This window comes from Rhizobium sp. LjRoot98, from assembly GCF_964252935.1.
GTDB lineage: Bacteria > Pseudomonadota > Alphaproteobacteria > Rhizobiales > Rhizobiaceae > Pararhizobium.
In genome coordinates this window covers 1-55235 of record NZ_CAXUPW020000016.1, presented here as the reverse complement: position 1 = coordinate 55235, position 55235 = coordinate 1, and the positions used below count along the sequence as shown (strand labels likewise).

57 protein-coding genes and 7 pseudogenes (1 of these 64 running past the window's edge) are annotated in these 55235 nt (G+C 57.6%); 22 read left to right on the top strand and 42 right to left on the bottom strand.

What is annotated here, in order from left to right; translation table 11 throughout:
- The 11 genes and pseudogenes from ACSQ3J_RS28540 to ACSQ3J_RS28490 all read right to left on the bottom strand — a co-directional run.
- Nucleotides 1-152, bottom strand: partial view of a DUF1254 domain-containing protein gene (locus ACSQ3J_RS28540; protein WP_436040818.1) — the 5' portion only. Its footprint begins 1477 nt before the window's first position; 152 of the gene's 1629 nt are visible here — the first part of the coding sequence; its start codon is at nt 150-152; its stop codon lies beyond the left edge, outside the window.
- A gap of 28 nt (nt 153-180) precedes the next feature.
- The gene (locus ACSQ3J_RS28535) at nt 181-945 is read right to left on the bottom strand and encodes a DUF1214 domain-containing protein (RefSeq protein WP_436040817.1); all 765 of its coding nucleotides are present in this window, start codon (nt 943-945) and stop codon (nt 181-183) included.
- A 50-nt stretch (nt 946-995) separates the two neighbouring features.
- Nucleotides 996-2537, bottom strand: a complete 1542-nt coding sequence (locus ACSQ3J_RS28530) for an IS3 family transposase (protein ID WP_436040816.1) — start codon at nt 2535-2537, stop codon at nt 996-998.
- Between the two features lie 151 nt (nt 2538-2688).
- Nucleotides 2689-3423 (bottom strand): IS21-like element helper ATPase IstB, encoded by a 735-nt coding sequence (gene istB / locus ACSQ3J_RS28525; protein WP_436040815.1) that lies wholly within the window; start codon nt 3421-3423, stop codon nt 2689-2691.
- 5 nt (nt 3424-3428) lie between these two features.
- Nucleotides 3429-4923 (bottom strand): annotated as a pseudogene (gene istA, locus ACSQ3J_RS28520) (IS21 family transposase); the annotation flags it as partial.
- Nucleotides 4924-5018: 95 nt separating this feature from the next.
- Nucleotides 5019-5843 carry a patatin-like phospholipase family protein gene (locus ACSQ3J_RS28515; protein ID WP_436040814.1) on the bottom strand — a complete coding sequence of 275 codons (825 nt, stop codon included), beginning with the start codon at nt 5841-5843 and terminating at the stop codon, nt 5019-5021.
- Entirely contained in the window at nt 5840-6703 is an 864-nt protein-coding gene (locus tag ACSQ3J_RS28510) for an SDR family oxidoreductase (RefSeq protein ID WP_082512193.1), read from the bottom strand. The genes ACSQ3J_RS28515 and ACSQ3J_RS28510 overlap by 4 nt, the downstream gene beginning before the upstream one ends.
- Before the next feature lie 824 nt (nt 6704-7527).
- A complete protein-coding gene (gene treY, locus ACSQ3J_RS28505; RefSeq protein WP_060504951.1) occupies nt 7528-10056 on the bottom strand; it encodes a malto-oligosyltrehalose synthase in 2529 nt (842 codons plus the stop codon).
- 335 nt (nt 10057-10391) lie between these two features.
- Entirely contained in the window at nt 10392-10601 is a 210-nt protein-coding gene (locus ACSQ3J_RS28500) for a hypothetical protein (RefSeq protein ID WP_060504950.1), read from the bottom strand.
- 37 nt (nt 10602-10638) lie between these two features.
- Nucleotides 10639-10851 (bottom strand): DUF982 domain-containing protein, encoded by a 213-nt coding sequence (locus tag ACSQ3J_RS28495; protein ID WP_082512192.1) that lies wholly within the window; start codon nt 10849-10851, stop codon nt 10639-10641.
- 66 nt (nt 10852-10917) lie between these two features.
- Nucleotides 10918-11070, bottom strand: coding sequence for a DUF982 domain-containing protein (locus ACSQ3J_RS28490; protein ID WP_436040813.1), 153 nt, complete (start codon nt 11068-11070; stop codon nt 10918-10920).
- Nucleotides 11071-12609: 1539 nt separating this feature from the next.
- Between ACSQ3J_RS28490 and ACSQ3J_RS28485 the strand changes: the two genes are divergently transcribed.
- From ACSQ3J_RS28485 to ACSQ3J_RS28465, 5 genes are all read left to right on the top strand, one after another.
- Entirely contained in the window at nt 12610-13368 is a 759-nt protein-coding gene (locus ACSQ3J_RS28485; RefSeq protein ID WP_436040812.1) for an ImuA family protein, read from the top strand.
- Nucleotides 13286-14800: a DinB/UmuC family translesion DNA polymerase gene (locus ACSQ3J_RS28480; RefSeq protein WP_200956643.1), complete on the top strand. Its 1515-nt coding sequence runs from the start codon at nt 13286-13288 to the stop codon at nt 14798-14800. Before ACSQ3J_RS28485 ends, ACSQ3J_RS28480 begins: the two co-directional genes overlap by 83 nt.
- Nucleotides 14797-18054, top strand: a complete 3258-nt coding sequence (locus tag ACSQ3J_RS28475) for an error-prone DNA polymerase (protein WP_060504943.1) — start codon at nt 14797-14799, stop codon at nt 18052-18054. The genes ACSQ3J_RS28480 and ACSQ3J_RS28475 overlap by 4 nt, the downstream gene beginning before the upstream one ends.
- Before the next feature lie 706 nt (nt 18055-18760).
- Entirely contained in the window at nt 18761-19096 is a 336-nt protein-coding gene (locus ACSQ3J_RS28470) for an SOS response-associated peptidase family protein (protein WP_348270817.1), read from the top strand.
- Nucleotides 19093-19308, top strand: a complete 216-nt coding sequence (locus ACSQ3J_RS28465) for an SOS response-associated peptidase family protein (RefSeq protein ID WP_244482210.1) — start codon at nt 19093-19095, stop codon at nt 19306-19308. The genes ACSQ3J_RS28470 and ACSQ3J_RS28465 overlap by 4 nt, the downstream gene beginning before the upstream one ends.
- Nucleotides 19309-19411: 103 nt before the next feature.
- Here the strand turns inward: ACSQ3J_RS28465 and ACSQ3J_RS28460 are convergent.
- The 6 genes and pseudogenes from ACSQ3J_RS28460 to ACSQ3J_RS28435 form a co-directional block, all read right to left on the bottom strand.
- Nucleotides 19412-19767: pseudogene (locus ACSQ3J_RS28460) on the bottom strand (hypothetical protein).
- Nucleotides 19768-20030: 263 nt separating this feature from the next.
- Nucleotides 20031-20288: a DUF982 domain-containing protein gene (locus ACSQ3J_RS28455; protein WP_162246376.1), complete on the bottom strand. Its 258-nt coding sequence runs from the start codon at nt 20286-20288 to the stop codon at nt 20031-20033.
- Between the two features lie 198 nt (nt 20289-20486).
- Nucleotides 20487-21923 carry a glycogen synthase GlgA gene (gene glgA / locus ACSQ3J_RS28450; protein ID WP_060504941.1) on the bottom strand — a complete coding sequence of 479 codons (1437 nt, stop codon included), beginning with the start codon at nt 21921-21923 and terminating at the stop codon, nt 20487-20489.
- A gap of 69 nt (nt 21924-21992) precedes the next feature.
- A complete protein-coding gene (locus tag ACSQ3J_RS28445) occupies nt 21993-22856 on the bottom strand; it encodes an SDR family oxidoreductase (protein ID WP_082512189.1) in 864 nt (287 codons plus the stop codon).
- 262 nt (nt 22857-23118) lie between these two features.
- Nucleotides 23119-23301: a hypothetical protein gene (locus ACSQ3J_RS28440; protein ID WP_244482225.1), complete on the bottom strand. Its 183-nt coding sequence runs from the start codon at nt 23299-23301 to the stop codon at nt 23119-23121.
- A pseudogene (locus ACSQ3J_RS28435) lies at nt 23273-23476 on the bottom strand (hypothetical protein). Before ACSQ3J_RS28435 ends, ACSQ3J_RS28440 begins: the two are co-directional and overlap by 29 nt.
- Nucleotides 23477-23951: 475 nt before the next feature.
- Here ACSQ3J_RS28435 and ACSQ3J_RS28430 point away from each other — a divergent pair.
- The 5 genes and pseudogenes from ACSQ3J_RS28430 to ACSQ3J_RS28410 all read left to right on the top strand — a co-directional run.
- Nucleotides 23952-24581 (top strand): annotated as a pseudogene (locus tag ACSQ3J_RS28430) (IS21 family transposase); the annotation flags it as partial.
- A gap of 234 nt (nt 24582-24815) precedes the next feature.
- A pseudogene (locus ACSQ3J_RS28425) lies at nt 24816-25494 on the top strand (response regulator); the annotation flags it as partial.
- Between the two features lie 369 nt (nt 25495-25863).
- On the top strand, nt 25864-29139 hold the full coding sequence (locus ACSQ3J_RS28420; RefSeq protein ID WP_244482243.1) for a DEAD/DEAH box helicase: 3276 nt from the start codon (nt 25864-25866) through the stop codon (nt 29137-29139).
- A 70-nt stretch (nt 29140-29209) separates the two neighbouring features.
- Nucleotides 29210-29302, top strand: a pseudogene (locus tag ACSQ3J_RS28415) (DUF6766 family protein); the annotation flags it as partial.
- A gap of 441 nt (nt 29303-29743) precedes the next feature.
- The gene (locus ACSQ3J_RS28410; protein ID WP_156397697.1) at nt 29744-30007 is read left to right on the top strand and encodes a hypothetical protein; all 264 of its coding nucleotides are present in this window, start codon (nt 29744-29746) and stop codon (nt 30005-30007) included.
- A 116-nt stretch (nt 30008-30123) separates the two neighbouring features.
- On the opposite strand, the gene ACSQ3J_RS28405 is transcribed toward ACSQ3J_RS28410, so the two are convergent.
- The 5 genes from ACSQ3J_RS28405 to ACSQ3J_RS28385 all read right to left on the bottom strand — a co-directional run bounded on the left by ACSQ3J_RS28405 (nt 30124) and on the right by ACSQ3J_RS28385 (nt 33389).
- Nucleotides 30124-31002, bottom strand: coding sequence for a DUF72 domain-containing protein (locus ACSQ3J_RS28405; protein ID WP_060505051.1), 879 nt, complete (start codon nt 31000-31002; stop codon nt 30124-30126).
- A 1-nt stretch (nt 31003) separates the two neighbouring features.
- Nucleotides 31004-31888, bottom strand: coding sequence for an NAD(P)H-hydrate dehydratase (locus ACSQ3J_RS28400; protein WP_436040808.1), 885 nt, complete (start codon nt 31886-31888; stop codon nt 31004-31006).
- A gap of 5 nt (nt 31889-31893) precedes the next feature.
- Nucleotides 31894-32649, bottom strand: a complete 756-nt coding sequence (locus ACSQ3J_RS28395) for a histidine phosphatase family protein (protein WP_060505049.1) — start codon at nt 32647-32649, stop codon at nt 31894-31896.
- A 178-nt stretch (nt 32650-32827) separates the two neighbouring features.
- Complete coding sequence (locus ACSQ3J_RS28390; RefSeq protein ID WP_348270819.1) at nt 32828-33007, bottom strand: FAD-dependent oxidoreductase; 180 nt, start codon at nt 33005-33007, stop codon at nt 32828-32830.
- Complete coding sequence (locus ACSQ3J_RS28385; protein ID WP_348270818.1) at nt 33000-33389, bottom strand: hypothetical protein; 390 nt, start codon at nt 33387-33389, stop codon at nt 33000-33002. The genes ACSQ3J_RS28390 and ACSQ3J_RS28385 overlap by 8 nt, the downstream gene beginning before the upstream one ends.
- 370 nt (nt 33390-33759) lie before the next feature.
- Between ACSQ3J_RS28385 and ACSQ3J_RS28380 the strand changes: the two genes are divergently transcribed.
- A complete protein-coding gene (locus ACSQ3J_RS28380; RefSeq protein WP_082512212.1) occupies nt 33760-34062 on the top strand; it encodes a PAS domain-containing protein in 303 nt (100 codons plus the stop codon).
- A 265-nt stretch (nt 34063-34327) separates the two neighbouring features.
- On the opposite strand, the gene ACSQ3J_RS28375 is transcribed toward ACSQ3J_RS28380, so the two are convergent.
- The 4 genes from ACSQ3J_RS28375 to ACSQ3J_RS28360 all read right to left on the bottom strand — a co-directional run bounded on the left by ACSQ3J_RS28375 (nt 34328) and on the right by ACSQ3J_RS28360 (nt 36547).
- Nucleotides 34328-34582, bottom strand: a complete 255-nt coding sequence (locus tag ACSQ3J_RS28375; protein ID WP_436040806.1) for a DUF6894 family protein — start codon at nt 34580-34582, stop codon at nt 34328-34330.
- Nucleotides 34583-34644: 62 nt separating this feature from the next.
- Nucleotides 34645-35565 (bottom strand): YsnF/AvaK domain-containing protein, encoded by a 921-nt coding sequence (locus tag ACSQ3J_RS28370; protein ID WP_436040805.1) that lies wholly within the window; start codon nt 35563-35565, stop codon nt 34645-34647.
- 1 nt (nt 35566) lies between these two features.
- Nucleotides 35567-35902 carry a DUF2382 domain-containing protein gene (locus tag ACSQ3J_RS28365; protein ID WP_280140020.1) on the bottom strand — a complete coding sequence of 112 codons (336 nt, stop codon included), beginning with the start codon at nt 35900-35902 and terminating at the stop codon, nt 35567-35569.
- Between the two features lie 405 nt (nt 35903-36307).
- Nucleotides 36308-36547, bottom strand: coding sequence for a DUF6894 family protein (locus tag ACSQ3J_RS28360; protein ID WP_436040804.1), 240 nt, complete (start codon nt 36545-36547; stop codon nt 36308-36310).
- 134 nt (nt 36548-36681) lie between these two features.
- Between ACSQ3J_RS28360 and ACSQ3J_RS28355 the strand changes: the two genes are divergently transcribed.
- Nucleotides 36682-36864: a hypothetical protein gene (locus tag ACSQ3J_RS28355; RefSeq protein ID WP_436040823.1), complete on the top strand. Its 183-nt coding sequence runs from the start codon at nt 36682-36684 to the stop codon at nt 36862-36864.
- Between the two features lie 10 nt (nt 36865-36874).
- Nucleotides 36875-37255 carry a hypothetical protein gene (locus ACSQ3J_RS28350; protein ID WP_060504455.1) on the top strand — a complete coding sequence of 127 codons (381 nt, stop codon included), beginning with the start codon at nt 36875-36877 and terminating at the stop codon, nt 37253-37255.
- A 227-nt stretch (nt 37256-37482) separates the two neighbouring features.
- On the opposite strand, the gene ACSQ3J_RS28345 is transcribed toward ACSQ3J_RS28350, so the two are convergent.
- The 6 genes from ACSQ3J_RS28345 to ACSQ3J_RS28320 all read right to left on the bottom strand — a co-directional run bounded on the left by ACSQ3J_RS28345 (nt 37483) and on the right by ACSQ3J_RS28320 (nt 41100).
- A complete protein-coding gene (locus ACSQ3J_RS28345; protein ID WP_060504456.1) occupies nt 37483-37833 on the bottom strand; it encodes a response regulator in 351 nt (116 codons plus the stop codon).
- A 154-nt stretch (nt 37834-37987) separates the two neighbouring features.
- Nucleotides 37988-38191 carry a GFA family protein gene (locus ACSQ3J_RS28340; RefSeq protein ID WP_244482151.1) on the bottom strand — a complete coding sequence of 68 codons (204 nt, stop codon included), beginning with the start codon at nt 38189-38191 and terminating at the stop codon, nt 37988-37990.
- A 174-nt stretch (nt 38192-38365) separates the two neighbouring features.
- Nucleotides 38366-38821 carry a hypothetical protein gene (locus tag ACSQ3J_RS28335; protein ID WP_060504457.1) on the bottom strand — a complete coding sequence of 152 codons (456 nt, stop codon included), beginning with the start codon at nt 38819-38821 and terminating at the stop codon, nt 38366-38368.
- A 55-nt stretch (nt 38822-38876) separates the two neighbouring features.
- Nucleotides 38877-39371, bottom strand: coding sequence for a YciE/YciF ferroxidase family protein (locus tag ACSQ3J_RS28330; RefSeq protein ID WP_060504458.1), 495 nt, complete (start codon nt 39369-39371; stop codon nt 38877-38879).
- Between the two features lie 54 nt (nt 39372-39425).
- Nucleotides 39426-40334 (bottom strand): hypothetical protein, encoded by a 909-nt coding sequence (locus ACSQ3J_RS28325; protein ID WP_060504459.1) that lies wholly within the window; start codon nt 40332-40334, stop codon nt 39426-39428.
- A 403-nt stretch (nt 40335-40737) separates the two neighbouring features.
- A complete protein-coding gene (locus tag ACSQ3J_RS28320; RefSeq protein WP_060504460.1) occupies nt 40738-41100 on the bottom strand; it encodes a hypothetical protein in 363 nt (120 codons plus the stop codon).
- A 156-nt stretch (nt 41101-41256) separates the two neighbouring features.
- On the opposite strand from ACSQ3J_RS28320, the gene ACSQ3J_RS28315 reads away from it, so the two are divergent.
- Both ACSQ3J_RS28315 and ACSQ3J_RS28310 read left to right on the top strand, forming a co-directional pair.
- On the top strand, nt 41257-41382 hold the full coding sequence (locus tag ACSQ3J_RS28315; protein WP_280140016.1) for a DUF6766 family protein: 126 nt from the start codon (nt 41257-41259) through the stop codon (nt 41380-41382).
- A gap of 30 nt (nt 41383-41412) precedes the next feature.
- Nucleotides 41413-41625, top strand: coding sequence for a hypothetical protein (locus tag ACSQ3J_RS28310; RefSeq protein WP_060504461.1), 213 nt, complete (start codon nt 41413-41415; stop codon nt 41623-41625).
- A 347-nt stretch (nt 41626-41972) separates the two neighbouring features.
- Here ACSQ3J_RS28310 and ACSQ3J_RS28305 read toward each other — a convergent pair whose 3' ends face one another.
- Nucleotides 41973-42266 (bottom strand): hypothetical protein, encoded by a 294-nt coding sequence (locus ACSQ3J_RS28305; protein WP_436040803.1) that lies wholly within the window; start codon nt 42264-42266, stop codon nt 41973-41975.
- Nucleotides 42267-42666: 400 nt separating this feature from the next.
- Here ACSQ3J_RS28305 and ACSQ3J_RS28300 point away from each other — a divergent pair, with 400 nt between their 5' ends.
- Nucleotides 42667-43098 (top strand): hypothetical protein, encoded by a 432-nt coding sequence (locus ACSQ3J_RS28300; protein WP_436040802.1) that lies wholly within the window; start codon nt 42667-42669, stop codon nt 43096-43098.
- Nucleotides 43099-43108: 10 nt separating this feature from the next.
- Here the strand turns inward: ACSQ3J_RS28300 and ACSQ3J_RS28295 are convergent, their stop codons facing one another.
- The 5 genes from ACSQ3J_RS28295 to ACSQ3J_RS28275 form a co-directional block, all read right to left on the bottom strand.
- Nucleotides 43109-43300, bottom strand: a complete 192-nt coding sequence (locus ACSQ3J_RS28295; protein WP_436040801.1) for a hypothetical protein — start codon at nt 43298-43300, stop codon at nt 43109-43111.
- 344 nt (nt 43301-43644) lie between these two features.
- Nucleotides 43645-44046, bottom strand: a complete 402-nt coding sequence (locus ACSQ3J_RS28290) for a DUF1236 domain-containing protein (protein WP_060504513.1) — start codon at nt 44044-44046, stop codon at nt 43645-43647.
- Nucleotides 44047-44153: 107 nt separating this feature from the next.
- On the bottom strand, nt 44154-44804 hold the full coding sequence (locus tag ACSQ3J_RS28285; RefSeq protein WP_060504465.1) for a LuxR C-terminal-related transcriptional regulator: 651 nt from the start codon (nt 44802-44804) through the stop codon (nt 44154-44156).
- A complete protein-coding gene (locus ACSQ3J_RS28280; RefSeq protein ID WP_436040800.1) occupies nt 44801-46210 on the bottom strand; it encodes a sensor histidine kinase in 1410 nt (469 codons plus the stop codon). The genes ACSQ3J_RS28285 and ACSQ3J_RS28280 overlap by 4 nt, the downstream gene beginning before the upstream one ends.
- Nucleotides 46211-46332: 122 nt before the next feature.
- The gene (locus ACSQ3J_RS28275) at nt 46333-46971 is read right to left on the bottom strand and encodes a BA14K family protein (protein WP_436040799.1); all 639 of its coding nucleotides are present in this window, start codon (nt 46969-46971) and stop codon (nt 46333-46335) included.
- A gap of 320 nt (nt 46972-47291) precedes the next feature.
- Between ACSQ3J_RS28275 and ACSQ3J_RS28270 the strand changes: the two genes are divergently transcribed.
- The 5 genes and pseudogenes from ACSQ3J_RS28270 to ACSQ3J_RS28250 all read left to right on the top strand — a co-directional run bounded on the left by ACSQ3J_RS28270 (nt 47292) and on the right by ACSQ3J_RS28250 (nt 50545).
- Nucleotides 47292-47735: a BA14K family protein gene (locus ACSQ3J_RS28270; RefSeq protein WP_436040822.1), complete on the top strand. Its 444-nt coding sequence runs from the start codon at nt 47292-47294 to the stop codon at nt 47733-47735.
- 253 nt (nt 47736-47988) lie between these two features.
- Complete coding sequence (locus ACSQ3J_RS28265; protein WP_060504468.1) at nt 47989-48309, top strand: PepSY domain-containing protein; 321 nt, start codon at nt 47989-47991, stop codon at nt 48307-48309.
- 34 nt (nt 48310-48343) lie between these two features.
- Nucleotides 48344-48958, top strand: a complete 615-nt coding sequence (locus ACSQ3J_RS28260; protein ID WP_060504469.1) for a general stress protein — start codon at nt 48344-48346, stop codon at nt 48956-48958.
- A 624-nt stretch (nt 48959-49582) separates the two neighbouring features.
- A pseudogene (locus ACSQ3J_RS28255) lies at nt 49583-50005 on the top strand (septum site-determining protein MinD); the annotation flags it as partial.
- Nucleotides 50006-50032: 27 nt separating this feature from the next.
- Nucleotides 50033-50545, top strand: a complete 513-nt coding sequence (locus tag ACSQ3J_RS28250) for a cell division topological specificity factor MinE (RefSeq protein ID WP_082512144.1) — start codon at nt 50033-50035, stop codon at nt 50543-50545.
- A 124-nt stretch (nt 50546-50669) separates the two neighbouring features.
- Here the strand turns inward: ACSQ3J_RS28250 and ACSQ3J_RS28245 are convergent, their stop codons facing one another.
- The 4 genes from ACSQ3J_RS28245 to ACSQ3J_RS28230 all read right to left on the bottom strand — a co-directional run bounded on the left by ACSQ3J_RS28245 (nt 50670) and on the right by ACSQ3J_RS28230 (nt 53430).
- Complete coding sequence (locus tag ACSQ3J_RS28245; protein WP_060504472.1) at nt 50670-51674, bottom strand: DUF3618 domain-containing protein; 1005 nt, start codon at nt 51672-51674, stop codon at nt 50670-50672.
- On the bottom strand, nt 51674-52090 hold the full coding sequence (locus ACSQ3J_RS28240; protein WP_436040798.1) for a phage holin family protein: 417 nt from the start codon (nt 52088-52090) through the stop codon (nt 51674-51676). The genes ACSQ3J_RS28245 and ACSQ3J_RS28240 overlap by 1 nt, the downstream gene beginning before the upstream one ends.
- Nucleotides 52083-52646, bottom strand: a complete 564-nt coding sequence (locus tag ACSQ3J_RS28235) for a hypothetical protein (RefSeq protein ID WP_060504474.1) — start codon at nt 52644-52646, stop codon at nt 52083-52085. Before ACSQ3J_RS28235 ends, ACSQ3J_RS28240 begins: the two co-directional genes overlap by 8 nt.
- Before the next feature lie 598 nt (nt 52647-53244).
- Complete coding sequence (locus ACSQ3J_RS28230; protein ID WP_436040821.1) at nt 53245-53430, bottom strand: DUF5985 family protein; 186 nt, start codon at nt 53428-53430, stop codon at nt 53245-53247.
- Between the two features lie 354 nt (nt 53431-53784).
- On the opposite strand from ACSQ3J_RS28230, the gene ACSQ3J_RS28225 reads away from it, so the two are divergent.
- Nucleotides 53785-55235: HAMP domain-containing protein (locus ACSQ3J_RS28225; RefSeq protein ID WP_436040820.1), on the top strand; the 1451-nt coding region annotated here is incomplete at its 3' end.

Genomic DNA, 55235 nt, shown 5'->3' with positions numbered 1-55235 from the left:
TCCGTAATCCTGACATTTCGGTCGGGCCCGGCAGGCATGGCAAGCTGCAGGGAGGGGGATAAGGAGAGTTGTTCTGTTGCTGCGCCAAGGCTCGGCACCATCGCCAAACCCAGGCAGGCGGCTCTCATCAGGGAAGGGGTCGTTCGGGTCATGTCGTCTCTCCTCAGAAGCAGTCTCAAGTCACTTGTCTGTCCTGATCAGCGCCGGCGGCCAATAGGTGCCGTTTGCAACTCCGTCGATCGGTCCATAGTAGCGGAATGTCAGACGATAGGTCTGCCCGCGTGGTGTGGGCAGCCAGTTGCCATCCGGGGCGTCCTTCGGCTTCTCCGCCGCGAAATAAAGCGTCAGTGAGCCATCTTCCCGGTATTCAGGGTTCGTCGCGTCGTTCAAAAGAAAGCGCTGCTTCGGGTTGGGAAGAACCCGGAAGCGGGTGCTGTCGACGGCGATGACTGACCAGAAGTATTTGGCGAAGCGAGGCGGAAGTGCATCCTTGGGAAATGTCAGCGTGTAAGCATGGTCGCCATTTAGTTCCGCGCCATCGGCGTCGCTTCCTCCGCGGTAATAGAGGACTTCCGGCTTGATGTTCGCCCACAAGCCGCGGTAGTTCACCAGCGTGCGGGTGAGATAGTCGATACCATATTCTCCGACCACACCTGGCCGCGCCCAGCCATTGCTGATCTTGCCATGACCAATGATGGCTCCCGCCTTGGCGATTTCCGGAACCGCTATTGTCTTAATGACGGTATCGACGTGCTCCCGCTCTTCAGCACCATCCTTGATTTGGGCGGCGATCTCTCGAACCTTCGCAGACATCGACTCAAGACCTGGATTGGTGTCAGGCTCACTGGAGAGAGCGATCTCAGCAGCATCGAAGGCTTCAACGCCGGGGAATGTCTCCAGACCAAAGATCGGCGTTTTTGGAATCTCTGGCAGTTTAGGTGTCAATCGGCTCGGAATGTTGACCCCTTGGAGGTGCGGACGAATTCTTGGACTGCTTATGCTGCAATTCCGAGATTTCGGCGGTATTCGACGGGGCTAATGCCGCCCAATGAGAGTTTTATGCGATGTTGATTGTACCATTGGATGTAGGAATCCAGCTGCTGCATGAAGTCGTTAGCGGTCGTATTCATCCAGGTGCGATTATAGTACATCTCGTTTTTCAGCCGTCCGAAGAAGCCCTCGCAGGCTGAGTTATCCGGTGAGCATCCCTTGCGTGACATGGAGCGGGCCAGCTGAGCACGCTGCATGCGCGACAACCAGCCGGGCCAACGATAATGTGCACCCCGATCCGAGTGCACAACAGGTCGGTCGGAACTGCCGGTGATTGTCTCTATTGCGGCATCAAGCATTGTGTTTACGAGCTCTGCGTCGGGACGCGTGCTTACAGACCAACTGACTACCAGGCCATCAAAACAATCGATCATGGGCGACAGATACACTTTACCTGCTGGCAGTTGGAATTCGGTGATATCGGTCAGCCATTTCTCGTTTGGCTTCGCTGCGTGGAAATCACGATTGACCAAATTCTCCGGCGCAGGATCTAACTCGCCTTGATAAGACGTGTATCGACGCCGCCTAGCCGTGGTCACGACCAGCTGCTCCTGCTTCATCAAGCGGCGTACCACCTTTTCTGAGACCTGTTCTCCGTCTCTGGCCAGTGCCGCATGAATGCGTCTGTATCCGTAGCAGTTACGGTTGGCCTCGAAGAGCACCACGATGGTCTGGCGAAGATCTGCGTATCGGTCCTCAAGAGAAAGCAGAGACCGATGATAAAAATAAGAACTGCGGGCGAATTCAAGCCGCGTCAGGAGTTCGGGCAAGGCATATGTGTTTCGCAGGGCATCAACCAGCTGTGTCTTTTCCCGGTTTCCCAGGAGCCGCAGATCGATGCCCAGATCTTTTTTTATGAGTTCGTTAGCCTTCGTAAGCAGGTCATGTTCGAGTTGAAGGCGCTTCACATCACTGCGCAGTGCCTCAAGTTCACGCTCGAGTTCGTCTCGGCTGGAAGTCGGTGGTAATTCGCGATGGCGTGTCATGGATGCAGGGACCTCACGACCAAGTTTCTGGTCCTTCCAGTCGTACAACGTTTGCCGGCTCACGCCTACCTTCTGAGCCAGCGAGCGGGCACTCTCACGCCTGGAGCAAAAATCTATCACGGCCGTTCGCTTCTGTTGCTCCGATCTGAGGGTACCGCTTGAGTTGCCGGTGTGAACTCGCCGCCTACCGTCTGGCTCATATTCATCGATCCAATCCGAAAGCTTTTGACGGGAAGGGTAGCCAAGCGCCTTCATGGTCCATGCCAGGCAACGGCCATGCTCCAGATAGTGCTCAACAGCAATCCTCCTTTGTTCATCCGAATAACGCTGTTTGGTGCGCACGTAGCCTACCGACAAATCGTTGCCGCGTGCGAATTCGCGATGCCAATGCTTCAGAGCATTCTTCGTCGGATAGCCCAACTGACGGATGGTGGCATTCCCCCGTTTGCCGAGCTTGATAAAGAGCTGCACAGCCCTCATGCGGTCTTCGTACGAATACATGAACTATCTCCTGTTAGTCCAAGAATTCGTCCGCACCTCCCTTATCGGCGTCCAATATTCACCCCCCTGTAGGCGATCAGCGCTTGGCCTTCCCGGCGCTGGCCGGGGTTGCAAAGGGTAGGCCAAGTGCGGGTGATGTGTATCTTCGGCTTTAGCTTTGAGAGCGGTTTTTGAAGCGCCATGACTCGTTTCCGGTTTCCACGATCTCGCAGTGATGGGTCAGGCGGTCGAGGAGTGCGGTCGTCATCTTCGCATCGCCGAACACCGACGGCCATTCACCGAAGGCCAGGTTCGTCGTGACGATGATCGATGTGCGCTCGTAGAGCCTGCTGATCAGGTGGAACAGGAGCTGACCTCCGGCCTGCGCGAACGGCAGATAGCCGAGTTCATCGAGGATGATGAAGTCGAGGCGTGTAAGGTAATCGGCCATCCGGCCTTGCTTGCCATTCCGCGCTTCCGTTTCGAGCCGATTGACCAGATCGACGACGTTGAAGAAGCGACCGCGCGTGCCGTTGCGGATGAGCGCACGGGCAATCGCGATGGCCAGATGGCTCTTGCCTGTTCCCGTGCCACCGACGAGAACGACGTTGCGCTGGTCGGCGACGAAGGTGCCGGTGGTCAGTTCCCGCACCAGGGGTTCATTGACGGGCGTGTCGGCGAAGTCAAAGTCGTCGATGTCTTTCGCCAACGGCAGCTTGGCGATACTGAGCTGGAAGCGAATGGACCGAGCCTGTTTCTCGGCGATCTCCGACTGCAGGAGTTCACCGACGATGCGCGGCGGTTCGTGCTGCCGTTTGATGCCATTGCCCATGACCTCGTCGTAAGCACCGCGCATTCCGTAAAGCTTTAGCGTGCTCATCAGTCCGAGAACCTCTGTGCGTTCCATCAACTTGCCCTCCTGAGCCTATCATAGCGGGCGCAGTCGGCGACCGGCTCATGGGCAAGCCGAAGCGCATCGGGGATTTGCAGGGTTGCCGCGGGAGCCGGATCGCGGCTTCGCGCCAGAATATTGATGATCACCGAGGCCGAGCAGACGCCGTGCTCAAGCGCCTCCTGGCAAGCTGCCTCGACCGCAGCAAGGCCGTCGGCGGGCACGCATCCGAGTATGGTGACCATCTGTCGATCACCGTCGTCGGCGCTCTTCAACCGCTTGCGGACCTTCTCCATAGCGGCTGGCAAAACCCATTCGCGGAAGGGAGCGCCGTTGCGTAGAGCACCGGGTTTGCGAGCGAGGACAGGTATATAGTGCCAGGGATCATAGACGGTATCACCACGGCCGAAGCTGCGCTGATGTTCCGCGACCGTCACGCCATCCTGCTTGATAATGATCCGGTCCGCATAGGCATGAACCTCGACAGGTCGGCCGGCGGCGGTCGACAGAACCGAGTATTTGTTGTTGTCAAAGCGGACTGTGCAGGTCTTCGACACCGAGGCCGGCACGCAGTGGAAACCGTCGAACGGGCCAACATAATGCACCAGGCAACCGCGTTCGGCCTCGAACATCTGCCAGATTGTCTGCGCCGTCTGTTCAGGGTGGTTATGGGCCTTGGCATAGGCAACGCATTTGTCGAGCAGCCAGACATTCAGCTCCTCCAGGCTTTTAACCCTGAGACGCGGCGTGAAGAAGCGCTCGCGCACGAGGCCTACCTGGTTCTCGACCTGTCCTTTCTCCCAGCCGGATGCGGGTGTGCAGGCTACGGGATGGACGAGATAATGGCTGCACATCTGCAGGAAGCGGCGATTGTAGAGCCGTTCCTTGCCGATAAAGACGGCCTCGACCGCCGTCTTCATGTTGTCGTAGATGCCGCGCGTGCAGGTGCCACGGAAGAAGTCGAAGGCCTTGTCGTGCGCGTCGAATACCATTTCCTGACTTTCGCGCATGTAGGCCCGCGCGAACATCATCCGGCTGCGGCAGAGGCGAACATGAGCAACCTTTACAGTCGTTGTCACGCCCTGGATCAAAACGATCTCATGGCTCCAGTCGAATTGATAAGCCTCGCCGGGGGCATAGTAGAGCGGCACGTAGGCTTCGGCCGTCGCTGCCCCTCGAACCTTCGACCATCCCTTCGCATAGCGCCGGATTGCATCGTAGCTACCGTCATAACCCAGCGCTCGGAGCTCTTCGTAAATCCGGATCAACGTCAGCCGTTCACGAGAGGGCTTGCCTTCGTTCGCGGCAAGGAAGCGCTCGATCTCGGCTTTCCAAGCCCCGGTCTTCGGTAGCGGCTGGCGTTCTCTCTCGTAGGAAAAGTCAGTCTCATTCGGTTCGCAAAATCTTGCGCACGGTGTTGCGGGACACATGAAGCTCCCGGACGATCCTCTTCACCGACCAGCCCTGCACATGGAAGGCTCGACGAACACGCGCAATCGTATCCACTCGCTTCAACTCCCCCTCCATCCGCCAGCAAAAGACGGATGGTCAGACGAAACAGGTGGGGGGTCAAAATTGGACGCCGGTCACCCCGCCAGAGGGGTCAATATTCAACGCCGAAACACAGGCCAGCCCGATGACCGGTGTTCCAGTAGCTCGACCGACCGTCTGCTTTGGTTGGACAACAATAGGTCCTGCATGCGGTGGGCCGCGTCATCGAGTGTTTTCGGCAAAGGTCCGTTCGCTTGAATAAGATCGAAGGCCAAACAATTTACGGGGCAGGCCGGCGGATCCCGAAACAGAGGAAGGATCGGGAGATTGGCGACCAGACCGCCGTCGACCATAAGCCGATCGCTCACGGGTTCGGGCTGGAAAAGAACGGGAAATGCGGAGGACGCCATCAAATGGTCGACGGTGACTTCCATCTCCCCCGTGTCGTAAACCTGCTCTTCTCCCGTCGTGACATCCGTTGCATTGACGATGAGGCGAATATCTCCGCCGTTGAGATAGTCGAAATCGACTAGCCGTCTGAGCGTGGCTCGCATACCCGAGCGCTCGAACAGGGATGGTGACGGTAGACCGCTGAGGCGCCGCCACCACAAGCCGAGCGACGGCTGAAACAGGCCAGGTCGGCCATGGAGCAGTGTGCCGAGCGATGAGGCTATCTTTGACCCGTCCCAGAAGCGGACAAAGTTGGCGATTGCAACATCGCTGGCTGCCAGTCGCCAAAATTCGTCCAGGCGTGCCACCCGGTCCTCAGGCCTGTTTCCGGCGATCAGAGCAGCAACGATCGCGCCTACCGATGTTCCGGCAATACGCTTGGGACGAATGCCCGCCGCGTGCAAGGCGGTGTACGCCCCGGCATGATAGGCGCCAAGGGCGTTGCCACCTGATAGGCAGAGCCAGACCTCCGGAGAGGCGCCGATGGACGTCAAATCATGATCTCGCCACCGGTGACGGGGATGACCGCGCCGGTCATGTAACTTCCGAGTTCAGATGCCAGCAGAACATAAGTACCGGCAAGCTCGGCTGGTTGGCCAGCGCGCTTCAAGAGTGTCTGCTCACCGAACTTGGCAGCTTTTTCTGCAGGCATTGTTGACGGAATCAACGGCGTCCAGATCGGCCCCGGCGCCACCGCGTTCACCCGAACGCCCTTCTCGGCGAGCATTTCCGCCAGCCCTGCAGTGAAGTTCGAAATGGCGCCCTTGGTCGATGCGTAGGCCAGGAGCTGCGGCGATGGCTGGCGCGACTGGATTGAAGTCGTGTTGATAATCGCACTTCCTGGCTTCAAATGCGGAGCGGCAGCTTTGGACAAGAAGAACGGCGCATAAATGTTCGTTCGGAACGTCTCGTCCCATTCCTCCGCGGAAATGTCGGCAATGTCGGCATAAGTCCGCTGAAAGGCGGCGTTGTTCACCAGGATATCAAGCCCGCCGAGCTCGTCGACTGCGCGCTGCACCAGCGTCTTGCAGTGATCTTCGGACTTAATGTCGCCGGGCACCAAAAGCGCCTTTCGTCCCACGTCCTCGACCCATTTGGCGGTGTCTTGAGCGTCGTCGTCTTCGTTGAGGTAGGAGATGACGATGTCGGCCCCTTCTCGAGCGAAGGCGATCGCCACCGCCTTACCGATGCCCGAGTCGGCGCCGGTAATCAAAGCGACCTTGCCCTCGAGCTTGCCATTCCCCTTGTAGGATTTTTCGCCGTGGTCTGGAATTGGGTTCATCAGTGCAGTCTTGCCCGGGGGCTCCTGCTGCTGTTCGCCGTAGGGAGGGGACGGGCGACGGATATCGGTCATGGAAATGCTCCTAGGATATTGAGGTCGATTGGCAAACCCCGAGGATTGCACAAGGTTCCGCAGCCAGCAGAGAACACAAAAAACTTTTCACGCTTTGGCGCTTCTCTTTTTTATCGTCGGTTACAATGCGGCATCCCTTCTGCTGATTCCTTTCAGTCACCTCTCCATTGCACGGTCGAATGCTCCACGCGATGACGCCAGAACGCTCCAGCGGTTTCCTTCCTATTGAACACTCTGCGGCACAGGGATACGGTCGACCCATAGCATCATTGGGCGCTGATGGGTCGATCGACTAGTGGCGCGCACCGGCGCTGCATGCACAGCCGCTGTTCAACCGACTGCACGATCCCGAAGCTCCCGCTTCGCGTCACCCCGGGACGCCCACTTTGCATCGAGCGTTGGTGCTGAGGAAACAGCAACGCATTGGAGACAATCTTCGAGACGGATACCGGACGTGTCCGGGTGATGGCGTCGCTGAACAGTAGCGTGTCGGGGCGGCGATGGTCCGAACTGGGACGCCGCACTGAACGTGTTTGGGAACAGTTGCGCTCCAAATCGTTCTGCAGCCGATTAATGCACAAGGCGACATGAAAAAGACCGATTATCCAATGCCGAGATCCATCACATCGGCGACCTGACGACCACATCCCGTCATAATGACGATGTGCCAATCGCCCGGGAGGAGACGAACATACATCAGCTTCCTACGTGACCCGGCGGGTAACGTCCTTACAGCTAACCTGATCAGCAGCGATGAGTAATTGTTCGGCTCAACCGCGAAAAGGCACGAACGCGCTAAGTGCCTCTCAATGCGCCTTCCAGCTTCACGTTTCGCTGATCGATCTCAGGACAACGAACGCTCGGTCGAAGTTTCCAAGATCAACTACGCCACTCGGTTCGACCTGTTGATGGGTGAACACATCAACGAAACGGCGGCCATGGAGCGCGTCAGGCATAGCGATGGTAAGCCCTTGCCAGGACGAGCCACCAAGCGTGCGAACTCCAAAACTAAGACGCTGCGATATGACGAGAATAGCGTCGTCGCCTTCTGCGCGTGCATAGGCTAGGACGCTGCGTGCCTTCTTTCCGCTTTTGGAGAGCGGGATATAGCTGCCTTTACGAAACAAGGTTCGCATTTCCTGGCGCAGGCGAAGAAGCGCGACAATGACATGCTGCTTCAATCGACCGCTTGTCCAAGCATCATCGTCGAAACTGAACTTCTCGGTTTCAAACAAGCTCTTCTGGAGCATACCGAAATCCGGCGTCCGGCGGTTGTCCGGATCGACAAGACTAAAGTCGAGCCCCTCGCTGCCTTGGTAGATATCGGGCACGCCAGGAGCGGTAAGCTTAATGATTGTCTGAGTAATGCTGTTGACGAGACCCGCCTGGGCAAACGGACGAAGCGTATCGGCAAATTCGGTAAGGAACGCCTGATTGTCAGGAGATAGCAAGCGGCGGGCGTATGCGATGACAGCCTGTTCATAACCTTCATTGCTATCGCCCCAGTTCGTGCGCAGCTTTGCTTCCCGCAGTGCCTTTTCAACATAGGCGATAAAACGTTCTTCGAGTGCTTTCAGGCCTTCCCGATCTTCCGAGTGAAGGCCAACGGGCCAGGCGCCCGCCAGTGCCTGATAGAGCATCCATTCGACCGCCGGCTCCGGTGCGGGACCGTCGTCCAGGGTGCTAATCGCGCCTCGGTTCACCACGCGCCACCGGCTGACCGCGTCGCTCCAAAGGTCAGGGGCTTCGGTTAGGGCGTAAAGGCGTGCGCGGGCATCCTCGCCGCGCTTGGTATCGTGGGTCGATGTGCTAGAAAGCGCATCGGGCTGGAGTTCCAGTCGGGTCTCCATTTCCTGATGGAAACGTTCGAGCGAGAAGGCGCGGGGCAGCGGTTCGGCACCGACTTCGTTCAGCGCCAGGGCCATATGGTGTCGGAAGAAAAGCGTGTCCTCGACCGATTTCGCCATCAAGGGACCCGTTAGCTGCTGAAAACGGGTGCGGAAGACGGCCGCCGTTGCGGCAAGTGAGGATTGCACATCACCGGTAAGGATGCGCTCAAGGAATGCGAGCGCCGTCCCGTCGGGTGAATTCTGCCCGTTGCGAATTTTTTCCAAAACGGCGGCGAGCATCTGACGGCCTTCCGGCGGCAAACCCTGACTTGCGCCGTATGTCCGATAGACCGGAAAGCCGACGAGCAGTTCGCGCAATGCCGCTTTCACCGTGTCTTCCGGCACAGCCGAATCTCGATCGTCCGTCTGGCCGATCTGCCGCGCGAGCTTCAGCAGTATCGCGACCTCACCGGCGAAGTTGTTGTCCGCCATCAGCAATTTTGCAGCGCGCAGTTCGGCTTCCATGTCGACCGGCTGGCCGACGGCCGTATTGTAGACGGCGCGCAGGTCATCCAGTTTTTCACCATCCACCAATGCGTCGCTAATGGCGGAGATGAACTCGTAACCGGTGGTGCCCGAGATCGCCCAATCGGGCGGAATGTGTTCTCCTTCGCCGAGGATCTTTTCGACGGTGATGTAACAGTCGGGCCCAGCTTCCTGCTGCAGACGTTCCAGGTAAGACTTAGGGTCGGCGAGACCATCGACATGGTCGACACGCAGGCCATCTACGGCGCCGGAACGCACGAGTTCGAGGGTGAGCCTATGCGTGTCGTTGAATACGGCGCCGTCCTCGACACGCATGCCAGCAAGTCCGGTGATCTCAAAGAAGCGGCGGTAGGACAGTTCACGCGGTGCATCGCGCCAGGACATCAGCTTATAGTGTTGCTGTTCGTGCAGCTTGGTGATTGCCGCCCTGTCCGAAAGCGTTAGGACTTCGCTTTCGCAGCCGGCATAGGTCTCTGGATTAAGCGGATAGAAGGTTTCGTAGTAGGCGAATACCGGTTTCCCCGTTTTCGGATCGGGCTGCAGCGAAACTTCGCCTGCCTTCAGCACGGCTTCGAACGTGTCGCCGAGGAAGGGAAGGGTCAGCTTTCGCGACCAGTCGATATCGAAATGGCGGGCATAGTGGCTCTTTTCGCCATATTCGACGACATCGTGCCACCAGGAGTTTTCAAGCGACGCCGCCATGTGGTTCGGCACGATATCGAGGATCAGACCAAGTCCGGCGGCCTTCAGCGTCCGGACCATCCGTTCAAAATCGGCGCGTCCGCCGATCGACGGTTCGATCTCGTTGGCGTCGATTACGTCGTAGCCGTGGGTGGATCCGCTTGTGGCAGCAAAGATGGGCGAGGCGTAGAGATGGCTAATTCCGAGACCTTTAAGATAGGGCACCAGCTCAGTGGCGCGCTTGAAGGTCATGCCATTGCGGAATTGGAGGCGATACGTGGCGGTCGGGACAATCATGACATTTCCGGCAAGTTGAATGAGAAAAGAAGGATCAGGCGCGGATTGAGCTCTACCCGACGAGACCAATAAGATGGCGCGCTGTGAACCCAATGGACCGCAAGTTGTTCCGCGCCCCTATTGAAACATGTGTGACGACGTGAGCATGCGCGAGCTTCGTCCAGCGTCCCTCGTGTTTTGGCACAAACGGCTCACGGGCGTGCTTTACTTTGGAAAACAACGTCTATGTCAGCAAAGAGACGCAGCGGAACTTCGCGTCGGTACAGTGTCGTGGCACCCGGTTTGGATTACGCGGTTAGCAGTATGTCGGAAATGTTCATGGCAATACAATAACGTTAGATTTCAAATGTCGTTCGCCTGTCTGATATGGCCGACGCGCTGCCGGCCACGATTTCAAGCAGGGCCTGTGCTGTTTCCTCTCTGGCCCAGCCAGCGCGGAAAGCTTCCTCAAAAAGCTGCTGAACTTTTCCATCCAGCGCGTTGACGCAGTCGGAGTGTCGCTGCTCGTACTGGTCATCATTTTCCGGGGATTTTACCGGATGCATATCCGTCCACCTTCTTCAGCTTCATTCAAATCGGCATTTACGCAAGAATACCAGCGTCTTTGGCGGCGTACTCAAAAAGACGGCGCGCCTCTTCAGTAGGGATGACGCCCTCCAAGGCTTCCATGCAGGCAGCCTTGCACTTAAGATAAAGCTCGCCGTCTTCAGTTGGCCAGATGACAAGCAAGTAATCCAATGCTTCCTGTGGACCGTGCACCTTCACCTTACCGCTATCGGCAAAAACGAGGTCAATCGGATCCTTCTAAATAACGGTCATATGCTTTCCTTGATCGTAAGATAGCCGCTGTATGGTCATTCGTCAGTGCAACAGATTTGCTTCCTTTGCAGCGATGACAAAAATTTCGCGTGCTTCCTCGGCATCTTTGCGTCCAGCGATTGCGGCGCGGCAGAAACTTCGCGCTCTGACATAACCGGCGCCCCGGAGGTCCGGCCATTCATCCATCAAAACCACAAGAGCGGCAAGCTACCAAACGGACCAGGTATGAACTGCTCGGAGTATTGATCGTCAATGCGCACGACTTACGAGCTATGCAGATTGAGGCCAATGGTGAAGTGCCGTGCTTGCATCAACTAACATGCGAGCGATAGCCTTGCCGAAACGGGACCCGAACGGGGAACCGACGCTTTGGTTCCCGTGCTGTCATTTCCGTCACGCTGAAGAATGAGAGGCCTATCGCAGTTCCAGCATATGCTCGTCCGCTGCCGGGAGGAACAAAGGACGGCACTGGGACCTGAGTTTTGAAGGCCACGGGCCGGCAACAACCAGCCTATTCAAGAGAAGGGCCACCCTTCTTGATATCCTGGCCGATTGGAATCAACGTACGGTCCGTGAGATCTTTGGAGAGTTGTTCGTTCGACTCCCGGATTGGTGGCTCGAGCTTAGGGTCGGCCTTCTGTGCCGGAAGTTTTGGGGCCATTTTGGGATCAACACTATTGTCACGTCTGTGATCGGGCATTGTTCACTCCTGGTGGTCGTTAGGATGCTGTGGGCGTGAAGCGCGAACTATTTGCCGCAGGTTGGGTTCCAACATCGTGCATGGATTTTTCTTTCAAGACCCGACGAGCCTGCAATGAGCGTGCGAGAATCGACGCCGCAAGTTTATTTGAGAGGGCTCAGACGACTGGTAAACGACATCGTCCTTCCGTTGTGATCATCGACATTGCCGATGATACGGGAATTGTCTCAGCGACTCACGAAGAATTCAACACGTCAAAATTGCATGTTGCCGGCTTCGGCAGAGCCTAGTCAGCCAAGGCACACAACGAACACGCAGATCTCAATGCTGCTTGTGTTCGCGGTACCAGTTGCTCAGCGCATTCTTGGTTGGGTAGCCCAGTTAGCGGATCTGCGCCTTAACGCGCTTGCCAAGCTTGATATAAAGCTGACGTCGCATAGCCAGAAGAGCTATGAAGCGTTTTCGCCGGGGGTAGTCGGTCCCGCCTACCGCGTTGCGGCGCTATGCTAAGGCTCCTGCGGCTACCCGTTTTCCGGCCAAAGCGCGTCGAGAATTCCCGCTTTCCCGGCCTTTCCGGCCGGCGCTATGCTGAAAGCTCCCATGCTCTTCTTTCTTTTTCAGGCTCGCTCCCAAGGTTTGGCGAGCCGGTGTAACCCGCCGTGGCACGATCTCGTGGAATTCTGTTCGCACGGGACCGACCAGCCGCCAATCGCCATCCGCACCAGATTTAGACACCGAGTTTGAGGCTATTATCTGCATTATTTGCACGTTGCAGCATGGATGGTTTCGCACCCCTCCGTTTCGGATCGCACGAATCTGGGGAAATTGTAAAAATGAGTCGGCGGAGTGACTTAGCTAAGACCTGTTTAGAGGCCTGATTCGTCTCAACATTCGGCCAACGGCGCTTTAGTGGAGCCTAAACAAGATCGCTTAGACCAGCTTGACTCTTTCTCTGGCTGGGAACAAAAGAGGAACGTCAACAATTTTCGGGGACATGAAGTCCATGCAACGCGAGCCGGGGAGGTCCGTGAACGATGTCGCGCGCCAGCAATCCTCGGGTCATCGAGGAGCTCAGAGATCGTATCGCACACCTTGAGGGCGGCGCGACGAAAAACGCCGTCGTGTTGCCGTTCGGCGTTCGGGAGATGGATGAACGTCTGCCGGGTGGCGGCCTTCCTTATGGCGCTCTTCACGAAGTCGCAGGTGGCGGCGCCGGTACGGTAGACGGAGCAGCAGCCGCCTTGTTCGCAGCCGGCATTGCCGCGCGCGCGAAGGGCAAGGTCCTTTGGTGCCTGACGAGACCTGACCTGTTTTTCCCGGCTATCGCCCAGGCAGGCTTACATCCCGACCGCGTGATCTTCTGCGAAGGCGACAAGGAGGAGGACGTGCTGGCGTCCATGGAAGAGGGGCTCTCCTTCGGTGGCTTGGCAGCTGTGGTGGGCGAACTGGTTCGATTGCCGATGGTGGCATCCCGGCGGCTGCAGCTGGCTGCCGAAAAGACGGGAACCATGGGGCTCGTTGTCCGCAGATGGCGGCGGCAGACGGAAGCGTCGGACTTCGGCAATCCGACGGCCTCGACGACGCGATGGAGGGTGAGCGTGATTCCGTCGGAGGAACTGCCAGTGGCAGGGGTCGGACGGGCCCGATGGCTGTTGGAATTGATGCGCGTGAAAGCAGGCGAGTGTGCTGAGTTTGAAATAGGAGCCTGTGATGCCAAGGGTCGTGTGTGTTTACTTCCCCAATCTGCCAACAGACCGGATACGGCGACATGGAGAGGGAGCCGTGCCAGCTGATCAGCCTATCGTCGTCATTTCCAAATCGGGGTCGAAACGCTGGATTTCGGCGGCAGACACCGCCGCGCGCAAACTCGGCCTCAAGCTCGGTATGCCGGCGAGCAAAGCCCAGGCCGTGGTCGCCAACCTCACGATGATCGATGCTGATCCCAGCGCCGACGCTGCTGCCCTTGAGCGGCTCGCGCTGTGGGCGCTCCGCCAGTACAGCCCGGTCGTCGCCGTCGATGGTGTGGATGGGATCGTCATGGACACGGAAGGCGCCGATCACCTGCAGGGCGGCGAACATCTGCTGATCTCCGGGCTGGTCAACGGCTTGAGGGGACGGGGCCTCACGGCACGTGCCGCCGTTGCCGACACGTGGGGAGCAGCGCATGCGATCACCCGCGTGACCTCGGCTGAAACGACCGTCGTTCCGGTGGGCGGTGTGGCGAAAGCGGTTACTGGCCTGCCGATCCACTGTCTGCGTCTTCCACCAGACACAATCCATGGACTGCGGGTGATGGGCGTCGAGACGGTCGGCGAACTCTCCGCAATGCCGCGCGCCCCCGTGACGCTGCGATACGGTCCCGAAGTCGGCCGGCGGCTGGATCAGCTCTTTGGGCGAATGTCAGAACCCATCGAACCCCTGCGCACTCCGGAGCTTGTCGAGGCAGCCAAGAACTTTCAGGAGCCGATCGGCACCGCCGAGACGATCGCCAAATATGTGCGCCGACTGGTTGGCGAGCTCACCACCAAGCTGGAGACACGCGGTCTCGGCGTCAGGCGTTCTGATCTCGTCATCCACCGCGTCGACAACACCCGCCAGTGCATCCGAGCCGGCTTGGCAAAACCGGTGCGTGACCCCGCCCGGCTGTCAAAGCTTCTCTGCGATCGGATCGAGAAAATCGACCCGGGCTTCGGTATCGAACGCCTGGTGCTCGTCGCCATCATGGTAGAACCGCTTGAGGAGCGACAGGCTGCATCCTCGCTGATCGAAGAACCAGTCGTCGACGTGACACCGCTTGTCGACATTCTCGGCAATCGCGGCCAGCGGCTTTACCGGGTCACCCCAGTCGCCTCCGACGTTCCCGAGCGATCGGTGATGCGCGTCGGCCCGACGGCTGACGAGACCGGAGCGACATGGGCCGCCAAATGGCCAAGGCCGTCGCGGCTGATGGCGAACCCTGAGCGCATCGACGTTACCGCTCTGCTCCCCGACCAGCCGCCGGCGGTGTTCACCTGGCGCGGAAAGCGCCGACGCGTGAAGCGGGCAGACGGCCCGGAGCGGATATTCGGCGAGTGGTGGCTTCGTCCGAGAGAACATGCTGCCGTCCGGGATTATTTCGTCGTCGAGGACGAGGCGGGTGAACGCTACTGGGTCTATCGCGCCGGTGATGGGGTGGATGCCGACACGGGCTCGCACCTCTGGTTCCTACATGGGGTGTTCGGATGAGATATGCCGAGCTTCAGGTCACCACGCATTTCTCGTTCCTGCGCGGAGCCAGTTCGGCCGAGGAACTGTTTGCCACCGCGGCAGCGCTTGGCGTCGACGCCCTTGGCGTGGTCGATCGCAATTCGCTTGCCGGGATCGTCCGGGCATGGGAGGCGGCAAAGACCACGGGCGTGAGACTGGTCGTCGGCTGTCGGCTCGATCTTTCCGACGGCATGTCGATCCTCGTCTACCCGACTGACCGTCCAGCCTATTCGAGACTGACCCGCCTGCTTTCGCTCGGCAAGAGCCGGGGTGGGAAAGGCAAGTGCATCCTCGATCTGTCTGATGTGGAAGCCTATAGCGCTGGCCTGATTGCCATCCTTGTCCCGGATGAGGCCGACGAGACCACTGCGGGCCAGCTCAGGAAGATCGCCGCGATCTTCGGTGACAGGGCTTTCGTTTCGCTATCCTTGCGCCGTCGCCCGAATGATCGCCTGCGGCTTCACAATCTTTCCAACGTGGCGGCGAGACATAAGGTCAAGACGGTCATCACCAACGATGTGCTGTTTCATGACCCCAGCTGTCGGCAGCTGCAGGACATCGTTACCTGCATCCGCAATCGGACGACCATCGACAGCGTCGGCTTCGATCGCGAGCGGCATGCCGATCGGTTCCTGAAGGCACCGGAGGAAATGCACCGGCTGTTTTCCGAGTATCCGGAAGCACTGGCACGAACGCGCGAAATCGTCGACCGCTGTCGTTTCGACATGAGCGAGCTGCAATATCAATATCCCGAGGAAGCCCTCGTGCCGGGGCTGGACGCCCAGCAGTCACTGACCAAGTTCGCCTGGGAGGGTGCGGCTTCACGATACCCGGAAGGGATTCCTGACAAGGTCCGCAAGGCAATCCTGCACGAACTTGAACTCATCCGGGTGATGAAATACGCCCCGTACTTCCTCACCGTCTACAGCATCGTCCGGTATGCCCGGTCACAAGGTATTCTCTGCCAGGGCCGAGGATCGGCGGCGAACTCGGCTGTCTGCTACTGTCTCGGCATCACCAGCATCAACCCGGAAACAGGCGACCTGCTGTTCGAGCGGTTCGTCTCGATGGAACGTGACGAGCCTCCGGATATCGACGTCGATTTCGAGCATGCCCGCCGCGAGGAGGTTATCCAGTGGATATACGAGACCTATGGCCGCTCACGCTCGGCGCTCTGTTCCACCGTCACGCGCTACCGCGCCAAGGGCGCGCTGCGCGATGTCGGTAAAGCCTTGGGGCTGCCGGAGGACCTGATCACCCAGCTTTCCTCCGGGGTGTGGGGCTGGTCGGAAGGGGTCGGAGAAAAGCAGCTCAAGGACAACAACATGAACACGGCGGATTACCGTCTGAAGCTGGCGCTGGACCTCTCCGCCCAGCTGATGGGCGCGCCGCGACATCTCGGCCAGCATCCGGGCGGTTTCGTGCTGACCCAGGATCGGCTCGACGATCTGGTGCCGATCGAACCGGCGACGATGAAGGACCGCCAGGTTGTCGAATGGGACAAGGACGACATCGAGGCGCTGAAGTTTATGAAGGTCGATGTCCTGGCACTCGGCATGCTGTCGTGCATGGCACGCTCCTTCGAACTTCTGGCCGAGCACAAGAACGAGCCAATGGGACTGGCTGACGTTCCGCAGGAGGACCAAAAAACCTACGCGATGATCAGGAAGGCCGACACGCTTGGCACCTTCCAGATCGAAAGCCGGGCCCAGATGGCCATGTTGCCAAGGCTCAAGCCCCGGACCTTCTACGACCTGGTCGTGCAAGTAGCCATCGTCCGGCCCGGGCCGATCCAGGGTGACATGGTGCATCCTTACCTGCGACGCCGGGAGGGTAAGGAAAAGGTGGAATATCCGACGCCGGAACTGGAGGCCGTGCTCGGCAAGACGCTCGGCGTACCGCTGTTTCAAGAATCTGCGATGCGGGTCGCGATGACCTGTGCGGGATTTACGGCTGGCGAGGCCGACCAGCTCAGGCGCGCGATGGCGACCTTCAAGTTCACGGGCGGCGTATCGAAGTTCAAGGACAAACTCGTGGAGGGCATGGTCAGGAACAATTACACCCGCGAATTTGCCGAGAAGACGTTCACGCAGCTCGAAGGCTTCGGCTCGTATGGGTTTCCGGAAAGCCACGCCGCGAGCTTCGCACTGATCGCCTATGCGAGCTCGTGGGTGAAGTGTCATCACCCCGATGTGTTTTGCGCCGCCTTGCTGAACAGCCAGCCGATGGGCTTCTACAGTGTCGCGCAAATCGTCCAGGATGCACGGAACCATGGCGTGGAGGTCCGTCCTGTCTGCGTCAACCGCTCACGCTGGGACTGCACCATGGAGCGGATTGGCAATTCCGATCGCTTTGCCGTCAGGCTTGGCATGCGTGTCGTCAGGGGTCTGTCAACCAATGACGCCGCACGAATTGTTCTGGCGCGTGCCGACCAGCCGTTCGTATCAGCCGATGACATGTGGCGACGCTCGGGCGTGTCTCCGTCGTCGTTGGTCAAGCTGGCCGAAGCTGATGCGTTCCTGCCATCGCTGCGACTGGAACGGCGGCAGGCGCTCTGGGATATCAAGGCGCTGCGGGATGAACCGCTGGAACTCTGGGCCGCGGCCGCCGAGCGTGAGGCCAAGACAATCGCTGAGATGCAGGAGCCTGAAGTGGCGCTGAAATCGATGACGGAGGGCAGGGAGGTCGTCGAGGACTACTCACACACAGGCCTCACCTTGCGGGCGCACCCGGTGTCGTTTCTCCGAAAAGACCTCGACCGGAAAGGCATCGTCACCTGCGCAGAGGCGATGGGGCAACGCGACGGGAAATGGCTCTGGACTGCGGGTATCGTTCTCGTGCGACAGCGGCCGGGATCGGCAAAGGGGGTCATGTTCCTCACGCTGGAAGACGAGTCCGGCATCGTCAATGCAGTGGTCTGGCCATCGCTCTTCGAACGCCAGCGGCGGATCCTGATGACAGCGAGCATGATGGCCATCAATGGCCGTATCCAGCGGGAAGGCGAGGTCGTTCACCTCGTTGCCCAGCGCCTGTTTGATTTCTCCACCGACCTGTCGAGCGTTGGGAATCGGGACGGCGACTTCCCGCTTCCGCACGGTCGCGGCGACCAGGTCAAGCACGGAGGAGGCCCCGATCCACGGGACAATCCCAAGCCCGCCGTACAAGCGCGCGACATCTATATTCCCGACCTTCATATCGATAATCTGAAGATCAAATCCAGAAACTTCCACTGAGGAGACCGGTGTGTCGCGCCTGTTTGCAGTCACCAAAGGCCTGGAGGAGATTGTCGCCCATTTCATCGGTCGACATGGCGCCGTCGCTTGAGGTGCCGAGCGAAAGGTCGAAGGCACCCCCCGACTGATCGTCATCAAGAAGGACGGACTGCGACTACTAAAATCGATCCCATGGGGTTTTCGGCGACAGACCCGCGACATGAGACGTGAGGGCGAACCGCCGAACCGCATCGGCCTCGTTGCCGATCTCGCCAATCCGCTTTGGGAGCGCATCGTCGTTGACCCCAGATATCGCTGCCTGATCCCGCTCACGTATTTTGCAAACTCCGACGGTGTCAAAGGGGCAAAAACCCGATCGTGGTTTTCGAGCAACCGCCAACCTTTGATGGCCTGGGCGGGGTTTGCCAAGAACACCCCAGACTTCGGCCCTGTGTTCGCCGGCATGACCATGACCGCCAACGAGAAGATCAGGCCCTTCAACGACCGAATGGCCCGTTTTGCTCGAGCGGCAAGAATACGACCGCTGGCTTCATGGTTCGATCGAAGATGTTATCGCCTTCCAGTTTCGCGATCCGCCGTCTTCCGATGATTTCGAAATCCTGCATAGCCGCGACCGCTGGCAAAGCGGCGTTTCACCCTCCAAGGCCTCACCCCGTCGGGACAACATGCTTATGTAGCCAAGGTTTCGTGTTGAAAGGTCTGCCATATGTGCAACTTGTACACCGTCCGTCTTTCTGCCGCGGAAGTAGCCGCGCACTTTCGTGTGCCGAACCCGATGCAATCGAACGCTCCCGAGGAAGTCTATCCGGGCACGCCCGGGATGGTGGTAACGGAGAATGAAGGCGTTCGCGAGCTTCGCTCGATGGTCTGGGGCTTTCCCCTGCGTCTCAAGGGTATGAAGCCGGAAGCCAAGCCAAAGCCGGTCAACAACATCGCTGACCTTGCGAAGGGCATGTGGATCGGCCTCGCCAGAAAACCCCAATGGCGATGCCTGATCCCGGTCACAGGTTTTGCTGAGGCCGAGGGGAGAAGGGCAAGATGACCCGCACGTGGTTCACGCTCAAAGACCAGCCGGTCTTTGCCTGGGCAGGTCTGTGGCGGGTCAGCGATGAATGGGGCCCCGTCTATTCCGGCGTCATGACGGACGCCAATGAGGCGATACAACCGGTGCACAACCGGATGCCTGTTCTGCTACAGCCGGATGAGTACGAACAATGGCTGCACGGTACTTTCGATGATGCGGTGGCGTTCTAGAAACGGACATTTCCGCCCGAGTTGGTGACGATGGAGCGGACATCCGAGCTATGGACGAAAAAGAAGTCTGCGCCCGTGGCACCGTTGCTGCTTTAACGCCGACCTAGTAGTGTTCAAGGTTGGCGAACCACTCGGCATAGGGCGTGTTCTTGGCCATGTGTCGATTATAATCCGGCGCGCCGTCATCCCACCAAGGAGCACCGCGCTCGCCGAGAGCAACCTTGGAATCATCGACGAGACGTCGCGCTTTTGCAAGTGCATTAGGGTCGCCCCTGGCGTCGCGAACGGCCCTTCTTGCCGACATCAACTCTCTGACCAATCTTCCCGCGTGGCTTCTTCGAGCCTGGGATCGCTCTTGCGCCACAGCCTCCCACGGACAACGAAATATCGCCCGTCAGGTGTATCGGGATATCCGTCCGACGTTCTACTGGCTTCTGCGTTTGTTGCCTGGTCGGTCATCAGCTCTGTTCCAGGTCGAATTTCATGTCAGCAACAGCTAGGCTTTTTACCGCGTATTTTCTTGTAACCCTTCGGTGCTGGATTTTGGCGTCGCATTGGGAAACGGATGAACAGGAAGTGGGAGTGATTCAAGGCGCGCCTCTGTCTCCGGCGTCACATGACAGCGAAGGCCCGAGACTGAGCCGACGCCATATCTGGCAAAGTAAGGCCTTATAAGGTTGTAGCCGCGCTGGTCGCCGGATTGAAAATGACGGACTATTGGGTCAAAAACTAGAAGGCGAAGTTTTAGGGCCCATTCCCGCGTCTCGTACAATCACAACAAAAGCTTGCCGCGCCGTTTCGGTGGAAACCACGACATCGATCGCCTCGCTACAAGCCGTCTTGCAGGTGTGGTAAGCTCCACCGTCATCCGATGGGCAGAGGATAACGAGATAGTCCAATGCATCCTGCGGACCTCTTACCTTCACGTCGCCACTCCCTGGAACGACAAACTCAACCGGTTCACTCCAAGACACTGTCATCATACACCTCCCTCACGTTTACGACCCGACTACGGGCAGATCTCAACGGCGCGCGTTGTGTCGCTTATGAGAACCGGATTGAGTCGCAATTGTTCCAGTTGAAACTCGGTTCGTTTGGTAGAGGGGCCAGTGGATCAGGTCTTGCGTCGTTGGCGCGAAAACGTGGACGCGTCATCGAACTGTCAAAAGTCTTTTCGCTCAATACGGCCGGCTTTGAAGAGCTGTGTACAGATCGGCATAGCGGCCGGCGCTTCTCGTCCAAGAGAAGTCTGCTTTCATCGCCTGGGTTTGCAATCTGCGCCAGAATGGCGCGCGACGGAAACCGGTCAAAGCGCGGTCGATGGCGTGGTACAAGTCTTCCACCGAACCTGATTGAAATTGAAACCCCGTCGCGACACGCGCGGTCATTGCAGCATCGTTGGCATCTATGATTGTTTCAGCTAGTCCGCCGGTCCGAGCGACAATTGGGATTGCGCCATACCGAAGCGCATAAAGCTGTGTAAGCCCACACGGTTCAAACCTTGAGGGCTGTACGACGATATCGCTTCCCGCATGCAAAAGATGAGCGTCATTCTCGCAAAAGCCGACATGGATCGCGAACAGTCCAGGATAGCGCCAGCTTTCCTCGATCAATGGGTGGATGATATCTGGATCTCCCTGACCGTAGACAATGAGACGGCTACCGCGATCAATTATACCTGGGATCACGGGCTTCAACAAATCGATGCCCTTCTGCCACGTCAGCCGGCTGATGACCGACAGAATAGGACCACGGCCGGGTAGAAGATTAAAGCGTTCTTCAATTCTTGACCGGTTGCCTGCACGCCGGCCTATTGTGCGGCTATCGTAGTTAACGGGAATAGAATCATCCGTCGCTGGATTCCAAACATCCATGTCAATGCCATTCACAATACCGGTTAAGTCGTCCCGCCGCGTCGAGAGCATTCCTTGCATGCCCATTCCAAGATCATCCGTGAGGATCTCGCGAGCATAAGTCGGGCTGACTGTCGTTACCGAATCGGAAAATTTGACACCCGCCTTCAGGAAGCTGACGCCGCCATAATATTCGATCCCCTCGGTGGAGAATAATGCTTGTGGAAGGTCGAGTTCCTGAAAAATAGCCGCCGGGAACTGACCTTGGAATGCTAGATTATGGATCGAGAGCATGACAGGCAGCGCATCGTTGACGATCTTCAGATATGCCGCAGCAAGCGCAGTTTGCCAGTCGTGCAAGTGGACGATATCGGGACGCCACCCGTTCAAACCTTGAGCCGCGACGAGTGCCGTCGCGCGCGAGAGGGCCGCAAAGCGCTTCCAGTTGTCCGGATGATCTCGACCGTTTTGATCGAGATAAGGTCCGCCATCCCGCTCATAGAGCGCCGGCGATTTAACGACGATTATCTCCAGATTGTCATAGCTACCCGAAAGGAATTCCGCTTTCATACCCATCAAGTCAACATCTGCTTCATGACGCAAATTAGTGAGCTTGTCGAAAATTTGGCGATAGCCTGGTATAATCGTGCGCGTTGATACCGCCTTTGACATTAAGGCTTTTGGCAGCGCTCCGACGACATCGGCCAACCCCCCGGTCTTTATCAATGGATAAATCTCTGACGCGGCAGCAAGAACATGCATGCCAGCCCCTCCTAAGCTCATCGAAGAAAAACTGTGAAAAAACTTGCAAACGGTGAGGGACGTGCCCGGCTAAATCATGATCTCGCCGCCGGTCACGGGAATGACCGCGCCGGTCATATAACTCCCAAGATCGGATGCAAGAAGGACGTAAGCTCCCGCCAATTCAGCAGGTTGTCCGGCGCGTCCCATGAGGGTCTGTTTCCCAAACGATTCCGTCTTTTCCGCCGACATCGTTGAGGGGATAAGAGGCGTCCAGATCGGCCCGGGCGCTACAGCGTTGACTCGGATTCCCTTTTCCGCGACCATCTCCGCTAAGCCGGCCGTGAAGTTCGACACTGCGCCTTTTGTCGACGCATACGCGAGCAGCGAGGATGACGGCTGCCGCGACTGAATAGATGTCGTGTTGATTATCGCACTTCCGGCCTTCATGTGCGCGATTGCCGCTTTGGAGAGAAAGAACGGAGCATAGATATTGGTGCGAAACGTTTCATCCCATTGATCGGCAGGAATGTCTTCGATTGCTCCATAAGTGCGCTGAAAAGCCGCGTTGTTCACCAGAATGTCGATGGCACCCAACTCTTCAACTGCTCGATCGACCAAGACATTGCAAAAACTCTCGTGCTTGATGTCACCGGGCGCTAAAATAACATTACGACCCGCATCCTTGACCCAGCGAGCGGTTACCTCTGCATCCTCGTGCTCGTTGAGGTAGGATATCAGAACATCGGCGCCCTCTCGCGCGAATGCTATTGCGACTGCTCGGCCGATCCCCGAGTCAGCTCCAGTAATCAAAGCGACTTTTCCGGTCAGACGTCCGGATCCCCGGTATGTCATTTCACCATGGTCCGGAACCGGTTGCATAAACTTGGTTTCGCCGGGTGGGGTTTGTTCCTGCCGCTGTTGCGGCGGTTCGGGATAGGTGTCGTGAGGCATGGGAACTCCTGTGGGTAGCTGCAGGGTGGCAGAACTGGCAAGATCAACCGCGGTTCCCGCTTCGTGGAAAAAATCGCAGTGTGCGGTCTAGCAGCGGACGGGGGCACTATAACGCTGGCTTCAAGGCAGAGATGGTCAACTCGCACAGCGGGTGTTTTTCGCGCTCGTCGGCTAACCTCCAAAGTCGCCTTCGTTCATCTCTCTCTCTCTCATCGTAGTTCAAGTCCCACTCCTTGCCGACCAGCTTTTTCCGGGTGCAGCGTTATGTGCCGTTGCTTTGTTGGGATCCCGTGATAACGCGCGGTTTATCGCTTGCAACGCCGTCGTTGCTTCTGCGGTCAATACCCTTGGCGTACTGGCCTTCGGCATCTTGGTGGATGACTTCAACCGCCAGCTCGTCTCTCCTGATACCGCCATTAGGAATCTCCTTTGGTTTTGCCCGCATCCATAACCTTCGATCTAACCGGATCGTTCAGATTTTCACCGAGCGCATCTCGGTCTGTCTCCGAATTGCCACTTGCAGGCAAATATCCCCGCGGTCGTGTTTCCTAAGGTCCTTCCCAACGGGGCGACTGGTCGGTCGTTCCTTCCTGTCCTGATTTTGGTGTTCCTCGTTTCACGATTTTTCTCGTTTTCGAGAAGTCAACTTCACACGGGGACAGATGTTCCCCCCTGCGCCCGATAGGACCATGACGGTGAAAGAGGTGGCTTCTCGTGGATATTTAAAGACGGGCGAACCGGGCATCACGAGCGATGCAGCTGACGGCCTCCCTGCAGCCGACGGCGGTCGGCTCTGGAAGGAGAATTTCAATCGCGTACTCATTGGCATACGACTAAATGTTCCATAATTCTCCTTCTGCCGCCGACTCAGCAATTTCGAATTTTTAGCCGCCTCAGGTGTGCGGGCACTGGTGCAGATTCCGAGGCAATCCGCCCCCGCATTCCGAAATGATGCCGCCCCCCAGTTCCGACCCCTTGTTCCGAGATGATGCCGCCCCCTGATTTGGGGTGTTTGTCGGGGTGTCCTGCTGGTGAGACGTTCGTCCTTTCAGTGTCCTGAAAGGAAGGAACGGGATGCCGGCGAAGAAACTAAAGATGCGGCGTGTCCGCGAGATTCTGAGATACGGATTTGAGCAAGGGCTCGGCCACAAGTCGATTGCGGCGCGCGTTGGTGCGGCGCCGTCGACGGTGCGCGAGACGCTCCGCCGTGTGGAGGTTGCCGGCCTTTCCTGGCCGTTGGGCGACGATGTCAGCGATGCGGTGCTGGAGGCGGCTCTCTATAGGGCTGCCGGCACGAAGACCGGTCACCGTCGCAGCGTTGAGCCGGATTGGGCGTATGTTCATCGCGAGCTGAAACGCAAGCATGTGACGCTGCAGATCCTCTGGGACGAATATATCGGCCTTCATCCCGATGGCTATCGCTACAGCCGCTACTTCGATTTGTATCGCGCTTGGGCACTGAAGCTGCCGGTGACGATGCGCCAGGACCATGCGGCTGGCGAAAAGCTGTTCGTCGATTATGCCGGCGACACGGTCACGGTGGTCATCGACAGATTGTCCGGCAAGACGCGGCAAGCCCATCTGTTTGTTGCGGTCTTGGGGGCATCGAGCTTGTCGTTTGCACATGCTCGCTGGAGCGAGACGCTACTGATTGGATCGAATGCCACCTGCTTGCGCTGGAGGCGTTCGGTGGCGCACCGGCGCTGCTGGTTCCTGACCTGTCCTTGGCAGCGGCAAGACGACGGCGGAGGGAGGCGCCTCGGGCCAAGGCATGTCGTCCAGGCCCCGCGAGACCTGCGGAGGAATATTGATTGAGGTCTTGGCGCCTGATAACAGTCCGGCCCGGAGCCATACATCTTCGTGACCCTTCAGATCGATAACTTCCGGCGTAACCTCGCGTCCTGATTTGGAACCTTGCAACCCGCACAGGCGCGCCTGCCGCCCATCTTCGTCGAAGAGGTAAGCGTCCGCGCGGAGGACAGCGTCACACCAGCCGACGGGCTGGCTCGTGGGGCCTACGTGTGCCTCGGTGTCAGGGACACCGGATCTGGAATGGACGAAGAAACAGTCCGGCGCGCTGTCGACCCTTTCTTTTCTACCAAGGAGTTGGGAAAGGGGACGGGGCTTGGCCTATCGATGATCCATGGTCTGGCGGTCCAGCTTTACGGTGCACTCAAACTCATTAGCACGTTGGGGGGAGGGCACGTTGGCCGAACTCTGGCTTCCGGCGACCACTGAGGTTCGCCGTCAAGCAGTGACGCTGGACCCAGTCATCCAAATGCAGCGCGGGCCAATGACTATTCTTCTGGTCGATGACGACGCATTGATTGCCATGAGTTCCGTCGACATGCTTGAGGATCTCGGCCATCGCGTGCTGGAGGCAAGTTCCGGGCAGCAGGCCCTGGAAGTTATAAAGAGCGAGCCTAACATCGATCTCGTGATTACGGATTTCTCGATGCCGGGCATGAACGGCGCCCAGCTGGCAAAGGCTGCACGCGACTTGCGTCCTACCCTGCCGATCCTGGTCGCAACAGGCTACGCCGAACTGCCGGCAGGTACCGAAATGGATCTTCCCCGGTTAGGCAAGCCCTATACGCAGGAGCAGCTGGAACGGGAAATCGCTCGGATCCTATCTTGAGGGCAACCGGGAGCAGAAAATTGGCTGCGTCAGCAAGACGGTCGTTAACATCAATGCGGCGGGGATGGTAGGCCGTTGATTTCGAAGCGTTGGCCGCCAACTTTCCCGACGTTCGACTACATTCAAGTATTGAGGGAGCAAGTCGTGTGGGCCGACGGTTCGAATCCGTTCAAGAGCAAACCTCTGATGCAGACCTTAATCTGCCGCTAAGATTGATCTGCCGCACCGTATTCCACTCCAGTTTTCGTTACCCCAGGGCGTCGTTTCTTTTCGGTGGAACCATCCGCAACAACTCTGGTTTAGCAGCAAGGCGGGTTGGCCGACGCCTCCCGAGGGCTGTCTTCAGGGGCGAGATGGTTGGAGGTTGCGTTGCGCGTCATCGAGTACAATAGTTCTGTCGTCCCCGATCATCTAAATCCAGTTCACCGACGTCCCGCTGGGCTGATTGCAGCCGCGCTCATCGATGTGATGACAACTTCAAAGCGGCCTCGCGGATATATTGCATTGAGTGAGGGCGGTGCCAATAGAGTTGCCGATGCCGTTCGATCTCTTGATCCGGAACTCGATATCGTAGTTCTTCCGCCCTGGGACTGTCTGCCGTATGATCGAGTTCCCCCGTCCCGGCAGGCGATGGGACGGCGGATGGACGCCCTGCGGGTTTGGTCCCAGCCCTCTATAAAGCCCAAGCTGTTAATCACCTCATTGGATACACTTCTGCAGCGCATTCCGCCTGCGCGAATTATAAACAACAGCTTGTTTGAGCTTGCCGTTGGAGGCGCTTTCGATAGGCAGGCATTCGAGCGTTTTGTTGGCCGCACCGGTTATATCGAGGACGGTATCGTCGATGAGCCAGGCGAGCTGGCGTTTCGGGATGATGTGATCGACATTTTCCCGGCGGGCGCGTCGAAGCCTTTCCGTATCATTTTGGGAGAGGATTCGACGGTTGCGGAACTTCGGTCCTACGACCCGACTACGCAGAGAACGACGAGCACGGTCGAGGTAATGGTATTCGGCCCGGCATCAGAAGCGATTGCTCTGGACGGTGACCTCGATGACCAAGACTCTGGTGCCGAAGTATCGGAGCAGCGATTACTTCAGCTGTACGGAACGATGCAAACAGTTTTCGACATGGTGGGCGATATCGATATCGCCTTCGGAGAAGGTGCTGAAGAGCGTCTGAGCAGTTATCTCGATATCATTGAGGAAGCGCGACAGGCTCGAGATCGTTTCGATCATGGCGCCGTCGAACGACAGCAATCGCTTTATTTGCAGCAGTTCGAGTGGAGCGGCGCCATGAAAAGCATTGCTACGTTTGAGCTCGATCTTGGAGAGTCGCGCGAACTTCCGAAATTTGCTGACGCTTCGAACCCCCGCAGGGCGTTCATCGATTACGTGAAGTCGGAGAAAATAGCCGGGCGCAGGGTCCTGTTGACTGGACGCGGGCGTCTATTCGAAAATCTTGCGCGGCGTGTAGAGCAAGAGGTAGTAACTGAGGGCCAAGCGATCAGCAGTTGGAAAGAGCAAAATGCTTTCGAACCAAGTGCGTTTTTGACGCTGGAATGTCCGCTGGATAGCGGCTTCGCATCAGCCATTCTCACGGCGGTTACCCTGAAAGATATCCTTGGCGAACGCACGGCGGCGGCGGATAATGCGCTCTTTCTTGCCGAACCCGAACTCAATCTCGGCGACGTTGTCGTCCACGAGGATCATGGCGTTGGCATCTTGAAATGCCTACAAGACATTACCGTCGATGGTGTCACGCGCGACGCTGCCCGGCTCGAGTACCGCGATGGCGCCTCGCTTCTCGTGCCGATCGATGAGTTCGGAAAACTTTGGCGCTACGGATCTGAGCCCGAAGCCGTCACACTCGACCGGCTCCATACTGAAGCATGGTCGAAGAGACGGGCTGTCATCGACAAGGATATTGGCGTTGCTGCCCGGCACCTGATGAAGCTTGCAAAGGAACGACTGGAGGCTAAGGCCGAGCTCTTCGTTCCGCCACGGATGGAATATGCGAAGTTCGTTCGCCGTTTTCCGTATGCGGAGACTCCTGATCAGGCAGTTGCGATCGAAGCGGTTCTTGGGGATCTGGCCTCGGGAACTGTCATGAACCGGTTGATCTGCGGCGATGTTGGCTTTGGGAAAACTGAAGTTGCACTGCGGGCCGGGGCGGCTGTCGCACTTGCCGGCGGCCAGGTCGTTCTCATCACGCCGACCACGGTGCTGGCGCGACAACATTTTACCACCTTCGAGCGCAGGTTTGCTGGCACCGAGATCCGGGTGGCGATGTTGTCTCGGGTCGTCGACCCGCAGGAAGCCAAGGACGTTAAGTTAGACCTTGCCGACGGAAAAATCAGGATCGTCGTCGCCACTCAGGCAATTCTTGCAAAAGATGTATGTTTTGACCATCTCGGCCTTTTGATAGTTGACGAAGAGCATCGGTTCGGAACGCGGGAAAAGCAGGCTATGAAGGCAATGGCGCCGCTTTTGCACACACTGACCATGTCGGCGACGCCGATCCCTCGGACATTGCAGTCGGCCATGATCGGTGTCCAGGATGTCAGCATCCTTGCAACGCCTCCTTCGAAGCGTCGGCCAGTCCGGACGTCCCTCGGTCCGGTCGATCGCGCCTCAATGCGGGTCGCGCTGATGCGGGAATATCGCCGCGGCGGGCAGAGCTTCATGGTCGTGCCGCAGGTCGAGGATATCGACCAGGTGCACAAGATGTTGGCCGAGCTGGTGCCTGAATTGTCGATCCGGATCGCGCATGGCAAGATGAAGGCCGCGTTTATGGACAACGTTATGGTGGGCTTTGCCGACGGGGATGGCGATGTCCTCCTGTCTACGAACATCATCGAGAGCGGTCTCGATGTGCCACGCGCCAACACGATTGTCATTTGGCGCGCAGACAGGTTCGGGCTGGCGCAACTGCACCAGCTCCGCGGACGTGTTGGGCGAGGAAAGGTCCAGGGAGTAGCTAGTCTTCTCACGGCCGAAGGTGACATATCCGAGCAAACGCGACTGCGGCTTTCGACCATGGTTGAAAACGATCGTCTTGGCGCCGGGCTCGCGATCAGCATGCAGGATCTCGACCTTCGGGGAGCTGGAGACGTCGCGGGCTCTGACCAAGCTGGTCATATGAAGCTCATCGGCGTCAACCTTTACCAAAAGCTCCTGGAGCGAGCGGTCAATGGATCAAAGAGAGAAGCAGCCATCGCCGAACAGCTGGTCGTCCTTAACCTCGGCATCGCCGGAACGATCCCGCTGGAATATGTTTCCGACGGAGCCGTGAGGCTTAATCTTTACGCGAGGCTGCTTCGAGCCGTAACTGGTAGCGAAGTGGAGGGATTCGCCCAGGAGTTCGAGGATCGTTTCGGTGAGCTTCCCGAGGACGTAGCAATTTTGTTTCGTCTCATAAAGGTGCGAGTTGCGGCCAGCCGATTTGGCATCAGCAAGCTTGATGGCGGACCGCTTGCGATGGCGATAAGCTTCATCGGAAAGCCGTCTCGGAAGACGATCAAGTTGCTGACACGGTCACAGCGAGCAGAGCTGCGCGATGGTCGCTTGGTTTTCGAACGGAAAACTGACAATGGGATCGAACGGATAGCGTTCTTCGAGGAGGTATTTCAGTTAAACGGTAAGTGAGGTGACAGACGCCGAAAAGAACGCCGACGGGCAAGATAACATTCGATCGCCGATCCCTCTGCCATTGGCGTCGGTCATCGTGGTCCTTTCGATCTTTCTGCGTTTCAGGGGCTCACCTAAGTTGAAGCCGGTCGCCGCGTCACACGGAGAGACGAGCGAGTAAACTGTGCCGCGTCCTGAAACGTCCGGCCGTTCACCGGTCAAACAAAGCGGACAAATCTGGTTTCAGGGGTGCAAACGCACTGCACAATGTCTCAGACTAAGCCGCGAAATGGTCTCCTCAGGCTGCTTCGGTGTTGAAATGGCTGCCACTGCGGAACGCAGCGATGGCTCGCCTTGAAATGATGTGAACCTACGACCCGGCCACTGGCGCTCTATATCAGTGCAAGATTTGCGGCGAAGGTGATTATACCGGGATCCCAGATCTTAAAGAGAACGCCTCTGGTACGAGGTAGAAACATATCCCACCTGAGGCCGGTCTAAGCTTGGAAAGGAGCAGACATTATGCAGACAATCAGCCACTGCTTAGATGACAGGGGCCAGGAGATCATTGGCGCGCCGGGAACACATGATCGAAAAAGCCGATTTCTAAGATCATGCGAAAGTGCTTTGGCTGAAAGCCGAGGCCGATGGGTTCACCGTTGCTCAGTTGAAGGAGGCCTGCGGTGGGGACATCGAGCGCTACCTGCTTGACCAGCAAAACGCCATGACCGACGTCGCGGCGCGGCAGGCGTTTGAAGAGAATTCCGCGTTTCACCACCTCGCTACTGCTGATGAAGAGGCGTTTGCCATCGCCTGCATAAATATCGCCCGCCGGGCAGCCATCGAGCGAGCAACTCGGACGCGAGTGCTGTGGCAAAAACCGTAAGCCGATCTAAGCAGCCCCCCCAACGCCCTATCTGGTCGAAGGTCGCAGCGGCGGTACTTGACACCTGGTCGGCGGCTCGGCCCCGAAATCAGTATTGTCCGACAATCTGGCAGTCACTAGCTGCGTGCCGCAAGCATCTCGGATAGTCGCTTAGCGTTTTTGATCGAATTGCCATCGCGGTCGTTATTGAAGTAGATCCAGACCGTCTTGGCGCCACTTCCCCGGATGCGCTCCGCCCATACCGTCAGCTCAGCGTCGCTGTAGTCGTGGCGATACCACTGCTGGGTCCCGTGGAAGCGGAGGTAGATGTCATCACTCGTGCGCACGAGTTCGCCCGGCAGCCGAGGTCCGCTGCAAGAGCAGAAAATCGCCCCAGCCGCCCTGAATGCCGAATAAACGTCCTCGTTCCACCAACTTTTATGGCGGAACTCAACGGCGTTGCGATGCCTTGGATCAAGCTGCGACAAGATCAAATGCAGCATGTCAGGCGAATAGCGTACGCTTGGTGGAAGTTGGAAGAGGAAGCATCCCATTTGAGGCCCCAGCAGGTCGGCGATATATCCGAAATCCTCCACGAGTTCCTGTGTGTCCTCGAACCGCTTGATGTGCGTGATGAGCTCGCACACCTTGATCGTATAGACGAAGCTAGGAACGGTCTGACGTATCCATATTTTAACCGCAGCAATTGTCGGCCACGAGTAGAACGGCGCGTTGAGCTCGACGGTCGCGAAATTATCCTGGTAGATTGAGAACAACTGATTTGAAGGCGTGCCGGTCGGATAGAATTTGCCTTTCCAGTGCCAGTAGTACCATCCAGAACAACCGATATGAACCTTGCCAGTGGCGTCATCCGGCGCTGGAGGGGCTGGGGCACTTGAAAGGCGGGCGAGATGCATTTTGGCCGCACGGATCACATTGGCATCGCGCTGCTTTTGCCGACGTTCGGCGCGCCGGGCTCGTCGCAGCTCGATTTCTTCCGGGGTGCGCTCTACCATTTCATTCGTCTGACCAATAGCGCAGCTCGGACAGGAGCTCCGGGATACGGTCGGGAATTTCACGCGCCAAAAAACCGAGTGGGCCGACCCTTTCCGACAGTTTAAATCCTGCCTCGCCGTGGAGAAAAACGCCCCAGATCGCTGCGGTTACCGGGTCGGCACCACGGGCCGCCAGTCCGGTTATGATGCCTGCAAGAACGTCTCCAGAGCCTGATGTGGCAAGCCCCACGCCACCGCCTTCATAGCGCCAGTTTCCATCCGATGCGGTGACAATCGTCTGGCTTCCTTTCATGACCACCACTAGCCCAAATTCGTCCGTCAGGCGGGCGGCTGCTGATCTCGGATCGGCCTCGACGACCGCCTTCCCGATCCCCAGTAAGTTGGCCATCTCGCCTGCATGGGGTGTGACAATAACGCGGCCGGAGCGTCTTCGAAGCGCATCGCCTTGCTCAATGATCTGCGGCAGGGCTCCGGCGTCCACTACGATGATCGTTTCGGTATTGCTTTCCAGCAGATGTTCCAAAATGGCGTCGCAGTCCGGCTCCTCCACCATGCCGGGACCTACGAGGAGCGCGTTGGCCTCTGCCCATCTGGAAGCGGCAGACACTATCGGTCGGAACTGCAATCCACCCGCTGGCGTTTCCGGTAGGTCGATGACCATCGCCTCCGGCATCGCCACTGCAATCGCGGCTGCGCGGCTTTCGATGGTGGCGATTTGAAGCTTGCCGGCTCCCACCCGCATTGCGCCGAGAGCTGCGAGAAGGACCGCTCCGGGAACTTCTCTGCTTCCGCCGATAATGCACACCCGACCGCGGTCTTCCTTGCTGCCTTCTGCAGGTTGGGGGAGCGGCAGGCTTCGAAGGAGGTCTCGGTTGACGATCTGCATGTCCATCACCGAGCAGCAACATTTGCGTCTTTTTCAGCGGTAACAGGCGCCCCTGCCTCAACCAAAGGCGCCACAAAGTTATAACGTGTCAGGACCAGGCCGCCGCCAACGCCGGTATCAGGCTCAGTCATGTATTCGGTAACACCGCAGTTCGAAACGTCCCCCTGCCGGTCAATTTCAAGGATCTGCTCCTCGGACAGATTTTCGATGATGTATCGCATGCATAGGACCACAACCTGATGCGCGACGATCAGGACGCTCCGATCGGCGTAATGCAGGCTGATGGTATCAAGCATGCTTCGCAGTCGCAGGATCACGTCGCACCAGCTCTCACCGGCCGGCGGTCGATGATAGAACTTTCCCAGGATGCGGCGAAACTCCGCTTGATCTGGATAGAGCTCTTCGATGCCTCGCCGCGTCAGCCGATCGAGGATGCCGAACTCCTTTTCCCGCAGCCGCTCATCGGTGCTGACAGTGAGGCGTGGCCAGGCAGTGAGCTGCCGAGCGATCGTGTCCGCCGTGCTCAAAGCGCGTATGTAGGGCGACGCCACAATAACGTCTGGCTGCTCAGGCAGAGCGCCGAACCACGCGCCCAGCGCCTCCGATTGCTGTTGGCCAAGTGGACTTAGTGGCACGTCGACGTCCCGTTGTGTGATTTCGATGCGTGCATGGCCTGCAAGATCTGCGGCATCGCGGGCAACATTTCCGGCACTTTCGCCGTGCCGTACCATCCAGATGCGCTTTGGCCAGTTCTGCTTCATGTCATCCCATTTAGATTAGAGCTTAAGTTCATTTGGGCGCGAGTTAGAGTTGTTGCTTCCCGTAGCGAAGAACCCAACTGACACCAGATAGTTCCCGCGTAGCGATCGCCCGCTGGTAGCAGCCCTCCGAGCATGGGAGATGCAGCGCCATCATAATCCAGGATCGAGCACTTAGCACCTAACGGACGAGCATCTCTCTCTCACAGAGGTCATTTCTCATCGCCGTGGCTGCTACTCCCGCTTGCCCCATGGCATTGCTGATCTGGTCCAGGCCAATGACGACATCTCCGGCGGCGTAGAGGTCAGGGACGGCTGACCGCTGATGCTGATCGACAGCGATGCAGCCCTCCTCAGACAAGTCGGCCCACGTCCCCCGCCAGCGACGAACGGATATCCGAGCCAAGCGCAGCGTAGACGGATGGGAACCTGTGCATCCCTGTAGGTGAAGAGACAACGATTGCTCCGTCCCCTAAATCGATCGATGTTAAGGGGCCTACCTCAAGAGCGATCCCCACTGTGCGAAGACGATCAAATTCGTCGTCCTTGAGTCCGTGATCCTCTTCAGGTGAAATCAGCGTGATATCCTTGCTGTAACTCCTCAGAAAGACGGCCTCGCGGAAGCCTTTTGATCCATAGCCCATCGCGCCGACTGATTCGTCGGTGACCTCAACGCCGTCACAGACAGGACCATACCGCAGTAGGCCGCGGGCGACCGCATCGTCATGTTTGTCCTTCGGCATCGATGGTCGGCGGTTGACGACGCCGGTGGCCAGCAGGACCGTTTTTGCCCGGATTTCTGTATCGCCGGATTGCAGAACAAAGACGCCATTCTACCGGCGTAGGGACTTCCTGAGCGCGCCGGATTTCAGCTCCGTACCTCACGGCTTGCACGCGCATCCTTGCGAGCAACTCACTACCGCTGATGCCGTCGGGGAAGCCCGTATGAGTCACCGTAAGATGTAGCGCGCGAGATAGATCGCGGCCGTCAAGCCTGCAGGCCCGCCGCCTATCACCACGCAGTCGCATATCTCTGTCGCTGCTAAAATGATAATCCCCTTTCGCTCGCCATCTCGTCGGCCTCGTCACTAGACTATCGCCAAGCCCGCAAGAATGCCGATCATGAAAACAGCCCGTGGGCGAACAGCCCGACGCATGCGAAAATTTGGCTTGCATGCCCGGCATAACTATTACACCGACTTTCGATACTTATTCGACAACGCTCCCTGCGGGTATCTCGTACTCGACGCTCGAGGTCGTATCGTCTTGGTGAACGCGACATTGCGGAACCGGCTTGGCAGAGAAGACCATGAGCTGCAGGGCAAGCGGCTCCTTCATTTGCTGACTGTCGCTGGTCGGGTGTTTTATGAGACACACTTTGCTCCGTGGTTGCGCATGCAGGGTTGTTTTAACTAGATCGCGGTGGATCTTGTGAAACATGATGGATCCCGTCTTGCTGTTCTTGCAAACGCTGTTCTTAAAACGGACGAGGACGATACCATCCTTGAAACGAGGATTGCAGTGTTCGAAGCGACGACCCGCCGCAGATCGACAGAGAGCATCTTGCTCCTGACAGGCAGATCATGACCAAACCGTTCGACATGGATGCGTTCGGCCGTCTGATCGCTGAGATGCTGGGGAACGCGTGAGAAACGAGGCCGGGGCTCGACGCCGCGAATGGCTACCGGTCCTTCTGGTATAATTCGCGGAGCACGGCGTCTTCGACCGAGACTGAGGCGACGACGGCCCCCGTCGGATCCGTGATCTCGATGCCATAGATATCGATCTGACGCGCCGCCCTCAGGTTTTGCGCCACCAATTCCCTTAACGCGCCCGCCGCATTCGAGGTGGCCTCGTCGAGCGTATCGAAGGAAGCACCCTCCAGATCTTCGTCGACGCTATCTGAATGCTTGATATGAAGAAAATAGATCGGCATCGGAACTCCAAGGTGTCCTGACACGCTGGCGGCCTCATATTCTGGCTGCCCGCGTTCTCAATTCAGGTGCGTTTGAAGCCCTGGCTCTGGCTGAAGCCGTCCTGCTTCTGCGTGCCGATGCGCTGGTCGGCGACTTCGACCTCGGTCTTGCGGACACTATCGCTTACGGTCTCCGTCCGCTCCGTCGACGTCTTGTTGATCCCGATTTCTTCGGCGCCGCGGGCCTCCTTCGAGACCACTGCCTCTTCATGGCGCTCTTCTGCGGAGATCGTCCGTTCCTGGAATGCGGCGTCGGCATCCGAAAGCGGACGATCGACGGTGCGCCGTTCGATGGTGACGTTTTCGTCGCGCAGCGAGATGTCTTCGCTCACGGGCGTCTCGATCGTGTAAGATCGGACCTTCACGCTGCCTGCGTTGACGTCGCGCTTTCCGACACGAAGATTTTCCTCCACCACCTTGATGGTATCGTGATCGGTCGTGTCGGGAACGAACGCATCGTCGCTAGCTGTGCCAAGCGACGCCCGACTTGCGTCGTAGGTCGAGGTTGATGAGGTCGACGAGGTCGAGATGTAGTCGTTCCAGCCTTCGTTACGCCAAGTGTCGGCACGTTCGTCGATGTCGATGCTTCCTTCTTCGTCCAGGATCTCATGCGCGGTTTCGTACAGCGTATCGCCGACCAAGGTGACGGATACGAGGAAGCCGCCGCGCCGCAAGCCTTCTGAATAAACAAGGCGGTCCTTATCCGGGAAGAAGAAATCACCGAGTGATTCCCAAAAGCCTTTTCGATCATCCGCGGCGGTGGTCTCGTTATCGCCGTCGGCCTCATAGCCGGGCACGAGACGGATCGCATCAGATGACACCCCGGCATCCTCTAGACGTTCGATCGCGCTGTCCGCGTCGGCGCGGCTGTCGAAAAATGCAGTAAGGGCGCTCGATGTGCCCGATGCGGTCGAGTAGCCATTTTCGGTTTCGTTGTAGGCCATTTCAGTTCTCCTTGTTTTCTACGTTACGTTCGATTGAGACGGATTGCTTGCGCAGGGTGATCGGGATGTCGAGCGTCTTGGAGGTGGTTTGCTGCCGTAAGTGCACTTCCTCGACGAGGAAAAGTCTTTTTACCATTCGCTCTTCAAAGACCGGGACGATGGTGACGTCCCCCTCGGTGCGCATTGACGGCGCGTAATCGACTTCAATGTCCATCGGTACCCGGATCACCTCCACGATGCGCCGCTCAAGCTGGGCGGTTGCGATTTCGTCACATAATTGTGTATGCGTCCCGACCGTAACCAATCCATCAACCACAGTCCGCTTGTCGACAGTCAGTTGCTCCTCGATGGCGGGGGATTATGGTTTCGGCGGAGGCCATGGCGTCTTCCTCTCGGCTGGAGCTATTAACCGCGATCCCTTCCGAATGTTCCGGGGGGTGTTCGCAACAAGGTGGCATTGAGCAGCTTGAAAACTGGGAGCGGCTGATTGGAACATTTCTGCCAGTCCTTAATTCCCCTTCCAGGTCGCTCCTGTGTCAACGAACGCGACGGGGATGATGAACACAGGGATTTTCCCGCTTCTTCCTGGGGCCAACGAAACGGCAGCCGAGCATCCGACCCGTCCAGGTGTGACCTTATCCTGATGATAAACTGGCTTATGCACGGAGAGGCCCGTCACATATTCGACTCTTTTGATCAACCAGGGGAACGTCTATCGTCGTCCGGGTCCGCGAACGTGTGGTCATGCGGAGGGGTAGTCCACGCTCAATGTCAAACCGACCTTCGCTGCAATCACTCCGTCGGCGTTTATCACCTCGACGGCCATGACATCGCCAGACTTCGCCGGGATGCCGTCGAGAACCATTTCAGCGAGAACCAGTTTCGCTTCATCGACTGCGGCGAACAAATCCCGGAATTCGTAGATCTCATCGGTGGCGACTGCGCCGTCCCGATCCCAAAAGCGAAACTGAAAGCTGGACATTGGCAATCTCCTTGATCAGCGCGACAACGAGCGATTCGCGTGATGGTTCCGAATATGCAAGAAAACCGTTCCACCCCGCATCTTTTTGGAATCTCGTGCGTTTTCCCGCTGATGAACGATTGGAGAGAACTGTGCTGTCGAAACGGGAATTGATTGATACCGGAAATGACAAGCGCTATGTGCGCCGTGACGAGAATGGGCGCTTCAAAGAGTCCGTGGATGTCGGCAAGTCATTATCCGCCGATCGGCGGACCAAGTCGAAGACGAAAGCCAAGCCGGGTGAAGGCGACCAGGGCGATCATCACTCGTCGAAGTAGGAGTTCGGGCATGTTGTTGAGAAGACAGGGCATCCGCCAGGAAGAAACTTTCTTATCTGGACGACAGGACGAGGTCTCGGTTACCGACAAGGCAGGATCTCCCGAAGATAATGCACGGCTTCGGCATGAAATTCTCCACAAGGAAATCGAGTTGCTCCGTGCGAGGCTGGACATCGTTCGCGCTCAAGTCGGCGCGGTTGCGAAATCGGGCGGCACCTGGATTCACGCGAGCGCGCGGTCGCAACTGGGTGCCTATCCATGGGCGAAGTTTGCAGCCCTGACCGCTGCATCATATGTCGTAACCCGATCGCTTCGGAAATTGCCCCTCGGGTCCATCGCCGCGGCAGCCATCCCGATGGCCACAGTGGCGTTGAAGCGAAGATTGCGCTGATCACAGGATTTGCAGCGGTTCGAGTGGCATTGGTTCAGGAGCCCGCTAGCCGCTGTCTAAATAACGGAAGTCGGGGATCGATTGCGTTCAGGTTGGCTTGCCTCAAGGTCTGCGCTGCTGGAACAATCACCGCAGATCTATCGCCGACTGATCCCGTGGAAGATTGCGAAGCGCCGTTCACACTCATCTGCCGCCCGGAAACAAGAGCGTAGAGAACGCGATGTGATCTAGGCCGCCATCGATTTCAGTCGGCGAGCAATATCGTCGAACCGATAGGGTTTTGAAACGAACTGTGCGTTCGGCGGAAGGTCAAAATCCGCCGGGGTCAATCGCCCGGATACCACGAGTATTCCTGCATCCGGAAAACGCTGGTGAACCTCGTGTGCCAGGTCCACGCCTGAAAGAACGCCCGGCATCTGAATATCGGTGAACAGGAAATGGATCGCTTCCTCACTGATGATATCCATCGCGTCATCGGCGGAGCCGGCTTCCAGAACGGTGAACCCCGCATCTTCGAGCGCACCTATCGCAGTGAGCCTGATGAGTGGCTCGTCTTCCACAACCAGAACTTTTCGCATCTCGTCCTCCAATATGCGGATAAACTCTCGGTTCAGCGCATGGTTCCTGACGTCGTGCGAACGTCGTAGCTTCCGCTAGCGATCTCGGGGAAAGGCGTGCTGACCCTCACGACGACGCGTATAGCGAGCCTCGCGGGGCAAGGTGTCAGCCATCTCAACATAAGGAAGGCTGCTCCCAGAAACCATGCGCCTCTGGCTCGAAGCGCTCGGGCGCATTCATAAAACCGATGCAGAGGTAGATTTCGGACGGGAGCCCTTCATCTTGATAGGCGATCGAGGTTCCGCACTCTCCGCAGAATGTCCGCACGACGCCCGGTGTCTTTGAATACGTCTTCGGGATGCCCGTAATGTTGACCACTAGACCTGTCTTGTAGCCGACCCAGATCGTCAAACGACCGCCGATCGCTTTTCGGCGGTCATCGTCATGGTCCCAGTTGATCCAAACGGCTCACCGATGGCGTAGATCTCCATCGCGCCGCCAAAGCAAAACCCCGTTCGATTCTGGACATCTCCCGTCGTCCCGTCCGGTTTCTCAATCAACCTTGGCGTCGGGATCCGTGCGACCGCTTGGGATAGAGCTCACCGTTGCAGAAACAGGATCGCTGGCCGGAAACGATGACTCCAGACCTTCGTCAAGATGCTCCTCAAGCGTGCCCGTATCCTGCGCTGCGCGTGCGCTTCTTAGGGACAAAACGGCTGGAGACGTCTCGGGATTCTCCGCGTAGGTGGCCGGCACGGATGCGGTATGAGCTGATTGCGAGGGTTGTTCATTCGACTCAGCCGATGCCTCGCTGGCCTCCTCCAGGTCGGTGTCAAATGTCGCGATCTGGACCATCACCGCCTTCGCCTTTTCTTCAGCGTTGAGACGGTTGAGGTTTCCGTTCTCGTCGTTCTTCATGTGAACCGACACAACGTCGCCACCTTCGCCGACGAACTCGACCGTTACACCGGAATTCTCTTCGTGTACCTTCTTGCCAACGATTTCCATGTCATTCTCCGATGGGAAGCATCCACCGCCAAGCGTGGATCCTGAAGTTTCTAGTTCAGCCTTCAGCCTTCTGGTTGACGACTGACGTCGCAATCGACGTCAGGGTAAGATCAGTCGCCTGTTCTTCATCCAGCGTCGTCTGCAACAACCCGGCAGCGTCGGTCAGCCCGAGCTCAAGCGCCCAAGTGCGCAAAGTGCCGTAGCGCGACATCTCGTAATGCTCCACCGCCTGAGCGGCGGCGAGCAGTCCAGCGTCGAGGGCGGGGGAGCCATCATACTCTTCAATGATCTCGGCACCTTCGTCGGTGATGCCGAGGATCGCGTCACAGGTCTTGGCTTCCGGCTCTTCGCCGATGATCTCGAACACCTGTTCGAGACGCTCGACGTGAACCTTTGTTTCGGCCAGATGCTTAGTGAAGGCGTCCTTGAGCTGGACGCTCGTGGCCGCTTCTTCCATTTTTGGAAGGGTCTCGACGATCTTCTGCTCGGCGAAATAGACGTCCTTCAAAGTGTCGAGAAACAGGTCTTGGAGCTTCTTAGTCTCGGCCAATGTGGCCTCCGTTCTTGTTGGAGAGGCCGCTTGCACAATGCCAGCGGCTGGTAATTACGAAATGCGACGATCGGAGATATCAATGAGAAGAGCACGCTTGGTGCCGTAGACGCCACCAAACCACGCGGCAATCGCACCCAGAACCAAGGCAATGAAGCCGAGGATCGCTCCGGCCGAGACGGCGGCGCTTGCGGCCTGAGCCGCATCGATGGCCTTCTGCTTGGCTGCCGCGATGTTGTCGCGATAGGTCTTCTCATACTGGTCGACCTGAGTGCGCGCCTGATCGGCTGGAATGTTCTGAGCCTTGGCGATAGCATCGGCCGCGCGGTTGCGGGCGTCCTCTGCTGTTGCCTCGTCGCCCATGACGACTGCCTGCATCGCCGACACTGCGGCGTTCTGCAAAGCCTGCGGATCGTTCCCCGTTGTCGAACGAATTTGCTGTTCGATTCCGCCCATTGGATTGGTCGAGTTGGCGATCGCTGGCGCCGCTGCGGTTACGGCGGTCGCTGCCGTGGAGCCGACGCCACTTACGACGGACGAAAGACCACTAAACGCGCCACCGACGAGAGCGCCGACGGATGTCGTCAGCAGATAGAGCACAATGAGCGTGGTGACGGCCCATGATGTCACTCCCTGGTAGCCCCCCGTCGAGTTGCTCGGACGGCCCGACAGTCGACTGGCAACGTAGCCGCCAGCAAAGGAAGCAATGATGCCCGCAACAACGAACCAGATGCCGCCCGCAATCGAAAACGTGCTGGCTTCCGGATTATCATAGGTGCCAGGATCGAGCACGGCCGCGCCAATGCCGACCCCAAGAAGGTTCAACAGAAATTGGGCACTGAGCGCGATTGCGACGCCAGCGAAAACTGCTCCCCATGAAACCTTGTTGAAAGCGGCGCTCGCCGACGAGTCGACGCCATAGGACGGGTCGTGAGGGAGGTTGGTTGATATTGGGGTGGTCATGTTCGGGTCCTTGTTGCGGTCACACTGTTGTGATGGCGGAAGAACTAAGAGCTGCCACAATTGTTCCGAGCGCAGGCTTAAGATGCGCTAGCTGGAGGCAGAAAAAAGCTTCTCAATCGTCGAGGATGGTTTCGGCAGCGAGTTGACGGCAGTCACTTCAATTTCGAGGCCTGTGATAAGAGGGTGCGACGTGCTGGTCATGACCTACGGATGTCGGTCCAATTGGCTGACGTAAGGCGAAAGAACAGCGTTCAGCCCCCTGTCCTCTCAGGGGCCGCACGATTCTTTGAAAGCGGTATCGTAGCGGCGCGACCACAGCATTCATCAATCCCACCAACATCGAGGCGATATAGTAAGAGAGAGATCGCCGCGGTCAGACCCGCCGATCCGCCCAATCACGCAGTCATTGACTGTTTGCATCATTTGCGGGATCGCAAACAATAGTGGTCCTGGCAGAGGGCTTGATCCGAGCAATATCCGATCCCCGGTCGCTGAGGCGTAGATCAACGTCAAACCAGCCGTTTTGGTTGATAAGATCAAGCAATGCGATCGCGAGACGCCCTGCGCAAACAGGATTTGTGCGTAAGTCTATGAGTTCCCCTTCCTCGCCGGCCAGCCGAATTACCATCTCCCCGTCTTCCATCGGACGATAGCACATCGCACTCACGAAGCCGACAACATCCTCTTCGGTCAATCCCTCCGGGGCTGGGCGTTGGTCGTTGAACATCGCATGGGCATCAGCTTTGGCTGCATCTGTGAATGTCATAAGTGGCTTTCCATAAGTGACGCATTTCCAGTGTTCTCGGCACGAGCGTTGCGTGGCGCGGAACCGGCAGGGGACCATTTGGTTCCATGAGGATTACATCGATGTCTGGAACCAATCCAACCAAATCTGGTTGATGGGCGCAGCGGAGAGTTATCGATGAAATTCATGCGTGACAACGGCCTGACGATCGTATTGACAGTGTTGTCGGTGCTCACGATCGGGGGCATGCTTTTAACAGGATGGACGGTTTACGATCATGAACTTGCTGAGCACGCGCGCTAATCTCGAGTCAAGATCGATGAAAGCGGTCGCATGCCGCACGGCGGCCTAAGCCAGTATGAAAAGCGAGCGCAGCCTTGCCGCAAGGGGATGGAGAGATTGACGCTGCGGTACCCAGGAACCAAAACATTAGCCGAGCGTTTCATCATCGTTCAAATAAAAGGACCCGCCATGAACCGCATCATTTACATAGTCGGCCTCGTTGTTATCGTGATCGCAATCCTGTCGTTCTTCGGTCTTCGTTGAAACCGACAGCCTTAAAAGAAAAAAGGCCCTTTCAGATCGGGAGGGCCAGCTTCCTCTCAGAATAGGCCGGGCTGGACGATAAAACTCCATCGGGAAGACTCAGTCTTTGTCCCCCGGACCGTATGCTACCTTCGTCCAGACCACCGACCACTCATTCGCGCAGCCCTCATTGCAGACGAAACGGCCATCAGAAGGCAGTTCGTCTCGCCAGGGATCCATGGTCAACCACGCCGGGGGCGCTATCCCAGGCAGCTTCAGCATTTGGAGCACATCATAAAGCTCCGGCAACGTCGTGACCTTCTGGACGTCTTGCTGCCCGCCCTCTTTGATAGTCCAAGCGTAATGCGTCACGGTGCCACTTCCTCCAAATAGGCAACGGTCCCGATGGGCTCGATTGCCTCCACAAACCTCTCCACCACGCTGCCGTAATCGTTCAGGATGTCGAGTATCGCTTCTACGGGAAAGGAGCGCAGCTGAACCCGGTATATTCGCGTCCGCTCGGGAACGCGTCGGTTCGGATCTCCGTGCAGGAACGGGCGATGACTGCGAGCATCATTATACGCGCGCGTTTCGTCCGCGCCATAGGACAGCGAACTTCCGTTCCCCAACCTGTAGGCGTGGATCGTGAACCCGTCCGTCATACGAATTGCCTCCACTGCGATGCGCCTGCTCGACGGCACGCTATGCGGTGTCGTCTTAGTCCCTGGATCATCATAGCGAATGTGCTCTCACCAAGGCATCCGACTTCAGTCCTCCATGGGACCGAGACCTTCGGCGTCTGGGCCGGGCAGGCGCGTCCATATGCTCAAGGTCGCATTTCTCTGCGGAGTGGGACTTTCAACCAACCTTCACGGGACCTTGGTCTCACGTGAACCAACGGAAAGGTCGCGTTTTCACCCTAAAGCCGACGCCTCGCGTTGACGATTCAGTCGGGCGCACCCAGAGTATATGTGGAAAAGAGGCGCTCGCCGTCTCGGATGTCGTTCAGCCGCTTTGCTGGTGACGGCCGGATAGTGTGATTTTCCATTCAGGGAGTGAGCCATGCCAACGCGCCGGAAGACCGCCCAGTTTCAACTTTTGATCGTCCTGAGTGCGTTTATCGTCACGGCTCCTTGTTCGGTGAGCATATCGGACTACTCCATCGCCCTTACTCTGCAGACCGCACTGGCAAAAAACGGCAACAATGGAAATGGCGGTGGCAACAACAACGGCGGAGGGAATGGAAACGGGGGAGGAAACGGCAACAAAGGCGGTAAGAGCGAAACACGCGGAAACTCGAATTCTCAGGGAGCGAAGAGCAAGGGCGTGACCACCCAGGGCAGCCCGGCATCGCTCTCGGTTCGTCACGATGATGGAATGAGCGAAGTCGTTCGCAATGGCAGATACATCATGAAAGACTCCAAGGGTCGCACCATCGTCAACCGCCGTGCCACGTTGGGAGATGAGATCCGGCTGCGGTTTTTTCGCCGCTGAACGCTGCGGATCAAACCGACTTTTGGGCAGCCAAGTGTTCGAGTTTGGACTGGATGAGCGCCAGCGGCTCTTTGACCATTATTGGCCCCGCAGGCGTGAGAACTTTCGTGAGCTTGTCCTTGTTGACAGGATAGATAACGACGAACTGGTCGACATTCATGTACAATTTCTCATCGCTTTCAGACGTCAGTTCAAGCCACATGGCCACATGTCCTTCAAAAATCCGAAGTCCTGGTCCCCGGTCGCATGCGTGAGACGGGTTGACAGCAGCGTGCTGCGGACGACTGCACCTGCCATAACTATTTTTTCGCAGCTAGCGTATCGCTCGCGACGGGGATGAAGACCTTCGCCTGTCGCTCCGACGTGTTGATCATGCCCCGTCGTAGGACATTGTCGTATCTCGTGGGTGCACGGTTCGGTCGGGGAATACCGGGGCGGCGCTTGTGTGCCGATGACGACAACGACGCCAACGAGGCAGATCAGGTGGTTCAGTTCGCATCTTCCTCGTTGGCGTCCGTCGCGTCCAAGAACGCGAAAGCTGTAGCCTTACTGGATGACCTGCACGACAGTGCGGGTCTGCGGATCGACGATGACGCGCTGGTCGTTGACGACGGTGTAGGAATAGCGCGGATCCTCAGCGATCGGCATCAGGACCACTTCCTGCGGGACAGGTTTGCCGACGACGATTGGCTGCTTCACAACGACGGAATTCTGAATAGGCTGCTGTTGGACGTAGGTGACGATGCGCTCTGGCGGCGGATCAATCACAGCTCCGGCGATCGCGCCAGCGACACCGCCAACGGCCGCACCGACCGGGCCGCCGACGATCGCACCTGTGACTGCGCCACCTGCGGCGCCTGTGACTGTGCTGTTGGCTTCATCGGCAAGGGCTGAGCCGCTTAGAGCGAGCGTGACGAAGGCGGACGCGAGAATAAGTTTCGTGTTCATGGCGGTCTCCACTGTTTTTTTCACAGGAGCTGAACGTCTTGAAATTAAAGCTGTTCCCGGCCACGACCTATGCCGTGATCATACGGGACTTAAGTCCTGCAAATCTCTCAAGTGCGGGCCGTAGCGTCCCGTAGCGTCATGGCCGCTTCCGTTCGGTTGCTGATCCCCAGCTTTGCAAAGATGTGGGTCATGTGTTGCTTGATCGTCTTCTCGTGCACGCTGAGCCGTAGGGCTATCCGCTTGTTGCTGAGGCCCTCGGCTACAAGGTTCAGGACTTCCTGTTCGCGAGTTGTCAGATTGTCGATCGGGTTTCCCCGCTTTGCCAAGGCTTCAGATGATGACATGTCGGACAGCAACCGCGCCGACAACGACGGCGAGACATAGGTGTCGCCCGCGTCCACCGATCTCACGATGTCCGCCAGAATCCGCGACCCGACGCCTTTCAGCACGTAGGCTTTAGCACCTTTCGACAACGCACTCATCACGTCATCGCCCGTTTCCGATACCGTCAGCATGATGATCTTCTGGGCAGGGTTAGCCTGCAGGATAGGCTCGATCGCATTCAACCCACCGCCCGGCATCGAAATATCCATGAGCAGGATACTCGGCTTGAGGGTGGAGCTCAACGAAAGAGCCTCTTCGGAGGTGGATCCCTCGCCAACGATCCGGAAGCCTGGGATTTCCGCGAGTATACGCATGACGCCTTCGCGAAACAGCGGATGATCGTCGACGACGCCTATCGTTATCTCTTTGCTCATGCTGACTCCATCTCATGCAGATTCAGGGACATGCGCAGCACCGTCCCTTGGTTCGATGTTTTCAAGTCGAAATGTCCACCGAGGCTTTCAACCCGCTCGCGCAGGCCCGACAGCCCAAGACTGGACGGTTTGATTTTCTCTGGCTCGAAGCCCGGACCGCTGTCACCGACAGTTATGGACACGTTCTCACCGTCAAAGGTCTGGACAACATACTGTCCAGCTCCGCCAACGTGCCGGAACCCATTGTTGAGCGCCTCCTGTAGGAAACGGTAGACGCAGATTTTTGCGGACAACGAGAGCGCCGAGAGCGGCGGTGACGTGGTAGACATCGACAGCCTCACCGTGGTGTTCGTACGCTGCTTATGCGCTTTCAAGGCTCGTTCGATAATCTCCTTAAGATCGGCTCCTTCTATTTGCGGTAGGACAAGACCACTGCAAATGGTTCGGATTTCGTGCATCGCATCATCCAGACTGGATTTGATCGATGAGATCTCGCTGTCCCGTAACTTCCGGGACGTACGCGGGTTGCGGATGGCGTCGCTGTCGACCTTCAGCGCCGCGAGAGCGACAAGCTGTGCCGGTCCATCGTGAAGTTCAGCCCCCAGCCGCCGCAGGTATCGCTCGTTCAACGCCGTGGTGCGTTGGCTCGCACGCTGAAGCTTCGCACTGAGTTCGCCGTTCTGCGTGAGTAGGTCTGACAGGTCTTTGATCCGTTTCTTCAAAGCCTCACGCTGGCTGTCGATCATTCTGCTCCCTTTGAACACGAGCGCGGACAGAATGGCGAAGAATGTCATGGTGGAAGCCACTACAGCAATCCAGCTCTGTAGCCGAGCGTGGTTCAGGCTGTGCTGGAAATCAGTCGCAATCTCGTAGAACTCAAGAACCGCGACGACATCGCCGGACCAAGGTTGCAGAACGGGATTGTAGACCTCGAGGAGCGGCATACCGCTTTCGACTTCGCTCTCGCTCCCGACATCGTCGATGTTGTCATACTCCGCTACCATTTGTCCGGTAAGCGCTGTCTGCAGGCCATCGCTGAGTGGCAGCTTCTCTCCAATCTGTTCTCTGTCGCTTGAATAAAGAACCGTGCCGTCGGGTCGCCAGAGTTTGAATGATATCAGCCGTTTTCCAAGCGCCCCTTGACTCAACGTCTCGTCAAGCGCCTGCTTCACGGAGTCGCTCAGATCGGTGCTGGCCTGCATGTCCGGCAGCAGAGGTGCGATAACGCTATCAACATAAAGGGCTGTCGCCGCCCCGGAATTTCTGGTGACCGCATCCTCAATCAGCCTTGTGACGAACGCTCCGACGATGATGGTCGCGACGAGCGAGACCAGGCCTCCCAAGAGTAGGAACTGCTGAGCCAGCGACGGTGCTTTCCAGTAACCGCCTTTGGAGAAAGCGTTCATCCTTGTCAGATACTCCCACCCAGCATTGTTTGCCTGCGAACTGTTGTCACAAACTATGGCAGGGAGGCGGTTCGTCAACGAGTGGGAGCGGGAATGGCGACGAATCTACACTCGCCGCCCGGTCAAATATATGGAGACACGCAGGAGCGGATTTCGCCGCTGAATGCCCGGTAGGTGTTGTTGCCGGGGTCATAGGAGCGGTAGCGCGCGAAGCACCACTGTGAATGGCGATCTGAGGAATAGCCTATCGCACCGATGTCGGATGCGTCCTGGACGACGTCGGCGGTCTGCGTACCATTGACCGACGCAGTGAACGGTGGTCGGCATTGTCGACGCGCACCGCTATAAGGCTGATATGTGTTGTCCAAAACGCGGTATGACCTGTAACGGTCAGCGCACCACGCTGCCACTTCCGGATCGACCTGATAATTGGAGGTCAGGCCGACGCTCGCCATTTTGCCATCCCCGGAGAGGTGAGTTCGGAAAAGCTGCCTCGCAGGTTGAATCGCACTTGTGACGGTGTTGTCAACACTCATCTCCGCTGATTCCGGCAGCTCGACGGTGAGAGCGGGAAGGCGCTCAAAATTCTGCTTGCTGGGATCGACCGACACGGGACCGGAGGTCCAGAGCGATGTGACGTCTATGTTGGCCAGCTTTTTAGCGTCATGCTCGGGAATGTAGTTAGGGATCGCCATGACACTCCCCGCTATCGCGGTGAGAGAGAGTGTAATGCCCAGAACGGGCAGGATAGGATAGGTCATCGATTGGCTCCTGCGTTCCGACCGCTCCCGAGAGGCAAGCGAGGCCGGTCATCTTGGGAAGGGTTCAGAATGAACTCGAAACGACCTGCCGCATCCCGATAGCATTGAGCCACTGAACGCAACTGCTGGAACAGGGTTCCGGTTTGGAGCGTCGATACCGCGCCTCTTGGTCCTTTGCTTCGAGAAAGCTAGACGAAAGCCCTACGTGTCAAAGCAAAGGTCGCAGAAGGCTGTCAGCGGGGAACCAGATAGGGGAGGGGATCATTCAGTAGACGAAGCGTGAGATGACCTCACCGCTCAATCAGGAGATAAAGATGAACATCTCAGCTTTAAGAGTAGCACCGCTGGCGCTTTCCGCCATCATGTTCGCAACGTCGTTCGGTCCGGTACACGCTTTCGTCGCCCCTCAACAGCCCCATATCGGTTTGCCTGCCCTAGATGTCGAGACGGTGCAGCACCGTCGGGGTCACCACGACGATATCCGCCGCCACGGCTTCCACCGTCGGGGTGACGCAGCCTACTATAATGGCCACCGTGGTTATCACGAGCGCCGCCGCGGCTATCGTGAATACAATGGAATGTGGTTTCCTCTCGCCGCGTTTGCCACCGGGGCAATCATCGGTGGAGTCGTGGTTGACCGACCAGTTCGGTACGGTGGCAGCCATGTCGAATGGTGTGGGAACAGGTATCGCAGCTATCGCGCCTACGACAACACCTATCAGCCGAACTATGGACCGAGACGCCAGTGTCATTCGCCATACTAAAAACGCGAAATCGCTCAAACAAGCATGGCTGGGTTTTCCTTGCCGTGCTCCGGATGAAAAAGTTTGAGCACCACACTGCGACTGACAATTACCATCTGCTCTTGGTCCGGCAGTCGTACGATATGAGACTTTGGTCTGGGACGGATCGGGCAAAGGTCCAGTGCGTAATTGGCGACCCCGATCCTCGGAACCAATTGATTCTTTGAGTGTTCTGTTGCCGAGGATCATTCAACGATCCCGCAAGGAGAACAATATGAAGAAACCTCTAATCGCAGTGGCGGCCGTCGCTTTTTCCGCAACCTCGGTATTCGCACAGGAAACCAAGCCGGCGGCAAATCCGGACGGCGATACGCCAGCAGTCGCGACCCCGTCCGACCAGAACGCAACCGCGCCAGTCGAAGGCGCAAACAGCTTTACCGAAGGTCAGGCCAAGGATCGCATCACCGAAGCGGGTTATGCCGACGTCACCGACTTGAAGTTGGATGACAAGGGCGTGTGGCAGGCCAAGGCGACCAAGGACGGCAAGTCCGTAATGGTGTCAATGGACTACCAGGGCAACATCGTCGCCAAGTAAGCGCGTCTCAAGAACAACAATGAGGAGAAACACCATGACGAAGACCGTAACCGGCCTTTTCGACCATTATTCCGATGCAACTTCGGCCGTCGACCAACTCAAAGCGGCAGGCATTTCGGACAAAGATATCAGCATAGTCTCCAACAACTCGGACGGACGCTTCAAGGACAACGACAATGATGTGGCTGAAGATGCAGGCACCGGCGCCGGCATCGGTGCTGCCGTGGGGGGTGTCGGCGGTCTGCTCACTGGCCTAGGGATCATGGCCATTCCGGGCGTCGGTCCGGTCGTCGCCGCCGGATGGCTTGCGGCCACGGCTGCCGGCGCTGTTGCTGGCGCGGTCGTCGGTGGTGCAGCGGGCGGCCTCGTCGGCGCATTAACGGATTCCGGTGTCGACGAGCGCGATGCCCATGTCTATGCCGAAGGGGTGCGCCGTGGCGGTACCTTGGTGACAGCCAAAGTCGATGATGCCCGTGCGCCGGAAGTCGAAGCCATTCTCCAGCGCTCGAACTGGGTCGATCTTCCGGCACGACGGAGCGCTTATGAAGGTCAGGGGTGGACCTCCTTCGACGACAAGGCCGATCCCTATTCGCAGGCGGAGATCGACGCCGAGCGGGCGCGCTATGCCGGCCGGGCAACGTCGGTCTAAAGGGAAAATTCTAGCCACGAAGACAGGGCCTTTAAACCCCCGTAAGACTGCTAACAAACCCCGTCAATATCGGCGGGGTTTGCTTATGCTACAATGTGGGATTTACAGATCGGTTCGAAAGAGGCCGCGATAATTCCGCGCTTCACACCGGCGCCGGTTGGGTGGCCTCTGTCAGGCGGCCCTTGCGATATTCTTGAAATTTGGGCCGCTGCTTATGAGGCATTGCCGTGCGGCGCAGGGGAGCCTTCGTAAGTGGGCGTAGATCGCCGTGGAGCTGATGGGCATCGAGGAAGGAGCGGCTCGATGCCTCGGAGCGGACTGTGGTTTGGCATTTAATTGTGAGAATGCGACCGTTCCGGCAGGCTATGACACTTGATCTGAGATTCTTCGGTTCGATTTTCGGCGCTTGACGCTCCCAGAGTCGGAAACAACCTTTGTGATATTTGGTATTTTCCACTGAATCTTGGCTGTAGATGGCCATCTTTTCCACGGCGACGAATCTCACATTAGGTACCAAAACCGAACCTATAATCTCAGTTTAAGTGCCCGATCTCAATTTAAGTGCCGCACTATCCTGTTGAAATTGTTTAATCGTGAGTCTTGCGATTAATTGCAAAACGACAATTGCGCCACGCGGATGTGGCCATGGTCCCTACCAATCCGGAGGTTTCCTCGGTTTGTGACTCCGATCGCATTATCGGCCTATTGGATTCCAAGTCGCTGGAGGCTGAGAATGGCGAGACGATGGAGAAGCACCTACTCCTGACCCGCTACGAGACCGCACGCGCCGAACGCGGTGACATGCTGAAGGTCGATGACGTTCTGGAAATCCTGTCGATCCCGCTGCCTGGCATCATTCCGGAGAGCATGGACGTGCTGAGGGCCTCGAACGTAGGTTCGCCCGTGACCCTCGCTGATGGCCGCAGTGCCCCGGCGATCGCCTATTTCGAGGCCGCTCGACGGCTCAACGGCGAGGCGCTCCCGGTAGTTATCCGCGGCGACAAACGAGGCCTGTTCGGCAAGATCTTCGGAAGGAGAGTTGCATGAACCTCCTCCGCTTTTTCTTCCTCAGCAATCCGGAGCCGCAGCCCCAAGCGGCTTCAGGTCCTGCTCGCGCCGGACCGCGCTTCTACCGGCGATCCCGAGCTGGTCACAAAGCTCCGCGAAGAAATCCTCCGCGCGATTTCAAATCACATGGAAGTCGATGCCGACAAGAAGAACAGGAGAAACGCTGCGCTCGCGGCGCGTAAACGTGTTTTGCCCAACGCATGGAAAGTCCAAGGTGCCGGGAAGGAGCCAACTCGGCTCACCGTCTTTGCAATCACTTTGGAATATAGCGGCCGACGGAGATTGCAACTTGCCGCCACCAAGATAGCGCTTGCTGTGCGCGTTTGTCGTCTGTTCTGGCGTACATCGGCCGCTGATCTTGCTGTCGAGGAACTTACCCAACCTGTCGAACCCTTGGTCGTGGAGCAGTCAGCACTCTTTAATTTTCTCCGATCACACGTGTTTCGACGGTTGGACCAGTTGTCGCAACCGACTGAGTTATTCGCTTCGCTACGATGCGCAGCCCTGCGGGCAGGCTAGCCGCTGTCTTGCCACGGATGCGTCCGAAGGCGGCAATTCGTGCGGAGGGCACAAATGTCGTTCGCGAGGAAAACTGGCCCGACTTCCTGTTAGCCGAGCCAGAAACACGACCCGATGGATCGCCTTAAGCTTGGTCGGTGTTCCGATCTGATGATCCTTGCCTGAGGGCATCAACTTCCTCGACGACGCGGTCACGAAGATCGTCGTGTGCAGTTGAGGCTGCATCGACCACCTTCGCGCTAAGATCGGAGGCCATTTCCTTGGTCTTTTCCATTCCGACGCGCGCTTCAGCCGAAACCATTTCCTTGGTACTGTCAGCTGCGTCACCGACAAGCTTGTCCTCGACCTCCGTGTGGGGGAGCGCCGCGCCAATTGCCGCTCCGACAGCGAACGCCAGGGCACCTCCAACGAGAGGCTGGTCCCGGAACTGAGTCAATATCATCTCATTCAGCTTGTCCGTCTGTCCCCGTACCGAGCTTGCAGTCGATGACGCCCGGTCGGACATAGAATGAGCAGTATCGCTCGCCGCTGTCCCAATGCTGCTGACTGTGTTCTTCGTCTGCTCCCACTTTTCGGAAAGCCATCCAGATGCCGCGTCGAATGCAGCGCCTGTCTCATCCATAATATGGTCGATTTGTTTGCCACTGGCATCCGCAAATCCCCGATAGGTTGTACCGGCTTCATCGACGAAATGACCGGCGCGCCGACCGGCTTCATCGGTCAGCGCGCGCAGCCGCTTTCCCGAATTGTCGGAGAAGTGGCTGTATCGTGAGCCAAATTCATATTCGGGAGGTCCAAGACGGCGAACTGGTCCGTTAGCTTGGTACAATGGATAATCGGACACCTGGGATGGGGCCGCGTTTGCTTCGGTAGACGTCGAGCCTTTGGCCATCAGCCATGCGAGGCTCACACCCATCAGAGCGACAGGTAAAGGATTGTTCTTGAGTGCGTGCCCAAGGTTATTTACATACTCCGCGCCGCCGCTGCCTTTTGCATATGCGATCACTTCATCAACAAGCTGCCCTGGGGACATCCGTTCCTGGATCGCATCGATCCGTTGTCCGATACGCTCGCGATCCCGATCAATCTCTCGCTGAAGATCGGCTGACGTTTTCTCATTGGTTTCCATCAGATTTTCTCCTTTACGGTCTCGACATCTCGACGCAACGAAGTCGCAGTGCGGTTGAGAGCTAAATTGGTTCCGCGCAGCGCTGCGATCCCGCGCGAGACCAAAGCCCACGCGATCAATGCGACACCAATGCCGACTACGAGGGAGGCAAGTGCGCTCGCGCTCGTGTCATTGAAACCTTGTTCAACAAGGAAAACAGCAATAGCGCCCACAAGGGCAGCAAGCAGGACACCCACAGCGCCAATGGCGAGAACAAGCCCGATGATAAGAACTTCGACGCCGCTCATCGCTTGCGATACCTTCTCCGATGCTTCGGTCTTGGCAAGGTCAATTTCTTTGCGTAGCAGCCCGGTGACGTCGGATACAAGGCTGCCGACCAATTCGGAGAGAGGAGCATTTTCGGAAGACTTAGCCATTTCCGCGTCCTTCCGTCATGCTCGGGTCAAAGGAAGTATTCGAGGTGGCTATTGAGCTGGACTTGGTCCGTTTCGCCGAGGCGGTCAGGAACCGGCTGGCAGTCAAACCCGCCAGAGCTGCGATACCAAGGAAAGCCAGCGGCTGCTTACGACCGAACTCTTCCGCCATGTTTGCAATCTCGCCGATGTCTTTGCCTTCCATTCGCTTGGCAAAGCCTTCAACACTGCGTCCAATCTGCGTTGCGTATTTGCCGATGTCCGCTTGTTCGGAGCCTTCAAGTTCGGACCCGACTTTCTGAAGCGCAGTCGCTACGCCTCCGACTTGCGTCGCTACAAATGTCGCTTGATCGGACATCGCGTCTTTGACTTTCTCCGAAGCGCTTTCTGCTCCCGCTTTGATGGCGGCCGACGCGTTCGAAATATCTTCGGTCAACTTTTCCTTCAGGTCTGAAAACGACGCAACGTCTTCTGAGCCATCCGGTGAAGCCGTATGCGCGTTCGATATTAAAGACCCTGGATTCGATCCGACAGGGGGATCAATGAACTCATTTTGCATTTAAACCTCCTATGGTTCAGGAAATTGCGGTTGGGCGCACTCGTGAACCATGGGAAACGAGGTTTGTTCCGTCCGCGCATAATGAGAAAGCAGCCGCGCCGCGCTCAGGATGCAGCCGAGGGAGAGCAGAAACGATCGAGAATCGTCTCAGCCGCCAATTTATAGATGATGAGGCGCAGCGGCGATGAAAGAGACACGGCTAACGAAGTATCAAGATCGTTGCCAGGATTGGAAGCGCGGAAATTCGCCTCCACGAATGGGAAACGTTATATGCAACTGACCTTCGGCTTCCAGTCGAAAGCCGCAGAATGGCCGGTCTTCAATTTCGTTCGGAGAGGCGAGATTTTTCCGACAGTCAGCGCTGCCTTGTCTTTGCCAGCGCGTTCTTCGAATTAACCAGCAAGAGATAGCCGAAAGCAAATATCGCTTTACGTTGGCCAGTTCAGATTGCAGGTCTTTGTACGAAGGCGGTAATCAACCTCCATCGTTCACTATGCTGGCGACGACGCTCGGTGCTGATGCGCGTCGATCCACCATCGTCACGTTGCCGTGTCGGCTCCTCATCACTGGGCAGAATAGAGCTACTTGCGGCGGTTCTTCAATCCGATCGCAAAAATGATAAGAATGGAAGCACCAAGACGCAGCAGATAAAACCAGCTTCTTTCTTCAACCGGCAGATTGGAGAGGCAAGAAGGGCCTGATTAAGGGCCAACAGCCAGAACGCGGCGGCAAAGGCCGCGAAAAGCGCGTCGCGAGTACGTCTCCAGAATCGGATGAAGAACAATCCGGACCAGAATGCCGAAGACAAAGGCCAACATGCTCATTCCGACTCCGAGACCAGGCCAAACAACAAAACGCTGACGCCTCTCGGTCTAGGCATCCTGAACCATCCAAGTTAGCCATTTGCCGCGCCAATTTTCTTTTTAGCCCGTGTTACGTATGTTAGATGACCCTACGGTAAAGCCCATGGACTTCTTGCTCGGCTGCCCTAGTTAGCGGTCGTAAATTGGAGGGGCTTTCAATGGGCACGCAGGGCAGCGGCGTTAAGCGCGATCGGGAAATAGACGGATTTGAGGAACGAGCTGGGGCGGCAATAAGCGACAGTGATGCTCGCGCGCTTCTGGAGGCGTTGCTTGCCATGCGCAACGGCGATTTTACGGCCCGAATGCGCTCGGACCTGACGGGCGTAACGGGTAAGGTCGCCGACACCCTCAATGATATCATCGGCGCTAACCAAAAAATGGCTACTCAGCTCGAGAATGTCGGTCAAGTCGTCGGCCGGGACGGGCGAACAAGCACGCGCGTTCGTTTGGGACTTGCGGGCGGTTCATGGTCGGATATGGAAGTTTCAATCAATACGCTGATCGATGATTTGGTCTGGCCGACGGCCGCCGTGACCCGGACGATTACCGCAGTTGCCAAAGGCGACCTACTTCAGACGATACCACTCGACGTCGATGGGCGGCCGCTTAAAGGTGAATTTCTTCGCTCAGCCGAGATCGTCAATACGATGATCAAGCAGCTGAGTGTCTTTACCTCGGAAGTGACGCGTGTGGCCCGAGAGGTCGGTACCGACGGCAAACTTGGCGGACAGGCTCAGGTCCCCGAGGTGACCGGGGTGTGGAAGGACTTGACGGAAAGCGTCAACTCCATGGCTTCCAACCTCACGGCGCAGGTCAGAAATATCGCGGAAGTCACGATCGCGGTCGCCAATGGCGATCTTTCAAAAAAAATTACCGTCGATGTAAGAGGCGAAATCCTCCAGCTCAAGGAAGCCATCAATACAATGGTGGACCAGCTCCGCTCCTTTGCATCGGAAGTAACGCGCGTCGCCCGAGAAGTGGGTACGGAAGGTAAACTTGGTGGTCAAGCTCTTGTTCCGGGTGTGGCCGGCACCTGGAAGGACCTGACCGACTCGGTCAATGCCATGTGCGGCAACCTGACGGCACAGGTGCGCAACATCGCCCAAGTCACAACGGCGGTCGCGCGTGGGGACTTGTCTCGCAAGATTACCGTTGATGTGTCGGGGGAAATCCTTGAACTCAAGGAAACCATCAACACGATGGTCGATCAGCTGAATGGTTTTGCAGGTGAAGTTACGCGTGTGGCACGAGAGGTCGGAACCGAGGGTCGCCTTGGTGGTCAGGCACAGGTGCCAGGTGTCGCCGGTACTTGGAAGGATCTGACCGACAACGTCAATTCAATGGCCTCGAACCTTACCGCCCAAGTGCGCAATATCGCGGAGGTATCGACTGCGATCGCCAACGGCGATTTGTCGAAGAAGATCACGGTTTCGGTATCCGGCGAGATTCTTGAACTCAAGGAAACTATCAATACGATGGTCGACCAGCTCAATGGCTTCGCGGGCGAAGTCACCCGTGTTGCCCGAGAAGTGGGTACAGAAGGACGCTTGGGTGGTCAGGCTCAGGTGCCCGGCATTGCCGGCACGTGGAAGGATTTGACCGAAAACGTCAACTCGATGGCGTCGAATTTGACCGGTCAAGTGCGCAACATCGCCGAAGTGGCTACGGCAATTGCCAGCGGTGACCTGTCCAAAAAGATCACTGTCGATGTCAAGGGTGAAATCTT

What these genes read in the sequence shown, in the direction of transcription:
- ACSQ3J_RS28280 (WP_436040800.1), bottom strand. Translation starts at nt 46,210, where the DNA reads ATGAACGCTTTCTCCAAAGGCGGTTACTGGAAAGCACCGTCGCTGGCT.
- ACSQ3J_RS28235 (WP_060504474.1), bottom strand. Translation starts at nt 52,646, where the DNA reads ATGCAAAATGAGTTCATTGATCCCCCTGTCGGATCGAATCCAGGGTCT.
- ACSQ3J_RS28500 (WP_060504950.1), bottom strand. Translation starts at nt 10,601, where the DNA reads ATGCATCCGGTAAAATCCCCGGAAAATGATGACCAGTACGAGCAGCGA.
- ACSQ3J_RS28275 (WP_436040799.1), bottom strand. Translation starts at nt 46,971, where the DNA reads ATGACCTATCCTATCCTGCCCGTTCTGGGCATTACACTCTCTCTCACC.
- ACSQ3J_RS28245 (WP_060504472.1), bottom strand. Translation starts at nt 51,674, where the DNA reads ATGGAAACCAATGAGAAAACGTCAGCCGATCTTCAGCGAGAGATTGAT.
- ACSQ3J_RS28380 (WP_082512212.1), top strand. Translation starts at nt 33,760, where the DNA reads ATGCCGATCATGAAAACAGCCCGTGGGCGAACAGCCCGACGCATGCGA.
- ACSQ3J_RS28320 (WP_060504460.1), bottom strand. Translation starts at nt 41,100, where the DNA reads ATGACATTCACAGATGCAGCCAAAGCTGATGCCCATGCGATGTTCAAC.
- istB (WP_436040815.1), bottom strand. Translation starts at nt 3,423, where the DNA reads ATGGAACGCACAGAGGTTCTCGGACTGATGAGCACGCTAAAGCTTTAC.
- ACSQ3J_RS28400 (WP_436040808.1), bottom strand. Translation starts at nt 31,888, where the DNA reads ATGCAGATCGTCAACCGAGACCTCCTTCGAAGCCTGCCGCTCCCCCAA.
- ACSQ3J_RS28470 (WP_348270817.1), top strand. Translation starts at nt 18,761, where the DNA reads ATGTGCAACTTGTACACCGTCCGTCTTTCTGCCGCGGAAGTAGCCGCG.
- ACSQ3J_RS28375 (WP_436040806.1), bottom strand. Translation starts at nt 34,582, where the DNA reads ATGCCGATCTATTTTCTTCATATCAAGCATTCAGATAGCGTCGACGAA.
- ACSQ3J_RS28295 (WP_436040801.1), bottom strand. Translation starts at nt 43,300, where the DNA reads ATGTGGCTTGAACTGACGTCTGAAAGCGATGAGAAATTGTACATGAAT.
- ACSQ3J_RS28475 (WP_060504943.1), top strand. Translation starts at nt 14,797, where the DNA reads ATGAGATATGCCGAGCTTCAGGTCACCACGCATTTCTCGTTCCTGCGC.
- ACSQ3J_RS28370 (WP_436040805.1), bottom strand. Translation starts at nt 35,565, where the DNA reads ATGGCCTACAACGAAACCGAAAATGGCTACTCGACCGCATCGGGCACA.
- ACSQ3J_RS28440 (WP_244482225.1), bottom strand. Translation starts at nt 23,301, where the DNA reads ATGCGGGCAAAACCAAAGGAGATTCCTAATGGCGGTATCAGGAGAGAC.
- glgA (WP_060504941.1), bottom strand. Translation starts at nt 21,923, where the DNA reads ATGCATGTTCTTGCTGCCGCGTCAGAGATTTATCCATTGATAAAGACC.
- ACSQ3J_RS28260 (WP_060504469.1), top strand. Translation starts at nt 48,344, where the DNA reads ATGACGAAGACCGTAACCGGCCTTTTCGACCATTATTCCGATGCAACT.
- ACSQ3J_RS28350 (WP_060504455.1), top strand. Translation starts at nt 36,875, where the DNA reads ATGTTGTTGAGAAGACAGGGCATCCGCCAGGAAGAAACTTTCTTATCT.
- ACSQ3J_RS28285 (WP_060504465.1), bottom strand. Translation starts at nt 44,804, where the DNA reads ATGAGCAAAGAGATAACGATAGGCGTCGTCGACGATCATCCGCTGTTT.
- ACSQ3J_RS28480 (WP_200956643.1), top strand. Translation starts at nt 13,286, where the DNA reads ATGCCAAGGGTCGTGTGTGTTTACTTCCCCAATCTGCCAACAGACCGG.
- ACSQ3J_RS28315 (WP_280140016.1), top strand. Translation starts at nt 41,257, where the DNA reads ATGAAATTCATGCGTGACAACGGCCTGACGATCGTATTGACAGTGTTG.
- treY (WP_060504951.1), bottom strand. Translation starts at nt 10,056, where the DNA reads ATGATTGTCCCGACCGCCACGTATCGCCTCCAATTCCGCAATGGCATG.
- ACSQ3J_RS28290 (WP_060504513.1), bottom strand. Translation starts at nt 44,046, where the DNA reads ATGAACACGAAACTTATTCTCGCGTCCGCCTTCGTCACGCTCGCTCTA.
- ACSQ3J_RS28305 (WP_436040803.1), bottom strand. Translation starts at nt 42,266, where the DNA reads ATGACGGACGGGTTCACGATCCACGCCTACAGGTTGGGGAACGGAAGT.
- ACSQ3J_RS28395 (WP_060505049.1), bottom strand. Translation starts at nt 32,649, where the DNA reads ATGAAGCAGAACTGGCCAAAGCGCATCTGGATGGTACGGCACGGCGAA.
- ACSQ3J_RS28345 (WP_060504456.1), bottom strand. Translation starts at nt 37,833, where the DNA reads ATGCGAAAAGTTCTGGTTGTGGAAGACGAGCCACTCATCAGGCTCACT.
- ACSQ3J_RS28485 (WP_436040812.1), top strand. Translation starts at nt 12,610, where the DNA reads ATGTCGCGCGCCAGCAATCCTCGGGTCATCGAGGAGCTCAGAGATCGT.
- ACSQ3J_RS28465 (WP_244482210.1), top strand. Translation starts at nt 19,093, where the DNA reads ATGACCCGCACGTGGTTCACGCTCAAAGACCAGCCGGTCTTTGCCTGG.
- ACSQ3J_RS28265 (WP_060504468.1), top strand. Translation starts at nt 47,989, where the DNA reads ATGAAGAAACCTCTAATCGCAGTGGCGGCCGTCGCTTTTTCCGCAACC.
- ACSQ3J_RS28455 (WP_162246376.1), bottom strand. Translation starts at nt 20,288, where the DNA reads ATGACAGTGTCTTGGAGTGAACCGGTTGAGTTTGTCGTTCCAGGGAGT.
- ACSQ3J_RS28310 (WP_060504461.1), top strand. Translation starts at nt 41,413, where the DNA reads ATGCCGCACGGCGGCCTAAGCCAGTATGAAAAGCGAGCGCAGCCTTGC.
- ACSQ3J_RS28240 (WP_436040798.1), bottom strand. Translation starts at nt 52,090, where the DNA reads ATGGCTAAGTCTTCCGAAAATGCTCCTCTCTCCGAATTGGTCGGCAGC.
- ACSQ3J_RS28405 (WP_060505051.1), bottom strand. Translation starts at nt 31,002, where the DNA reads ATGGTAGAGCGCACCCCGGAAGAAATCGAGCTGCGACGAGCCCGGCGC.
- ACSQ3J_RS28360 (WP_436040804.1), bottom strand. Translation starts at nt 36,547, where the DNA reads ATGTCCAGCTTTCAGTTTCGCTTTTGGGATCGGGACGGCGCAGTCGCC.
- ACSQ3J_RS28335 (WP_060504457.1), bottom strand. Translation starts at nt 38,821, where the DNA reads ATGGAAATCGTTGGCAAGAAGGTACACGAAGAGAATTCCGGTGTAACG.
- ACSQ3J_RS28445 (WP_082512189.1), bottom strand. Translation starts at nt 22,856, where the DNA reads ATGCCTCACGACACCTATCCCGAACCGCCGCAACAGCGGCAGGAACAA.
- ACSQ3J_RS28510 (WP_082512193.1), bottom strand. Translation starts at nt 6,703, where the DNA reads ATGACCGATATCCGTCGCCCGTCCCCTCCCTACGGCGAACAGCAGCAG.
- ACSQ3J_RS28300 (WP_436040802.1), top strand. Translation starts at nt 42,667, where the DNA reads ATGCCAACGCGCCGGAAGACCGCCCAGTTTCAACTTTTGATCGTCCTG.
- ACSQ3J_RS28385 (WP_348270818.1), bottom strand. Translation starts at nt 33,389, where the DNA reads ATGCCGAAGGACAAACATGACGATGCGGTCGCCCGCGGCCTACTGCGG.
- ACSQ3J_RS28530 (WP_436040816.1), bottom strand. Translation starts at nt 2,537, where the DNA reads ATGTATTCGTACGAAGACCGCATGAGGGCTGTGCAGCTCTTTATCAAG.
- ACSQ3J_RS28325 (WP_060504459.1), bottom strand. Translation starts at nt 40,334, where the DNA reads ATGACCACCCCAATATCAACCAACCTCCCTCACGACCCGTCCTATGGC.